52 protein-coding genes (2 of these 52 only partly in view) are annotated in these 54,625 nt (G+C 73.5%); 21 read left to right on the forward strand and 31 right to left on the reverse strand.

Annotated elements, in window-relative coordinates:
- A protein-coding gene (locus tag J5Y09_RS12500; protein ID WP_245217086.1) for an indolepyruvate ferredoxin oxidoreductase family protein crosses the window boundary here: on the forward strand, positions 1-2,290 show its 3' portion. It extends 1,094 nt beyond the left edge of the window; the window shows 2,290 of its 3,384 coding nt (coding positions 1,095-3,384); its start codon lies off the left edge, out of view; it ends in the stop codon at positions 2,288-2,290.
- 8 nt (positions 2,291-2,298) lie between these two features.
- Here J5Y09_RS12500 and hmuQ read toward each other — a convergent pair whose 3' ends face one another.
- A complete protein-coding gene (gene hmuQ, locus J5Y09_RS12505; protein ID WP_209352128.1) occupies positions 2,299-2,628 on the reverse strand; it encodes a heme-degrading protein HmuQ in 330 nt (109 codons plus the stop codon).
- A gap of 101 nt (positions 2,629-2,729) precedes the next feature.
- On the opposite strand from hmuQ, the gene J5Y09_RS12510 reads away from it, so the two are divergent.
- A complete protein-coding gene (locus J5Y09_RS12510) occupies positions 2,730-3,875 on the forward strand; it encodes an acyl-CoA dehydrogenase family protein (RefSeq protein ID WP_209352129.1) in 1,146 nt (381 codons plus the stop codon).
- A 62-nt stretch (positions 3,876-3,937) separates the two neighbouring features.
- Here J5Y09_RS12510 and J5Y09_RS24755 read toward each other — a convergent pair whose 3' ends face one another.
- Both J5Y09_RS24755 and J5Y09_RS12520 read right to left on the reverse strand, forming a co-directional pair.
- Positions 3,938-6,817, reverse strand: coding sequence for a M10 family metallopeptidase C-terminal domain-containing protein (locus J5Y09_RS24755; protein ID WP_209352130.1), 2,880 nt, complete (start codon positions 6,815-6,817; stop codon positions 3,938-3,940).
- Between the two features lie 219 nt (positions 6,818-7,036).
- Positions 7,037-7,699, reverse strand: coding sequence for a hypothetical protein (locus J5Y09_RS12520; RefSeq protein ID WP_209352131.1), 663 nt, complete (start codon positions 7,697-7,699; stop codon positions 7,037-7,039).
- 131 nt (positions 7,700-7,830) lie between these two features.
- On the opposite strand from J5Y09_RS12520, the gene J5Y09_RS12525 reads away from it, so the two are divergent.
- The gene (locus J5Y09_RS12525) at positions 7,831-8,010 is read left to right on the forward strand and encodes a hypothetical protein (RefSeq protein WP_209352132.1); all 180 of its coding nucleotides are present in this window, start codon (positions 7,831-7,833) and stop codon (positions 8,008-8,010) included.
- 12 nt (positions 8,011-8,022) lie between these two features.
- Here J5Y09_RS12525 and J5Y09_RS12530 read toward each other — a convergent pair whose 3' ends face one another.
- The 5 genes from J5Y09_RS12530 to phnC all read right to left on the reverse strand — a co-directional run bounded on the left by J5Y09_RS12530 (position 8,023) and on the right by phnC (position 12,350).
- The gene (locus J5Y09_RS12530; RefSeq protein WP_209352133.1) at positions 8,023-8,691 is read right to left on the reverse strand and encodes a DsbA family oxidoreductase; all 669 of its coding nucleotides are present in this window, start codon (positions 8,689-8,691) and stop codon (positions 8,023-8,025) included.
- 254 nt (positions 8,692-8,945) lie between these two features.
- Entirely contained in the window at positions 8,946-9,914 is a 969-nt protein-coding gene (locus tag J5Y09_RS12535; protein ID WP_209352134.1) for an NAD(P)-dependent oxidoreductase, read from the reverse strand.
- Entirely contained in the window at positions 9,911-10,717 is an 807-nt protein-coding gene (gene phnE, locus J5Y09_RS12540) for a phosphonate ABC transporter, permease protein PhnE (RefSeq protein WP_209352135.1), read from the reverse strand. The genes J5Y09_RS12535 and phnE overlap by 4 nt, the downstream gene beginning before the upstream one ends.
- Positions 10,714-11,580, reverse strand: a complete 867-nt coding sequence (phnD, locus tag J5Y09_RS12545) for a phosphate/phosphite/phosphonate ABC transporter substrate-binding protein (protein WP_209352136.1) — start codon at positions 11,578-11,580, stop codon at positions 10,714-10,716. The genes phnE and phnD overlap by 4 nt, the downstream gene beginning before the upstream one ends.
- Positions 11,577-12,350 carry a phosphonate ABC transporter ATP-binding protein gene (gene phnC / locus J5Y09_RS12550; RefSeq protein WP_209352137.1) on the reverse strand — a complete coding sequence of 258 codons (774 nt, stop codon included), beginning with the start codon at positions 12,348-12,350 and terminating at the stop codon, positions 11,577-11,579. Before phnC ends, phnD begins: the two co-directional genes overlap by 4 nt.
- Before the next feature lie 167 nt (positions 12,351-12,517).
- On the opposite strand from phnC, the gene J5Y09_RS12555 reads away from it, so the two are divergent.
- From J5Y09_RS12555 to J5Y09_RS12570, 4 genes are read left to right on the forward strand one after another with little or no spacing between them, the layout of a single operon-like run.
- Entirely contained in the window at positions 12,518-13,627 is a 1,110-nt protein-coding gene (locus J5Y09_RS12555) for a serine hydrolase domain-containing protein (protein ID WP_209352138.1), read from the forward strand.
- Positions 13,628-13,632: 5 nt separating this feature from the next.
- Positions 13,633-14,613, forward strand: coding sequence for a phosphogluconate dehydrogenase (NAD(+)-dependent, decarboxylating) (gene gnd / locus J5Y09_RS12560; RefSeq protein WP_209352139.1), 981 nt, complete (start codon positions 13,633-13,635; stop codon positions 14,611-14,613).
- Positions 14,610-15,125 (forward strand): gluconokinase, encoded by a 516-nt coding sequence (locus tag J5Y09_RS12565; protein ID WP_209352140.1) that lies wholly within the window; start codon positions 14,610-14,612, stop codon positions 15,123-15,125. Before gnd ends, J5Y09_RS12565 begins: the two co-directional genes overlap by 4 nt.
- Positions 15,122-16,330 (forward strand): FAD-dependent oxidoreductase, encoded by a 1,209-nt coding sequence (locus tag J5Y09_RS12570; protein WP_209352141.1) that lies wholly within the window; start codon positions 15,122-15,124, stop codon positions 16,328-16,330. The genes J5Y09_RS12565 and J5Y09_RS12570 overlap by 4 nt, the downstream gene beginning before the upstream one ends.
- 143 nt (positions 16,331-16,473) lie before the next feature.
- Here J5Y09_RS12570 and J5Y09_RS12575 read toward each other — a convergent pair whose 3' ends face one another.
- The 3 genes from J5Y09_RS12575 to J5Y09_RS12585 all read right to left on the reverse strand — a co-directional run bounded on the left by J5Y09_RS12575 (position 16,474) and on the right by J5Y09_RS12585 (position 18,671).
- Positions 16,474-17,712 (reverse strand): serine hydrolase domain-containing protein, encoded by a 1,239-nt coding sequence (locus tag J5Y09_RS12575; RefSeq protein WP_209352142.1) that lies wholly within the window; start codon positions 17,710-17,712, stop codon positions 16,474-16,476.
- A complete protein-coding gene (locus J5Y09_RS12580; protein WP_245217087.1) occupies positions 17,709-18,353 on the reverse strand; it encodes an MBL fold metallo-hydrolase in 645 nt (214 codons plus the stop codon). Before J5Y09_RS12580 ends, J5Y09_RS12575 begins: the two co-directional genes overlap by 4 nt.
- 66 nt (positions 18,354-18,419) lie before the next feature.
- Complete coding sequence (locus J5Y09_RS12585) at positions 18,420-18,671, reverse strand: hypothetical protein (RefSeq protein WP_209352143.1); 252 nt, start codon at positions 18,669-18,671, stop codon at positions 18,420-18,422.
- 145 nt (positions 18,672-18,816) lie between these two features.
- On the opposite strand from J5Y09_RS12585, the gene J5Y09_RS12590 reads away from it, so the two are divergent.
- From J5Y09_RS12590 to J5Y09_RS12635, 10 genes are all read left to right on the forward strand, one after another.
- A complete protein-coding gene (locus J5Y09_RS12590) occupies positions 18,817-23,166 on the forward strand; it encodes a calcium-binding protein (protein WP_209352144.1) in 4,350 nt (1,449 codons plus the stop codon).
- 167 nt (positions 23,167-23,333) lie between these two features.
- Complete coding sequence (gene msrA, locus J5Y09_RS12595; RefSeq protein WP_209352145.1) at positions 23,334-23,885, forward strand: peptide-methionine (S)-S-oxide reductase MsrA; 552 nt, start codon at positions 23,334-23,336, stop codon at positions 23,883-23,885.
- Between the two features lie 108 nt (positions 23,886-23,993).
- On the forward strand, positions 23,994-24,422 hold the full coding sequence (msrB, locus tag J5Y09_RS12600) for a peptide-methionine (R)-S-oxide reductase MsrB (RefSeq protein WP_209352146.1): 429 nt from the start codon (positions 23,994-23,996) through the stop codon (positions 24,420-24,422).
- A gap of 115 nt (positions 24,423-24,537) precedes the next feature.
- Complete coding sequence (locus J5Y09_RS12605; RefSeq protein WP_209352147.1) at positions 24,538-25,476, forward strand: Vgb family protein; 939 nt, start codon at positions 24,538-24,540, stop codon at positions 25,474-25,476.
- Positions 25,466-26,227, forward strand: a complete 762-nt coding sequence (locus J5Y09_RS12610) for a polysaccharide deacetylase family protein (protein ID WP_209352259.1) — start codon at positions 25,466-25,468, stop codon at positions 26,225-26,227. Before J5Y09_RS12605 ends, J5Y09_RS12610 begins: the two co-directional genes overlap by 11 nt.
- An 11-nt stretch (positions 26,228-26,238) precedes the next feature.
- Complete coding sequence (locus J5Y09_RS12615; protein WP_209352148.1) at positions 26,239-27,192, forward strand: sterol desaturase family protein; 954 nt, start codon at positions 26,239-26,241, stop codon at positions 27,190-27,192.
- A 518-nt stretch (positions 27,193-27,710) separates the two neighbouring features.
- Positions 27,711-28,556 carry a hypothetical protein gene (locus J5Y09_RS12620; protein WP_209352149.1) on the forward strand — a complete coding sequence of 282 codons (846 nt, stop codon included), beginning with the start codon at positions 27,711-27,713 and terminating at the stop codon, positions 28,554-28,556.
- Between the two features lie 99 nt (positions 28,557-28,655).
- Positions 28,656-29,762 (forward strand): Kelch repeat-containing protein, encoded by a 1,107-nt coding sequence (locus J5Y09_RS12625; protein ID WP_209352150.1) that lies wholly within the window; start codon positions 28,656-28,658, stop codon positions 29,760-29,762.
- Between the two features lie 137 nt (positions 29,763-29,899).
- Positions 29,900-30,385 carry a DUF302 domain-containing protein gene (locus J5Y09_RS12630; RefSeq protein ID WP_209352151.1) on the forward strand — a complete coding sequence of 162 codons (486 nt, stop codon included), beginning with the start codon at positions 29,900-29,902 and terminating at the stop codon, positions 30,383-30,385.
- A 40-nt stretch (positions 30,386-30,425) separates the two neighbouring features.
- Entirely contained in the window at positions 30,426-31,532 is a 1,107-nt protein-coding gene (locus J5Y09_RS12635) for a YeeE/YedE thiosulfate transporter family protein (RefSeq protein WP_209352152.1), read from the forward strand.
- A 14-nt stretch (positions 31,533-31,546) separates the two neighbouring features.
- Here the strand turns inward: J5Y09_RS12635 and J5Y09_RS12640 are convergent, their stop codons facing one another.
- Complete coding sequence (locus tag J5Y09_RS12640; RefSeq protein ID WP_209352153.1) at positions 31,547-32,335, reverse strand: DUF547 domain-containing protein; 789 nt, start codon at positions 32,333-32,335, stop codon at positions 31,547-31,549.
- A 122-nt stretch (positions 32,336-32,457) separates the two neighbouring features.
- On the opposite strand from J5Y09_RS12640, the gene J5Y09_RS12645 reads away from it, so the two are divergent.
- A complete protein-coding gene (locus tag J5Y09_RS12645) occupies positions 32,458-33,918 on the forward strand; it encodes an alpha/beta hydrolase (protein ID WP_209352154.1) in 1,461 nt (486 codons plus the stop codon).
- Positions 33,919-33,927: 9 nt separating this feature from the next.
- On the opposite strand, the gene J5Y09_RS12650 is transcribed toward J5Y09_RS12645, so the two are convergent.
- From J5Y09_RS12650 to J5Y09_RS12690, 9 genes are all read right to left on the reverse strand, one after another.
- On the reverse strand, positions 33,928-35,661 hold the full coding sequence (locus tag J5Y09_RS12650) for an L-aspartate oxidase (RefSeq protein ID WP_209352155.1): 1,734 nt from the start codon (positions 35,659-35,661) through the stop codon (positions 33,928-33,930).
- Positions 35,658-35,861: a hypothetical protein gene (locus J5Y09_RS12655; protein ID WP_209352156.1), complete on the reverse strand. Its 204-nt coding sequence runs from the start codon at positions 35,859-35,861 to the stop codon at positions 35,658-35,660. Before J5Y09_RS12655 ends, J5Y09_RS12650 begins: the two co-directional genes overlap by 4 nt.
- Positions 35,858-36,466: a fumarate hydratase C-terminal domain-containing protein gene (locus J5Y09_RS12660; RefSeq protein ID WP_209352157.1), complete on the reverse strand. Its 609-nt coding sequence runs from the start codon at positions 36,464-36,466 to the stop codon at positions 35,858-35,860. The genes J5Y09_RS12655 and J5Y09_RS12660 overlap by 4 nt, the downstream gene beginning before the upstream one ends.
- On the reverse strand, positions 36,463-36,951 hold the full coding sequence (locus J5Y09_RS12665; protein WP_209352158.1) for a GNAT family N-acetyltransferase: 489 nt from the start codon (positions 36,949-36,951) through the stop codon (positions 36,463-36,465). The genes J5Y09_RS12660 and J5Y09_RS12665 overlap by 4 nt, the downstream gene beginning before the upstream one ends.
- Before the next feature lie 2 nt (positions 36,952-36,953).
- A complete protein-coding gene (locus tag J5Y09_RS12670) occupies positions 36,954-37,862 on the reverse strand; it encodes a fumarate hydratase (protein ID WP_245217088.1) in 909 nt (302 codons plus the stop codon).
- A 21-nt stretch (positions 37,863-37,883) separates the two neighbouring features.
- On the reverse strand, positions 37,884-38,615 hold the full coding sequence (locus J5Y09_RS12675; RefSeq protein WP_209352159.1) for a sulfite exporter TauE/SafE family protein: 732 nt from the start codon (positions 38,613-38,615) through the stop codon (positions 37,884-37,886).
- Complete coding sequence (locus tag J5Y09_RS12680) at positions 38,605-38,946, reverse strand: succinate dehydrogenase/fumarate reductase transmembrane subunit (RefSeq protein ID WP_209352160.1); 342 nt, start codon at positions 38,944-38,946, stop codon at positions 38,605-38,607. The genes J5Y09_RS12675 and J5Y09_RS12680 overlap by 11 nt, the downstream gene beginning before the upstream one ends.
- Positions 38,946-39,299 (reverse strand): succinate dehydrogenase/fumarate reductase transmembrane subunit, encoded by a 354-nt coding sequence (locus tag J5Y09_RS24760; RefSeq protein ID WP_342451472.1) that lies wholly within the window; start codon positions 39,297-39,299, stop codon positions 38,946-38,948. The genes J5Y09_RS12680 and J5Y09_RS24760 overlap by 1 nt, the downstream gene beginning before the upstream one ends.
- A 116-nt stretch (positions 39,300-39,415) precedes the next feature.
- On the reverse strand, positions 39,416-40,153 hold the full coding sequence (locus J5Y09_RS12690) for a succinate dehydrogenase/fumarate reductase iron-sulfur subunit (protein WP_209352161.1): 738 nt from the start codon (positions 40,151-40,153) through the stop codon (positions 39,416-39,418).
- A gap of 91 nt (positions 40,154-40,244) precedes the next feature.
- Here J5Y09_RS12690 and J5Y09_RS12695 point away from each other — a divergent pair, with 91 nt between their 5' ends.
- Complete coding sequence (locus J5Y09_RS12695; protein ID WP_209352162.1) at positions 40,245-41,873, forward strand: thiamine pyrophosphate-binding protein; 1,629 nt, start codon at positions 40,245-40,247, stop codon at positions 41,871-41,873.
- Positions 41,874-42,344: 471 nt separating this feature from the next.
- Positions 42,345-42,983: a transglycosylase SLT domain-containing protein gene (locus J5Y09_RS12700; protein WP_245217089.1), complete on the forward strand. Its 639-nt coding sequence runs from the start codon at positions 42,345-42,347 to the stop codon at positions 42,981-42,983.
- Positions 42,984-43,065: 82 nt separating this feature from the next.
- On the opposite strand, the gene pcaB is transcribed toward J5Y09_RS12700, so the two are convergent.
- The 7 genes from pcaB to J5Y09_RS12735 all read right to left on the reverse strand — a co-directional run bounded on the left by pcaB (position 43,066) and on the right by J5Y09_RS12735 (position 50,174).
- Positions 43,066-44,415: a 3-carboxy-cis,cis-muconate cycloisomerase gene (gene pcaB / locus J5Y09_RS12705; protein WP_209352163.1), complete on the reverse strand. Its 1,350-nt coding sequence runs from the start codon at positions 44,413-44,415 to the stop codon at positions 43,066-43,068.
- 31 nt (positions 44,416-44,446) lie between these two features.
- A complete protein-coding gene (locus J5Y09_RS12710; protein WP_209352164.1) occupies positions 44,447-45,559 on the reverse strand; it encodes an S-(hydroxymethyl)glutathione dehydrogenase/class III alcohol dehydrogenase in 1,113 nt (370 codons plus the stop codon).
- Between the two features lie 52 nt (positions 45,560-45,611).
- On the reverse strand, positions 45,612-46,934 hold the full coding sequence (locus tag J5Y09_RS12715; protein ID WP_209352165.1) for a TRAP transporter large permease: 1,323 nt from the start codon (positions 46,932-46,934) through the stop codon (positions 45,612-45,614).
- Positions 46,934-47,428 carry a TRAP transporter small permease gene (locus J5Y09_RS12720; protein WP_342451473.1) on the reverse strand — a complete coding sequence of 165 codons (495 nt, stop codon included), beginning with the start codon at positions 47,426-47,428 and terminating at the stop codon, positions 46,934-46,936. Before J5Y09_RS12720 ends, J5Y09_RS12715 begins: the two co-directional genes overlap by 1 nt.
- Before the next feature lie 117 nt (positions 47,429-47,545).
- On the reverse strand, positions 47,546-48,592 hold the full coding sequence (locus tag J5Y09_RS12725) for a TRAP transporter substrate-binding protein (RefSeq protein WP_209352166.1): 1,047 nt from the start codon (positions 48,590-48,592) through the stop codon (positions 47,546-47,548).
- An 80-nt stretch (positions 48,593-48,672) separates the two neighbouring features.
- The gene (locus J5Y09_RS12730; RefSeq protein ID WP_209352167.1) at positions 48,673-49,293 is read right to left on the reverse strand and encodes a 2-dehydro-3-deoxy-6-phosphogalactonate aldolase; all 621 of its coding nucleotides are present in this window, start codon (positions 49,291-49,293) and stop codon (positions 48,673-48,675) included.
- Positions 49,290-50,174 carry a 2-dehydro-3-deoxygalactonokinase gene (locus J5Y09_RS12735; protein ID WP_209352168.1) on the reverse strand — a complete coding sequence of 295 codons (885 nt, stop codon included), beginning with the start codon at positions 50,172-50,174 and terminating at the stop codon, positions 49,290-49,292. Before J5Y09_RS12735 ends, J5Y09_RS12730 begins: the two co-directional genes overlap by 4 nt.
- A 139-nt stretch (positions 50,175-50,313) precedes the next feature.
- On the opposite strand from J5Y09_RS12735, the gene J5Y09_RS12740 reads away from it, so the two are divergent.
- A complete protein-coding gene (locus tag J5Y09_RS12740; RefSeq protein WP_209352169.1) occupies positions 50,314-51,486 on the forward strand; it encodes a lactonase family protein in 1,173 nt (390 codons plus the stop codon).
- Positions 51,487-51,540: 54 nt separating this feature from the next.
- On the opposite strand, the gene J5Y09_RS12745 is transcribed toward J5Y09_RS12740, so the two are convergent.
- From J5Y09_RS12745 to J5Y09_RS12755, 3 genes are all read right to left on the reverse strand, one after another.
- Positions 51,541-52,923 (reverse strand): MFS transporter, encoded by a 1,383-nt coding sequence (locus J5Y09_RS12745; protein WP_209352170.1) that lies wholly within the window; start codon positions 52,921-52,923, stop codon positions 51,541-51,543.
- The gene (locus tag J5Y09_RS12750; RefSeq protein WP_209352171.1) at positions 52,920-53,699 is read right to left on the reverse strand and encodes a dienelactone hydrolase family protein; all 780 of its coding nucleotides are present in this window, start codon (positions 53,697-53,699) and stop codon (positions 52,920-52,922) included. The genes J5Y09_RS12745 and J5Y09_RS12750 overlap by 4 nt, the downstream gene beginning before the upstream one ends.
- 250 nt (positions 53,700-53,949) lie before the next feature.
- On the reverse strand, positions 53,950-54,625 hold the 3' portion of the coding sequence (locus J5Y09_RS12755; RefSeq protein ID WP_209352172.1) for a maleate cis-trans isomerase family protein. Its footprint extends 44 nt past the window's final position; 676 of the gene's 720 nt are visible here — the last part of the coding sequence; its start codon lies off the right edge, out of view; its stop codon occupies positions 53,950-53,952.

Here is a 54,625-nt window from a genome sequence, read left to right on the forward strand (position 1 = left end):
CCCGCGCGTCACCGGCAAGAAGGACGAGGCCGGGCGCCCGCTGCTGTCGGACCTGACGGAACTCGACGCCGGGCAGATGCTGCGCGCGCTCGCCGCGCGCCTGCCGCCGGCGCTGCGCACCGAACGCCTGGTCGCGCGCATCGCGGAGCTGGATGCGCTGGCCGCCGCGCAGGCCACGCCGCTGCACCAGCGCGACCCGTATTTCTGCCCGGGCTGCCCGCACAACACCTCGACGCGCATCCCCGAAGGCTCGCGCGCGCTGGCCGGCATCGGCTGCCACTATCTCGCCCGCTTCATGGACCGGAACTCGGACGAGTTCACCCAGATGGGGGGCGAGGGCGTGCCCTGGATCGGCCAGGCGCCCTTCACCAGCGAGGAGCATGTCTTCGCCAATATCGGCGACGGCACCTGGGGGCATTCGGGCAGCCTGACCGTGCGCTTCGCCGTCGCGGCGAAGGCCAACATGACCTTCAAGATCCTGGTCAACGGCGCCGTCGCCATGACCGGCGGCCAGACGCCGGAAGGCGAGATCGACGTGCCGCACATCGCCGCGCAACTCCGCGCCGAGGGTGTCACGCGCATCGAGATCGTCTCGGACGATCCGGACCGGCATCGCGGGCATCCGCTGATCCCCGCCGGCACGGGCTTCCATCATCGTTCGCGCCTGGATGACGTGCAGCGGGAACTGCGCGTGGCCCGCGGCGTCACCGCGCTGATCTACGACCAGGAATGCGCGACCGAACGGCGCCGCAAGCGCAAGCGGGACCTGGCCGCCAAGGCCGAGCGCCGCGTGATGATCAATCCGCGCGTCTGCGAGGATTGCGGCGACTGCTCCCGCGCCTCCAACTGCCTGGCGGTCGAGCCGGTGGAGACGCCCTTCGGCCGGAAGCGCCGCATCGACCAGTCCGCCTGCAACCAGGACCTGTCCTGCGTGCAGGGCTTCTGCCCGTCCTTCGTCACGCTGCTGGGCGCCGAACCGGCGGAACACGCAGCCGGCGGGCCGATCTCCGAACCGCCCGAGCCCGCGCGGCCCGAGGTGCAGGGCGAGGCCTGGAACCTGCTGATGGCGGGGGTGGGCGGGCAGGGCGTGTCTTCGCTCGCCGCGATCCTCGCCCAGGCCGCGCATCTGGAAGGTCGGCCGGTGCGCAGCCTCGATTTCCTCGGCCTTGCGCAGAAGGGCGGCGGCGTCTACGCGCAGCTGCGCATCGGCGCGGTGGGGGCGAGCGCGGAGAGCATCGCCGGCGCGCGCATCGCCGCCGGCGGGGCGGACCTGCTGGTCGCGGCCGACATGGTGGTGGCGCATGGCAAGACGGCCCGGCCGCTGCTCGGCCCCGCGCGCACGGCGTCCGTGGTGAATGCGGACCTCGCGCCGACCGCGCAGTTCGTGAAGGACACCGGCACGCGCTACCGCGCGGCGGAGATGCTGGAGAGCATCCGCACCGCCTGCCGGCAGACCATCGCGCTGCCCGGCGCGACGCGCGTGGCCGATGAACTCGGCGACGCGGTCTACCTCAATGTCTTCCTGCTCGGCATCGCCTACCAGCGCGGCCTCGTGCCGCTCTCCTCCGAGGCGATCGGCCGCGCCATCGAGCTCAACGGCGCCAAGGTGGCGCTGAACAAGGAGGCCTTCGCGCGCGGCCGCGCCGCGGCGATGGAGGAACTTCACCCGCCGGCGGATGCGGCGGAGACGCTCGACGCGCTGGTCGCGCGGCGCATGGCCGACCTCACCGCCTGGCAGAACGCCAGCCATGCGCGCGACTACGCCGATTTCGTCGCGAAGATCCGCGCCGCCGAGGCCGCGGCGATGCCGGGCGAGGAACGCCTGTCGCGCGCCGTCGCGACGCAACTGCACCGGCTGATGGCCTACAAGGACGAATACGAGGTCGCCCGCCTGCACAGCCTGCCCGAATGGCGCGACGCGCTGGCGCGCGGCTTCACCGGCACGCGCGCCGTCGAGATGCACCTTGCCCCGCCCGCGCTGGGTGCGGCGAAGCGGCGCTTCGGCCCCTGGATGTTCCGCGCCATGGGCCTGCTGCGCCACGGCAAGGTGCTGCGCGGCACGGTGCTGGACCCCTTCGGCCGCACCGAGGAACGGCGGATGGAACGCGCCTTGCCGGGCGAGTTCCGCGCCGGCGTCGAGCGCTTCCTCGCCACGCTCCCCGCTTCCCACGCCACCGCGAGCGCCTGGGCGGAAGCCTGGGCGGACGTGAAGGGCTTCGGCCATGTGAAGGCGCGTAACCTCGCCGCCGTCCGCGAACGGCTCGCCGCGCTCGAGGGTTCCGCGCGCTGAGGCGTGCCTCAGCCCGGCGTGCGGACGCCCTCGATCTCCTGCAGCACTTCGAAGCCCTCGAATTGCGGCGGGCCGAGGGTGGTCGGCTTGCTCGCCCCGGCGCCGGCATGGGCGGCGCGGAACTGCTCGGACCGCGTCCAGGCCTCGAAGGCCGCCCGCGACGCCCAGAGCGTGGTGGAGGAATAGAGGATATGGTCCGCCGCTTCCGGCCCCTTCAGCAGGTGGAAGCGGATGAAGCCGTCGAGTTCGTGCAGCCGGCTCTCGCGGCCGAGCCAGCGGGCCTCGAACTCCGCCGCCATGGCGGGAATGACGCGGAAGCGGTTGGTGGCGACGAACATGCGGGCGCGGTCCCTGTTGCGGTTCGGCGCAGCATAGCCGCGATCCGCCCCGGGCGGGGCAGGGGCGTTCCCGGCGCGGCGCTGTCCTGTATGCTTCCCCCATGACGCGCTTCGACCTGCCCGAGGACACGCTCGCGCTGCAATCCGTCGCCCGCGACTTCGCGCGGGATGTGCTGGCACCCCATGCCCGCCGCTGGGACGAGGAACGCCATTTCCCGGTGGAGGAGATGCGCGAGGCCGCCGCCCTCGGCATGGCCGCGCTCTATGTGCGGGAGGAATCGGGCGGGTCGGGGCTGACGCGGCTCGACGCCGCCGTGGTGTTCGAGGCGCTGGCGACCGGCTGCCCGACGGTCTCGGCCTATCTGTCGATCCACAACATGGTCGCCTGGATGATCGACCGCTTCGGGTCGGACGCGCAGCGCGCGGAACACCTGCCGGCGCTGGTGACGATGGAGCGCATCGCCTCCTACGCGCTGACGGAACCGGGGTCGGGCAGCGACGCCGCCGCGCTGCGCACGCGCGCCGCGCGCGACAACGAGGGCTATGTGCTGAACGGGACGAAGCAGTTCATCTCCGGCGCCGGCGTCTCGGACCTGTATCTCACCATGGTCCGCACTGGCGGCGATGGCCCGTCCGGCGTCTCGGCCCTGCTGGTGCCGAAGGAGACCGCGGGCCTGTCCTTCGGCGCCAACGAACGCAAGATGGGCTGGAACGCGCAGCCAACGCGGCAGGTGATCTTCCAGGATGCCCGCGTCGCGGCGAGCGCGCTGCTGGGGGAGGAAGGGCAGGGCTTCCGCTTCGCCATGGCGGGGCTCGATGGCGGGCGGCTCAACATCGCCGCCTGCTCGCTGGGCGGGGCGGAGGCCGCGCTCGACATCGCGCTCGCCTATGTGAAGGAACGCCGCGCCTTCGGCCGCGCGGTCAGCGACTTCCAGAACACGCAGTTCCGGCTGGCCGACATGCGGACGGAGCTGGAGGCGGCGCGGTCGCTGCTGTGGCGCGCCTGCGCCAAGCTCGATGCCGGCGCGGCGGATGCGACGGCGTTCTGCGCCATGGCCAAGCGCTTCGTGACCGACACCTGTTCGCGCGTCGCGGACGACGCGCTGCAATTGCTCGGCGGCTATGGCTACCTGGCCGACTACGGCATCGAGAAGATCGTGCGGGACCTGCGCGTGCACCGCATCCTGGAAGGCACGAACGAGATCATGCGCCTGATCGTGGCGCGGCAGATGCTGGGGACGCGGTAGCAGGGTTTCGCGCCCCCGTTCGCGCTTCCGTCCGCTGCGCCCCGCCCCCCTACGTCCAGGAACTAGGCCCAGATCACCGAATTGCCGTCGAAGCCTTCCGGCGGGAAGCCCGGCAGCAGGAAGGCCATGTCGGCCAGCCCGTCGCCATCCAGGTCGATGCGCAGCGACCCCGATGCCTCGTCGAAGCGGCCTTCCATCCCGCCCGCGCCGCTGAAGGCGAAGGCGCCGCGCCAGCGGAAGTCCCCGCCCACGCCGATGCCGGCGAAGCCGAACACGTCGCCCTGCAGCGGGTTGAAGTTGATGATCGTGTCGGGCGCATCGACCGGGGACTGGCCGATGGCCGTGAAGACGAAAAGGTCCGCGCCCGCCCCCGCCGAAAGCCGGTCCGCGCCCGCGCCGCCGAACAGCGTGTCCTGGCCATCCCCGCCGGTCAGCGTATCCGCCCCGCCGCCGCCTTCCAGCATCGTCCCGCCACCGGCCGCGGTCACCGCGACATGGTCGTCCCCCGCGCCGCCGCGCACGACCTCCACCCCCGTGACGATCACGGAAAGGCCCGCATCGTCGAACGCCAGCACGTCCCGCCCCGCCCCGAGCGCGACCGTCGCCGTGCCATCGGCACCCGACAGCGTCACCGCATCCCCGCCGCGCCCGCCCTGCACCACCTCCACGCCCACCAGGCGCAGCGCATTCGCGCCCGGGCCCAGCACCAGCGTGTCCCGCCCCGCGCCGAGGTCGACCACGCCCCGCGACATGCCGCAGGCGAGCGTCACCCGGTCATCGCCCGCGCCGCCCGTGACCGATTCCACATCGGCGAGCGTCACGCGGTTGCCGCCATCGGCAAGGACGACCGCATCCTCCCCCGCGCCGAGGCGCAGCACGGCGCCATCGACCGGCGCGGCGAGGATGATCTCGTCCCGCCCCTCGCTGCCCGTCACGCGCTCGACGCCGGAGAGCAGGATGCGGTTGCCGCCGCGCGCGAGGAGCAGCGCGTCCTCCCCCCCGCCGAGATCGACGACGCCATCCGCCATGGCGCCGCCCAGCGTCACGCGGTCATCCCCCGCTCCGCCGGCGATGGTCTCGGCGAAGATGATGGTCGCGCTGTTGCCGCCATCGGCCAGCGCGATCCGGTCGGCCCCGGCACCGAGGTGGTAGTGCCCGCGCGCGACGGGGGAGAGCAACGTCACCGCGTCGTCGCCCGTGCCGCCCTGCAGCATCTCGACGTCGCGCAGCAGCACGCCGTTGGTGCCATGGGCGAGCTTCACGACATCCCGCCCGGCGCCCATCTGGATCAGCGCGTTCGTGGCGGGGGCGGCGAAGCGCACCTCGTCATGCCCCGCGCCGCCGTTCAGCACCTCGACGCCCGCGACCGTCAGCCAGGCCCCGCCGCCGGGCAGGTTCAGCACGTCATGCCCGGCGCCGAGGTCGACCAGCATGCCCTCCACCGGGCGCAGCAGCGTGACGGTGTCGGCGCCCGCGCCGCCCGTCAGCGTCTCGACCCCGCCGATCGTCACGGCGTTGCCGGCATCGGACAGCCGCAGCCGGTCCTGCCCGCCGCGCAGGTTGATCGTGCCGGAGGCGGCGTCGGCGAGGGCGAGGTCGCTGTCGCCGCCGCCGCCCTCGAGCGTTTCCACCCCGCGAACCAGCGCCGCGACATTGCCGCCGCGCAGCACGAGGACATCGGCGCCGCCGCCGAGGTCGATCACGCCGTTCGCGATGAAGCCGGACAGCGTGACCTCATCCGCCCCGCCGCCGCCGAGGATCGTCTCCGCGCCGCTCACGCGCAGCGTGTTCGTCCCGTCCGCGAGCACCAGCCGGTCCGCGCCGGAGCCAAGGTTCATCACCCCGTCCGCGACGGCGCCCTCGAGCGTCACCTGGTCGGCGGCGGCGCTGCCCGCGAAGGCCTCGACATCGACCAGCCGGATCGCCCCGCCGCCGTCCATCGCCACGCCGTCCCGTCCGGCGCTGCCGACCAGCCGCTCGATGCCGCGGATCAGCAGCGCCTCGGTGGCCTCGGCCAGCGTGACCGTGTCCGCGCCGGCGCCGCCTTCCAGCGTCTCGACGCCCGCCAGCGCGAGGCGGTTGCCGCCATCGGCGAGCAGCAGCCGGTCCGCCCCGCCGCCGAGCGCGACGCGACCGTCGGGCAGCGCCGTGCCGAGCAGGATGTGGTCGGCGCCCGCGCCACCCTCGATCGTCTCGGCGCCCGCGACGGTGATCTGCGCGCCCTGGCCGGCAAGCAGCAGCCGGTCGGCGCCCGCGCCGAGGTCGAACCACCCCGTCGCGGCGCCTTCGAGGCGGACCGTGTCGTGGCCGGCCCCGGCATCGAGGCTCTCGACGCCAAGGAGCATAAGCGCGTCGTCCGTCGCGCCGAGCAGCAGCGAATCCGCGCCCGCGCCGAGATCGATCCGGTTCCCCGAAGCGGCGCCGAGCAGGGTGACGGCATCCGCCCCGGTGCCGGAGGCGATGGTCTCGATGTCGGCGGAGAGCAGCGCGACATTGCCGCCGCCGCCGGTCATCGCGATCCGGTCGGCCCCGGCGCCGAGGCTCGCATGGCCGGTGAAGCGCATCGGGCTCGCGACATCGTCGTCGCCTGAACCGCCGAGCACGGTCTCGACGCCCGAGACCATGACGGCATTGGTGCCATCCGCCAGGCGCAGCAGGTCGCCGCCGCCGCGGAGATTGGCGTGGAAGCCGGCGACGGGCGCGGCAAGGCGGATATCGTCCGCGCCGTTGCCGCCTGTGACGCTCTCCGCCCCCGCGAGCAGGATCGTGTTGCCGGGATGATCGAGGAACAGGTGGTCCGCGCCGGCGCGGAGGTCGATCTCGGCGCCGGAAAGCGCGCCCTGGACGGTGACCTGGTCGGCGAGCATGCCGCCGGTCAGGCGGTCGAAGGTGCCGAGGGCGAGGCTGTTGGGTACGCCCTGGGCCAGGGTGATGACGGACACGACGCGGCTCCTGGATCGAGGCCGCGCCGTCTTGGCGCCGGACCTCGTCAGAATGCCGGGTTGTTTCTAAAAAGAGATAAATTCGTGAGACGAATATCTTCGAGTGAGACGATGTCTCACACTACGCGCGTCCTGGCGGGGTGGCGCCCAGGGGGACGCAACCTCGGCGCCCGGTCGCGCGGACCGGGGCCGGGTCGCAATTGAACGCGCCGTCCGGGGTCAGGTCTTGACCGGCCCTTGGCCCTGGCCGCCACGGCCGCGGCCGGGCGGATCGGTGGGGTCGGTGTCGGACGGGCCGGAGGGCGGGCGCGTGCCGCCCCCGCCGCCGCCCCGGCCCTGGCCGGCCGGGTCGCCGGGATCGGCATCGGAAACGCCGCCCTGGCGCGGGCCGCCGCTGCCGCCACGGCCACTGCCGGGCGGGTCGCCGGCATCGGCGTCGGTCGCGCCGCTGCGCTGGCGCCCTCCGCCCTGCGCGCCGCGGCCACCGCCGGGCGGGTCGCCGGGGTCGGCATCGTTCACGCCGGTGCGCGGGCGGCCGCCGCCCTGCGCGCCGCGGCCACCGCCGGCCGGGTCGCCCGGATCCGCGTCGTTGATGCCGGTCAGCGGGCGCCCGCCGCGCTCGGGGCCACGGCCATTGCCGGGTGGGTCCTGAGGGTCGGCGTCGTTCAGGCCGGATGGCGCCTGGCGCTGGCCGCCCTGGTCGGGCTGCCGCGGCACGATGCTCGGGGCCGGGGTCGGCGCCGGGCCCGGCGCGGGCGCGCCGCCCGATTCGCCCTTGGTGCCTTGCGCGAGCGCGCCGGCCGGGACGGCCGCGCCGCCCGCGACCGCCGCGCGGATGATGAGAAGCCGCCGCGCGAGGCGGGTATCGGGGGTGTCGGCCATGGGCGCCTGTCCCTTGTTGTCGGCGCATCTTCGGTGCCGGAGGCCGCAGGGCACAAGGGCGTGGGTGTGGAAGGGCGGAAACATTTCACGGGGGCTTGCATTGATGTTCGTGTTTTGTTCTTATCTTTGCCATGAGCACGCGCACCGCCGACGACCTCTCCCTGGTCATCCCGCCCTGTCCCGTTGCTGTCCGTTTCGTGCCGGCGACGCCGCGCCGCCGCCTGGTGCGCCGCGCCATGCGCGACTTCACCAGCTTCCTCGCCCTGGCCTGGGCGGCGGCCGAGATTGCGCTCTGGGCCGGCGGCGCCTGAGCGCCCCGGGCGCTACGCCGCGCGCGAGCGCAGGATCGCGACCGCCCGCCTGAGCCCGTCCGCCATCCGGTCCGCCGGCATGGCGCCCGAGAACAGGAAGTGGCGGTCGAGCAGAAAGGACGGCACGCCCGAAATCCCCGCCTGCGACAGGCCGAGGGATTCGGCCATCACCTCCTCCCGCACCGCGTCGCTGTCCCCGAAGGCGGCGAGCCCCTCCTCCGCCATGCCGGCCTCGGCGCCGAGCGTGGCCAGGGTCGCGGCGTCGCCGATGTCCTGGCCTTCCTGGAAATAGGCGCGGAACAGCCGGTCCACGACGGCGTGCTGGGCGGGGCCGGCGAGCTTCACCAGGCGATGCGCCTCGACCGTGTTGGGCGTGCGCGCCATCAGGTCGTGGCGGAAGGCGAGCCCGGCGGCGCGGCCCGCATCGGCCACCCGCGCATCGAGTTCGAGCGACTTCTCCCAGGAGCCGAACTTCTCCGTGCGGTAGGCGCGGCGGTCGACGCCGCCCGCCGGCATCTCCGGGTTCAGCTGGAAGGGCAGCCAGCCGAGATCGAAGACGAGCCCTTCCTCGGCCAGCCGCGCCAGCGCCGCGTCCAGCTGCGCCTTGCCGATCCAGCACCAGGGGCAGATGGCGTCGGAGACGATCTCGAGCCGGCCGGCGGTCGCGGGGGCGGTGTCCATGGCAGGCTCCTTGGGCCGGATGTCCGGCGCGGAGGATGGGTCCGGCCAGCCCGCCCGGCAAGGCGCGGGGCGCCGCCCGCGCCTGGGCGTCCCGATACCCGCCGCCACCCATGGCTCGCGATCGCGGCCGGTGCGGCGCCCGCGACGGGGCGATCCGGCCACGCCGGATCGGTGCGACCGGCTGTCGTGCCGGCGGATCGACGGTTCACGGGCAGGGCGTCCGATCAGCCCTTCCCGGCCGACTCGATATCGCCCTACGCCACGCGGTCGCGCGGCGGGCACCCTTCCAGCATGTCGGCGATGTTCGCCGCGGCGCGCAGCTCGATCGCGCGGCGCACCTGCTCGACCGCCGAGCCCAGATGCGGCGTGAACAGCGTGCGCGGATGGGCGAGCAGGCGCGGCTCGATCGCCCGTGGCCGGGCCTCGATCGCCCAGTCCTCCAGCTCGAACACGTCCGCGCCGTAGCCGCCGAGGCGCCCGGCGGCCAGCGCGTCGGCCACCGCCGCCTCGCTGACCGTGGAGCCGCGCCCGACATTGACCAGCAGCGCGCCGGGCCTGAGCAGCGCGAGCCGCGCCGCGTCGACCAGGTGCAGCGTTCCGGGCAGCAGCGGCAGCGCGGCGATCACGAGGTCGGCGCGCGCCAGCGCGTCCTCCAGCGCCGTCGCCTCGACACCGGGCGGCGCGGGCCGCGAGGGATCCACGCCCAGGACGCGGCAGCCGAAGGGCTGGAGCCGCGCGCAGATCGCGCCGCCGAGCGCGCCGAGTCCGAGCACCGCGACCGTGGCGCCGTCCAGCCCCTGGCCGTAGAGCACCGGCCGCCAGCCGGAAAAGCCCCCGCCGCGCACCGCCGCATCGCCGTCGCGCAGATGTCGCCCGAGCCCGATGGCCAGGCCGATGGCGAGCTCGGCCGTGGGCGCCGTCAGCAAATCCGGCACCAGGGAGACGGCGACGCCGCGCGCCCGGCAGGCGTCCAGGTCGAAATTGTCCGCGCCCTTGAGCGCGCAGGCGACGATGCGCAGCCGTGGCGCGGCGGCGAGGAAGCCTTCATCGACCCGGTCGGTCATGAAGGCGAGCAGCGCATCGGCGCGCGCGGCGCGGGCGCGGCGCTCCTCCTCCGGCCAGGGCTCGATAGCCTCGTTCGCCACGACCTCGCCCAGCGGCGCGAGCGCATCGCGCGTCTGCGGGAAGATGCGCGCGGTGGCGAGGATCAGCGGCCGGGTCATTTGAGTCTCCTGCGCAGCGTGGCGCCAATGCCATCGACGATCACCACGCAGCCGAGGATCGCGAGCAGGATGGCCGAGACCTGCTGGTAGTCGAGCAGCCGGAGTGCCGCGATCAGTTCGAAGCCGATGCCGCCGGCACCGACGATGCCGAGCACGGCGGAGGCGCGGAAATGGTATTCCCAGCGGTAGATGGTGATGTCGGCGAGTTGCGGGATCACCTGCGGCAGAACGGCATGGCTGACCACCTGGACGCCGGAGGCGCCGGCCGCGCGCGCGGCCTCGAGCGGCCTCGGGTCGGCGTGTTCGATCGCCTCGGCGTAGAACTTTCCCACCATGCCGACCGAATGCAGCCCGAGCGCGAGCACGCCCGGCAGCGCGCCGAAGCCCACAGCGGCGACGAAGATGATGCCCATGATGATCTCGGGCACCGAGCGCAGGAAGGCGAGCAGCGTGCGCACCGCCACCATCACCGCCGGGTGCGGCGCGGTGTTCGGCGCGGCCAGCAGCGCGAGCGGGAGCGAGAGCGCCACGGCCAGCACGGTGCCGGCGACCGACATCGCCAGCGTGTCCGCGAGCGGGCGCAGCCAGGACCGCCAGCGGGAGAAGTCGGGCGGCATCATCTCCCCGAACAGCTGGGCGAGCGCGGGCGCGCCTTCGAGGAAGCGCTCCGCGTCGAGGAAGCCGGTCTGCCACAGCGCGGCGAGGCAGGCGGCGAGCACGATGCCGACCAGCCCCGCGTGCCGCAGCGAATCGCGCCGCGCGGCACCGAGGATCGCCTCGTGGCGGAGCGCCGCGCCGCTCATCCGCGCATGCGGCCGAGGTCGAGTTCGAGCACCCGCGCGGTCTCCCGCAGGATGTCGTAGGCGGCGTCGGTCGTGGGCGCGAAGCCCTGCACGCGGAAGGCGCCGAGCACCGCTGGATCGCGCAGGTTCAGGAAGGCGTCGCGGATCGCCGCCTTGAGGGGGTCGGCGAGGTTGCCCTGCATGACCATCGGATAGTTCGGGATCGGGTCCGACAGCGTGATCTCGACGACCTTCGCGCGGTCGACCGTGCCGCGCTCGAACAGCACGTCGAGGATCGCCTTGGAGAGCGCGCCCGCCGGCACCTGGCCGTTCTGCACCGCGCGCGCCACCGCGTCATGCGTGCCGAGATGGACCGGGCGATAGTCGTCCCCGCCCTTGAGCTGCGCGCGCGTCAGCAGCAGCGCGCGGGGGATGAGGTGGGAGGAGGTCGAGGCCTGGTCGCCGAAGCCGAAGGGCCGGCCGCGGACATCGCCCAGCGCCTTCACCGGCCCGTCGGCGGTGGCGACGATCACGGACTGGTAGGTGGGCGAGCCCCGCTCGATCCCGACGGCGAAGGGCTCGATCCCCGGCGCGCGCGACTTCGCCAGCACGTAGGAGAAGGGGCCGAAATAGGCGACCTCGATCCGGCCGAAGCGCATCGCCTCGATCATCGAGGAATAGTCGGTCGTCACCACCAGCTCGATCTCGCGCGACAGCACGCGTTCCAGATGCGCCTTCAGCGGCTGCGCGTTCTGGATCAGCGTCGAGGCGTTCTCGTCCGGCAGCAGCGCCACGCGCAGGCGGCGCGGGTCGCGCGCCTGGGCCAGTGCGAGCCCGGGCATGGCGACGATGGGCAGGGCGGCGAGCAGCGTGCGGCGGTTCATGCGAAGGCCTCCTCGGGCTGGGATGCGTAGGCGTCCGGCGGCGCGGCGCCGTAGATGCGGGCGACGGCGGCGGCATCGAGCGCGGCGGGCGGGCCGTCGAACACGACCCGGCCCTGCGCCAGCGCGACGATCCGGTCGGCGAAGCGCCGCGCGAAATCGAGTTGGTGGAGGGAGACGATCGCGGTCAGCCCGTCCTCCCGGCAGATCGCGGCGAGCAGCGAGAGCACGCGTTCGGCCGTCGCCGGGTCGAGGCTCGCCACCGGCTCGTCCGCCAGGATCAGGCGCGGCTGCTGGACCAGCGCGCGGGCGATGCCGACGCGCTGCTGCTGCCCGCCCGAGAGCTGGTCGGCGCGGCGCAGCGCGTAGTCGATCAGCCCGACGCGCTCGATGGCGGCAAGCGCGGCGAGCTTTTCCGCCTGCGGCAGCGGCCAGAGGCTGCGCAGCGCCGAATGGTAGCCGAGCCGCCCTGTCAGCACGTTGCCCAGCACGCTGACGCGGCCGATCAACTGGTGCTGCTGGAAGATCATGCCCGTACGGCGGCGATGCGCGCGCAACGCCGCGGGCCGGGCGATGTCCCCGGCATCGGCCGCGACCACGCGTCCCGCGCTCGGCCGCACCAGCCCGTTCAGGCTGCGCAGCAGGGTCGACTTGCCGGCGCCGGACGCGCCGAGGAGCACGGTGAAGGCGCCCGGCGCGAAGGCCAGCGAAACCGGCGCGAGCGCGCGCGTTCCGCTCGGATAGACGACCTCCACCTGCTCGACGCGGATCATGTTGTCTGGGCCTCCGGCGGCGCGGGACGTAGGCTGCCCGCCTTGCGGTCGCGTGACGCTTTCGAGATGCTTCCGTGACATGCTCGGCCGGGTGCGGAGGAGGCGGCCGGTCATCCGTCGCCGCCGGCCCCCTTGGAAGGGCGAGCGCTTCCGCGCAGTCTCCGCCCATGTCCATCACCTTCCCCGCCGCCGATCCCTTCCCCTGGCCCGAGGCCGCGCCCGCCGCGGCGGGCTTCGACCCCGCGCGCCTGGCCGACGCCGTGGCCTTCGCCGCCGCGCATGAAACGCCCTGGCCGCGCGACCTCGCCGGCCATATCGGCCGCGGCGGGTTCGAGCCGCCGCCGGACAACGAGGTGCTCGGGCCCCTCTGGCCGCGCGGCGGGCCCTGTGGCCTCGTCACCCGCCACGGCGTGCTCGTCGCCCGCTGGGGCGAAACGCGGGAGGTGAGCCAGACCTTCTCGGTCGCGAAATCCTACCTTTCGATGCTCGCCGGCATCGCGGTCGCGGACGGGCTGATCCCCGACATCGACCGCCCGGTGCGGGAGACGGTGGACGATGGCGGCTTCGACGGGCCGCAGAACGCCCCCGTCACCTGGCGGCACCTGCTGACCAACACCTCCGAATGGGAGGGCGAGCTGTTCGGCAAGGCGGACACGATCGACCGCGGCCGTAACCTCGGCGTGGAAGGGCAGGGCAGGAAGGGCAGCCGCGCGCTCGCCGCCCCGGGCACGCATTGGGAATACAACGACGTGCGGGTGAACCGGCTCTCGCTCGCGCTGCTGCGGCGCTTCCAGCGCCCGCTGCCGGAGGTCTTCGCCGAGCGCGTGCTCGCCCCCATCGGTGCCTCCCGCGACTGGCGCTGGGACGGCTACCGCACGTCCTGGGTGACGCTGGCGGATGGGCGGCGCGTCCAGTCCGTCCCCGGCGGCACGCATTGGGGCGGCGGCATGTCGATCCATGCCGAGGACCAGGCGCGCGTCGGGCTGCTCGCGCTCGCGCGCGGGGCCTGGGCGGGCACGCGGCTGATCCCTCAGGAATGGTTCGCGCTGTCCACGCAACCCTGCCCGCTGAACGCGCAATACGGCTTCCTCTGGTGGCTGAACGCGGACGGCACGCGCTTCCCCTCCGCGGCGCGGGACGCCTTCTTCGCGTCGGGCGCGGGCGGCAACCTCACCTGGGTGGATCCGTCCTCCGGCATCGTCGCGGTGCTGCGCTGGACCGACCCGGCGGCGATGGACGGCTTCGTCGGGCGCGTGCGCGCGGCGCTGGGGGGCTGACGGCGATGCAGATCGGGATCGTCGGCCTCGGCCGCATGGGCGCGAACATCGCGCGCCGCCTGATGCGCGCGGGCCATCGCTGCGTCGTGTGGGACCGCGACCCTGCCGCGGTCGCCGCCGTGGTGGCGGATGGCGCGACCGGCGCGGCTGACATGGCGGCGCTGGTCGGCACGCTGGCCGCGCCGCGCGCCGTCTGGGTCATGCTGCCGCATGGCGAGCCCACCGAGCAGGCGATCGCCGCACTCGGCGACCTGCTGTCGCCCGGCGACGTCGCGATCGATGGCGGCAACACGCAGTGGAAGGACGATGTGCGCCGCGCCGCCGCGCTCGGCGCGCGGGGCATCGACTATCTCGACATCGGCACCTCGGGCGGCGTCTGGGGGCTCGAGCGCGGCTACTGCCTGATGATCGGCGGCAAGCCCGAACCCGTCGCGCGGCTTGCGCCGATCTTCGACGCGCTGGCGCCGGGGCGGGGCGAGATTCCCGCCACGCCGCGCCGCGAAGGCCGCGCGCCGAATGTCGAGCAGGGCTGGCTGCATTGCGGCGGCCATGGCGCCGGGCACCTGGTCAAGATGGTCCATAACGGCATCGAGTACGGGATGATGCAGGCGCTGGCCGAAGGGCTCGACCTGCTGCGCGCGGCCGACAGCCCGGACCTGCCGGAAGACCATCGCATCACGGTGGATGTCGCCGATGTCGCGGAGGTCTGGCGGCGCGGCTCGGTCATCACGTCCTGGCTGCTCGACCTGACGGCGACGGCGCTGGCCCAGGATCCGGCGCTCGAGAAATACGCCGGCCGCGTCGGCGATTCCGGCGAGGGGCGCTGGACGGTGCAGCAGGCGGTGGAAACGGGCGTGGCCGCCCCGGTGCTGACCGCGGCGCTGTTCGCCCGCTTCGCCACGCGCGACGACGCACGCTTCGGCGCGCGCGCGCTGTCGGCCATGCGCGCGGGCTTCGGCGGGCATCTGGAGCCGAAGAAGGGATGATCGCGGCCATCGTGCTGATGGGCGTGTCGGGCAGCGGCAAGTCCACCGTCGGCGCGCTGCTCGCGGCACGGCTCGGCTGGCCCTTCGAGGATGGCGACGCCTTCCACCCGCCCGAGAATGTGGAGAAGATGCGCGCCGGCACGCCGCTGATGGACGAGGATCGCTGGCCCTGGCTCGCCGCCCTCGCCGCGCGCATCGACACCGCGCGCAAGGGCGGGACGGGCGTGGTGCTCGCCTGTTCCGCGCTGAAGCGCGCCTATCGCGACCGGCTGCGCGACGGGCAGGGCGATGTGCGCTTCCTGCACCTGACGGGCGATCCGTCGCTGATCATGGCGCGGCAGGCGGCGCGGCAGGGCCACTACATGCCGGCGAGCCTGATCGCGAGCCAGTTCGCCGCGCTCGAGCTTCCCGAGACGGAAGCGGATGTGATCGACCTCGATGTCGATCCGCCGCCGGAGGAGATCGCGGCGAAAGGCTTCGCGGCGCTGCGCCGGCGCGGCGACGTCGCGTGACGCGCCGCGTCGCCGTGGTCGGCGCCGGCGTCGCCGGCCTGGCCGTCGCGACGCTGCTCGCCCGCGCGGGGCATCGGGTCGCGCTGCATGAACGCTTCGCCGAACCGGCGCCGGTCGGCTCGGGCCTGATGCTGCAGCCGACGGGGCTCGCGGCGCTGGCGCGGCTCGGCCTGCTGGAGGAGATCGCGGCCCTCGGCGCGCCCATCACCCGGCTGCACGGCACGACCGACCGCGGTGCGACGGTGTTCGACCTCGGCTATGGCGACCTCGCGCCGGGTCTGCATGCGCTCGCGGTGCATCGCGCCGCGCTTCATGGCGTGCTGTGGCGCGCCTTCGCGGCATCCGGCGCGCGGATCGCGACCGGCAGCGCGGTGGCCCGTACGCGGGAGACGCCGACGGGGATCGAGCTGCTCGCCACGGACGGCGCCGTGCTGGCGGAAGCCGAGCTCGCCATCGACGCGACGGGCGCGCGGTCCGCGCTGCGCGCGCAGGTGGATGCGACGCCGCCGCGCGCCTTCGCCTATGGCGCGGTCTGGGCGAGCGTGCCCGATCCGGGCCTCGCGCCGGGGATGCTGCTGCAGCGCTACGTCGCGGCTCGGGTGATGCTGGGCTGGCTGCCGGTCGGGCGCGCCACGCCGGGCGGGCCGCCGCTCGCCGCGCTGTTCTGGTCGCTCAAGCCCGGCGAGCACGCCGCCTGGGCGGCGCGGTTCGACGAATGGCGGGCGGACGCCTCGGCGCTGTGGCCACCCATTTCCCCGGTGCTGGCCGCGCTGCCGGGGCCTGGGGCCTTCACGCCGGCCGCCTACATCCAGTTCACGAGCAAGCGGCCCTGGCGCGGGCGGCTGGTGCTGCTGGGCGATGCGGCGCATGCGACGTCGCCGCAACTCGGGCAGGGGGCGAACAGCGCGCTGCTCGACGCGCTCGCGCTGGCGGATGCGCTGGCGGCGGAGCCGGCGCATGAGGCCGCCTTCGCCCGCTACGCCGCGGCGCGGCGGGCGCATGTGCGCTTCTACCAGCGCGCCAGCGCGCTGATGACGCCCTTCTTCCAGTCGGATTCGGCCGCGCTTGCCTGGGTGCGGGACGCGACCTTCGACCGGCTGCGCATCGTCCCCTGGCTGCGGCGGGAGATGGTGCGCACGCTGGCTGGGCTGAAGACGGGCGTGCTGACACACGCCACGCCGGAACGGCTCGCCAGCGGGGCGTAGCCTATCATGCCAACCGCACCAAGTTCCGACCTGCGCCCGCCGAAGGCGGGCGAGGCCGCGAATGCGGCCCGCCGCGAGTGCGGCGAGCCAAGCGAAGCGCCGGCGTTTGAGGGCACGAAGGTGGAACCTTCGTGCGGCTGGAATCAGCGCTCCAGCGCCTGGTACACCAGCATGTTCACCAGCCGCCGGTAGCGCAGCCGCATCTCGCCCGGCGCGTGCGCCATCAGCACCACCGCGAGCCGTTCCGCCGGGTCGACCCAGAAATAGGTGCCGAAGACGCCCGACCAGCCGAAGGCGCCGGGCGCGCCCATGAATGCCGACCCGCCCGCGTTGCGGCGCACCGCGACCGTCACGCCGAAGCCGTAGCCCGTCAGTCCCGGATCCATCCGGTCCGGCCCGCCCGCGATCCCCTGCAGGTGGTCGGATGCCATCCAGCGCACCGTGGCGGGCGAGAGCACCCGCGCACCGCCGAAGGACCCGCCCGCGCGCAGCATCTCGGCGAAGCGGATATAGTCGGATGCGGTCGAGACCAGCCCCGCCCCGCCCACTTCCAGCTTCGGCGGCGCGAGCGGCGCCGCGACGGATTGCGCCGCGCCGGTGATGGGGCAGGTGGGCAGCGGCTTCGCGAAGCGCCCGGCCTTCTCCGCCGGCAGCACGTAGCCGGTCTCGGCCATGCCGAGCGGGTCGAAGATGCGGCTTCGCATCAGCGTGCCCAGCGAGGCCCCGCCCGCCGCGCCGGCGACGAGGCCCAGCACGTCGGTGGAGAACCCGTATTCCCACTGCTCGCCGGGATGGTGGCGCAGCGGCGTCGCGGCGAGTGCGCGCGCCAGGCTGTCCGCGTCATGGTCCCGCGCGACGGTGATGGAGGTGCCGGGATGGGCGGCATGCACCGCCGTGCCGCCGAAGCCGCCATAGACGAAGCCGGTGGTGTGGCGCGCGGCGTCCTGCACCGTCATGCGCCGGCGCTGCGGCTCGACCTCGATCGGGCCGGCGCCGGACAGCATCGCCTCGGTCGGCCGCGCGACCTGCACCTCCATCAGCGGCGGCACATAGGCGCCGACCGGATCGGACAGCAGCAGCCGCCCTTCCTCCACCAGGCTCATCGCGACCGCGCCGCAGACCGGCTTGGTCATGGACGCGATGGAGAACATCGCATCCGCGCGCATCGGCGTGCGCGCGACCGGGTCGAGGAAGCCGGCGGCTTCCAGGTGCACCAGCCGCCCGTCGCGCGCGACCGCCACCACCGCGCCGGGCAGGCGGCCTTCCGCCACCTCCCGCTCGAAGGCCGGGCGGATGCGCGCGAGGCGCGCGGAGGACATGCCCACCGTCTCCGGCCGCGCAGGCGTCAGGGGCGGGGTGTCGGTCTCGATCACGGGGCTCATGCGGCGCCGTCTCCGCAATAGGGGTTGGAGCGCCGCTCGGCGCCGAAGGTCGATCCCGGCCCATGGCCGCAGACGAAGCGCATCCCGTCGCCGAGCGGGAACAGCTTGCCGCGGATCGAGGAGATCAGCGCGTCGTGGTCGCCATAGGGGAAGTCCGTGCGCCCGACGGATCCGCGGAAGATCACGTCGCCCACCAGCGCGACCTCCAGCGCCGTGGAGACGAACACGACATGCCCCGGCGTATGGCCCGGGCAGTGCAGCACGGCGAAGTCCTGGCCGGCGATCTCCACGCTCTCCCCTTCCTCGAGCCAGCGGTCGGGGGTGACGGCGCGGCAGGCCATGCCGTAGCGCGCGCCCTGCTCGGGCAGGCCATCGAGCAGGAAGGCGTCGGCGCGGTGCGGGCCTTCGATCGGCACGCCCAGGGATTCCGCCAGTTCGGCCGCCGCGCCCGCATGGTCGAGATGGCCGTGGGTGAGCAGGATGCGCTTCACCGCGACGCCGGCCTGGGCGATGGCCTCGAGGATCTGCGGCGCGTCGCCGCCCGGGTCGACGACCACGCCTTCCTTCGTCGCATCGTCCCAGATCAGCGCGCAGTTCTGCTGGAAGGGAGTGACCGGGATGATGGCGGCGGCGATCGTCATGCGGACCGTCGGGGCGTTGCGCGGCAGGATGCTATAGCCCGCCGGCCGCGTCCTGGCGCCACCCGCTCAGCGGAAGCGCTCGGCGGAGCGCAGTTCGGTGAGCGCGCTGTTGATCAGGTTGATCGCGCGCTGCTTGTGCCCGCCGAAGGTCTCCGGCGCGCGGTTCAGGTCGGCGAGCGCCTCGCGCAGGTTGCGCTGCGCGGAATCGATGTTGGGATGCACGCCGCGCTGCTGCGCGGCGGCCTCCCCGCCGAGGAAGCCGAGCCCCGCGGCCGCGGCCAGGGCGAAGGCAAGAAGGGCGAGGCGGCGTCGGATCATCGGTGCTGCTCCATGAATGCATTCCCCGGCCGGACCGATGCTACCCCGGCGCGCATCTGCGGCAAGCCGGCACCATCGCTGGAACGTGAGGCGCGGAACCCAACCATTCCGCGATAAACCCGCCTTCCTCCTGTCGCGGTATGCGATGACCACCTACGCCTTCGCCGATGTCGCCGGCGGCAGCCTGGCCTTCGTCCCGGCCCAGGACCTGCTGGTCTTCGGCCCCGACCGCGCCGCCGCGACGCTGCGCTTCACCGCGAGCGGGGCCGACCTCGTCCTCGCCTCGGGGACGGAGACCCTGCGCCTGACCGGCATCGGGCTCGGCGCGCCGGGGCTCACCGGGGCCAACCTGCTGTTCCAGGACGGCAGCGTGCTGATCCTCGACGGCACGGGCATCAGCCTGCGCAACGGGACGGCGGCGGATGACTGGATCGCGGCCGACCGCGGCGGGTCGGACACCGTGGTGGCCGCCGCGGGCGACGACCGGATCACCGCCGGCGCGGCGCTGGATGTGGGGGACAGCCTCGATGGCGGGGCCGGGGAGGCGGACACGCTTGCCCTGTCCGGCACCGTCGCCATCACGCTGGCGGGCGGGATGGTCGCCGGCTTCGAGCGCATCGAGACCGGCGCGGGCGACATCGCGCTGACCATCCTCGACCCCGTCGTCGCCTCCGCCACGCCCGGGGCGGGGGCGCTGTTCACCGTGGACGCGACGTCGCAGGCGGCGGGCTCGCGCCTGGTCGTCGATGCGCGCGCGGTCGCCGCGGCGGGCCTCGCGCTGCTCGGCGGCGGGGGCGACGATTCGCTGGCCGGCGGCGCGGTGGGCGACAGCCTCGCGGGCGGGGCGGGCGACGACACGCTGGTGGGCGGCCTCGCCGCCGACACGCTGGAAGGCGGCGCCGGGGCCGACCTGCTGGAAGGAGGCGGCGGGGACGACCTGTTCCGCTTCGACCGGCGCGACGCGCCGCAGAGCGAGCCCGCCCGGCCCGACCGCATCGCGGATTTCGCCGGCGCCGGCCGCGCGGGTGGCGACCGCATCCAACTGCCTGGGTCGGTGGCACTTGGCCTCGGCCTCGCCTTCCACGTGCCGGAAGGCGACTTCGCCTTCGAGGGCTATGGCCAGTCCGGCGTGCAACTGCCCGCATCGCAGGTCGGCGACGGCTTCGCCGACGTGCTGTGGCGTCGCGTCGAAGGCTTGCCCTGGACCTTCGAGATCTGGGCGGACCTCGACGACAACGGCCTGTTCGGCCCGGCCGACCTGCTGATCCGCGTCACCATCGCGCCGCTCGACGGCGCGGCGGGCTTCGTCGCCGAGGATTTCGCCGTGGGCTTCGGCGGCCTGTTCGGCGGCGCGGGCAACGACGTGCTGGCCGGCCTCGGCGGCACCGACGACGCCATGTGGGGCGAAGGCGGCAACGACAGCCTTGCCGGCGGCGACGGCGTGGACCGGCTGCTGGGCGGGCTCGGCGACGACACGCTGGCGGGCGGGGACCTCGCGGACGAATTGCTCGGCGGTCCGGGCTCCGACCGGCTGGAGGGCGGGGACGGGCTCGACACGCTCTACGCCGCCGACCCCTTCACGCCCGAGACCGAGGACCCGGCCGACCGCAACACACTGGCCGGCGGCGCGGGGCGGGACGCGCTGTTCGGCGGCGCCGGGCTCGACACGCTGGATGGCGGAACCGAGGACGACCTGCTCTGGGGCGATGGCGGCGCCGACAGCCTGGCGGGCGGGGAGGGCGCGGACCAGCTCTTCGGCCGCGAGGGCGACGACGTCATGGCCGGCGGGGATGAGGCGGACACGCTCGCCGGCGGGCCCGGCGCGGACACCATCGCCGGCGGCGCGGGCGCGGACCGCTTCGTCATCGACCTCTCGACCGCTGGGCTGGACGAGGCGACGGGCGCCGCGCCCGACTGGGTGCTCGATCTCGACGCCGCGGGCGGCGACGTGATCTCCCTGAACCTCGCGGACGGGCTGGTGGCCGCGCCCGGAGGGCCGGCGCCGCTGGTCTGGCGCGGGGCGATGGCGCCGCGGGACGCCTCGGCCGGGGTGCCGCTCGGCATCGCCCTGGCGGGGGAAGGGATCGGGCCGGGCTTCGTGCAGTCCTTCTTCCTGCCCGCGACGCTGGGCGGGGCGCCGGCCGGCGGCTGGTTCATCGTCGATCTCGACCAGGACCTGGTGCTCGGCGCCGACGACGCGGTGGTCTGGCTGCGGCCGCCGGGTGGCGGGGCGCTCGCGCTCGATCCCGCTTCCTTCGCGCCGGGCACCTTCCGCGTGCTGGTGGGCGGGGCGGGGGCGGACAGCCTGCTCGCCGCCGCGGGCGGGCAGGAAGCCTTCGGCCTGGGTGGGGCCGACACGCTGGCGGGGCAGGGCGGCATCGACCGGCTGCTCGGCGGCGCGGGGGATGACAGCCTGTCGGGCGGCGGGTCGGCCGACCAGCTCTGGGGCGGCGCGGGCGCGGACCGGATGGAGGGCGGGGAGGGCGCGGACGAGCTCTTCGCCGAGGGCCCGGGGATCGAGGAGGTGGACGGCTTCTTCGGCCGCAACACGCTCGCCGGGGGCGGCGGCAACGACAGCCTCTGGGGCGCGGATGGACGGGATTCGCTGGCGGGCGGGGCGGGGCTCGACCGGCTGCATGGCGGCGTCGGCGCCGACACGCTGCTGGGCGGGGAGGATGCCGACACGCTCCAGGGCTTCGACGGGGCGGATTCCGTCGATGGCGGCGCCGGCCCGGATTCCGTCGATGCCGGGGCGGGGGAGGACACGGTCGCCTACGACGCCGCGGACCTCGTCATCGATGGCGGCGACGAGCTCGACCTGCTGCGGCTGTTCGCCCCCGCGACCGTCACGCTCGACAGCGTGGTGGACCAGGTGGCGGGCGGCGGCCTCGCGACCGGCTTCGAAGGGGTGGATGCCGGCGCGCTCACGGCCGCCATCGCCATCGCCGGCGGGACGGGCCGCAACCGGCTGATCGGCGGCGGCGGTGCCGACCAGCTGGAGGGCCGCGCCGGCAACGACACGCTGGAGGGCGGGTCCGGCGCCGACACGCTGTCGGGCGATGAGAATGACGACCTGCTGCTGCCCGGGGAGGGGCCCGACCGCGCGGAGGGCGGGGCGGGGCGCGACACCCTGTCCTACGCGGATGCGGCGCGCGGCGTGACGGTCGCGCTCGGCGCCGGCAGCGCGGGCGGCGGCGCGGCGGGGGACACGATCCTGGGGATCGAGGCCGTGATCGGCTCGAACCTCGCCGACAGCCTATGGGGCAGCACGGGGGCGGATGCGTTGTCGGGCGGGGCGGGCTTCGACACGCTGTCGGGCTTCGGCGACGCCGACACGCTCAATGGCGGCACGGGGTTCAACAACCTGCGCGGCGGGGCGGGCGACGACAGCCTGTTCGGCGGCGCCAACGCCGACACGCTGGAAGGCGGGGACGGCAACGACCGGATGGTCGCCAATGGCGGCGCCGACTTCCTGTTCGGCCTGACCGGCAACGACGCCTATGAGATCGGCCTGTCCAACCAGGTGGTGTTCGAGCCGACGGGCGGCGGGACGGACACGGTCTTCGCCACCTCCTCCTGGTACCTGCGGCCGAACATCGAATGGTTCGTCCTGCGCGCGGGCGCGGGGGACCGCTTCGCCGTCGGCACGGCGGGGGCCGAGCGCATCCTGGGCAATGAGGGCAGGAACCTGCTGATCGGCGGGGAGGGCGCGGACACGGTGCAGGGCGGCGGCGGGGCGGACCGCCTCCAGGGCAATGGCGGCATCGACCTGCTGCTGGGGGAAGGCGGCAACGACACGGTCTTCGCCGGCGACGGGGCGGATTCGGTCGCCGGCGGCGCGGGGGCGGACGACCTCAACGGCGATGCGGGCGCGGACACGATGACCGGCGGCGGGGAGGACACGCTGCGCGACATCCTCCGCGGCGGCGCGGGGGAGGATTGGCTGGATGGCGGCCCGGGCGGGGACCTGCTCTACGGCAACCTCGGCAACGACACCGCGATCGCCTCGGACCCCGGCGACCTCTTCGTCGAACTCGCGGGCCAGGGCGTGGACGCGCTGCTCGCCCGCGGAAGCGGGACCTTCACCCTGGCCGACCATGTCGAGCACCTGGTGCTGGAGGGCGCCGGGGCGGGCATCGGCAACGCCCTGTCCAACCGCATCGCCGGCGGGGCGGGGGCGGAGACCATGTTCGGGCGGGACGGGGCGGACACGCTGGAAGGCGCCGGCGGGGCGGACATCCTGTTCGGGGAGGCCGGGCGCGACGCCTTCCTGCTCGCGCCCGGTGCCGGGCTCGACGCCATCGGCGACTTCGCCCCGGGGACCGACCGGCTGCTGCTGCGCGGCCTCGGCTTCGCGGATTTCGCCGCCGTGCTGGCCGCGACGCGGCAGACCGCGAGCGGCGCGGTCATCGACCTCGCCCCGGGGGATTCCGTGCTGCTGGCCGGCGTGCCCCCCACCGCCCTGGCGGCGACGGACATCGTCTTCCTGCCGTGACCTTTCGACCCCATCTGGCGAAACTGGATGGCTACAGCACCATCCGATCACACTGAATCAGTGTGATCGGATTTCGTGCTGTAGAATAAATGGCTTCTAGAGCAAGAAATCCGATCAGCCGTTTCCGGCTGATCGGATATTGCTCTCGCGATGAAAGGACCGGCGCGATGAGCGGAACCCATGAGAGCGCGGTGCTGGGCGGCGGCTGCTTCTGGTGCCTGGAGGCGGCGTTCAAGGAATTGCGCGGCGTCGTCTCGGTCACCTCGGGCTATGCCGGCGGGCATGTGGACAACCCGAGCTACGAGGAGGTCTGCGGCAAGAAGACCGGCCATGCCGAGGTCGTGCGCGTCGTCTTCGACCCGGCGGAACTGTCCTTCGAGGACCTGCTTCGCGTCTTCTTCGTGATCCACGACCCGACCACGAAGGACCGGCAGGGCAACGATGTCGGGCCGCAATACCGATCCATCATCGTGGCCGAGAACGAGGCCCAGATGGCGGCCGCGCGCGCGATGATGGCCGCTATCGAGGGCTCCGGCCTGTGGGACGGCGACCTAGTGACGGAATTGGTTCCCGCCGCGCGCTTCTGGCCGGCGGAGCCCGAGCACCATGACTACTTCGCCCGGAACCCCTGGTCGGGCTATTGCCGCGTGGTGGTGGCGCCGAAGGTGGCCAAGGTGCGCAAGGTCTTCGCCGACCGGCTGAAGCGCCCGGCGGCGTGAGGCGGGGCGCGCGAAGGCAGCGCCTTCGCGCCCTCGGTCGACCCCAGGCCCAGCCGTGGCGGGCGCCGATGGCGCCGGGTCGGGCCATGCAGGACAAGGAGCGAGACGATGCTGTTCAAGCGCGACCAGGCGGCCGAGGAGACCTTCCCGGTCACGAAGACCGAGGCGGAATGGCGTGCCGCCCTGTCGCCCGAGGCCTTCCGCGTGCTGCGCCAGCACGGCACGGAACGCCCGGGGACCTCGCCGCTCAACGCCGAGAAGCGGCCCGGCACCTTCGCCTGCGCCGGCTGCGGGGCCGCCCTGTTCGACGCCGCCGCGAAGTACGAGAGCGGCACGGGCTGGCCGTCCTTCTTCGCGCCGATCGAGGGCGCGGTCGCGACGCGCACCGACCGGTCCTTCTTCATGACGCGGACCGAGGTGCATTGCGCGGCCTGCGGCGGGCATCTGGGCCATGTCTTCCCGGACGGGCCGGCGCCGACCGGGCAGCGCTTCTGCATGAACGGGGTCTCCCTGGCCTTCACCCCCGCCGGGGATTGACCGGCATCAACAGGCCGGGCGCGGCGCGACTCCGTGCTTGCGTCAGGACCCGCCGCGGCGCAGTTTCCGCCGCGACGGAAGCCCCCTCCGCCGCCCCGAACCCCCTGTTGCATCCATGCGCCGATTGCTCGCCTGCCTGCTGCTTCCGATCCTCCTCGCGGCGCGGCCGGCGGCGGCGGACCTTGTCTATGTGCTGAACTCGACGGATCCGAGCATCTCGGTCCTCGATGCCTTCACGCGCCAGGAAGTCCGCCGCATCCCGGCGCTGCGGGAGGTGCACCACCTCGTCCTGAGCCCCGACGGGCGGGACCTGCTGATCGCGGATTCCGGGGCCAACGAGATCCTGTTCGTCGACCCCGCCACCGGCGACGTGCGCCGGCGGGAACGCGTGTCGAACCCCTACCACCTGGATTTCTCGCCGGACGGCCGGCACCTCGTGGTCGCCAGCCTGCGGCGCAACCAGGTCGACATCTACGAAGCCCGGACGCTGGCGCTGCTCGGGCGCCTGCGGATGCCGGACAAGCCCTCCCACATCGCCTTCCGCCCGGATGGCGGCATCGCCTACGTGACGCTGCAGGGCAGCGGGACCGTCGCGGCGATCAGCCTCGAGACGCGCGAGGCGCTGTGGGAAGTGCCGGTCGGGCGGGAGCCCGCGGGCATCATCTGGCATCGCGGCCGGCTGATCGTCGGCATCATGGGCACCGAGAACTTCATCGTGCTGAACCCCGAGACGCGGGAGATCGAGCGCGAGATCCCGGTCGGGCGCGGCGCGCACACCATCTTCCCCGCGCCGGACGGCCGCACCCTGTGGGCCACCAGCCGTGTGCAGAGCCGGATCGCGGAAATCGACCCGACGACGCTCGAGGTCCGGCGCATCCATGACGTCCCCGGCGGGCCGGACTGCATCGCCTTCGACCCGGATGGGCGCGTCTGGGCGACGCTGCGCTGGGCGCGGCGCGTCGCGCGGCTCGACCCGCGCACCGGCGTGGTGGAAACCATCCCCGTCGGGCGCAGCCCGCACGGCATCTTCGTCCATCCCCGCCGTGCGGAATAGGCGCGGGGCGCTCCTCGCGCTGGCGTTCGGCCTGCTGGCCGCCCCCGCGGCGGCGCAGGTCGCGCCGGCCTGCCCGTCCGGCACGCTCTACCTGACGATCGACACGGGCTGGGGGCGGGAGGCGGAGCGCATCGCCGCCATCCTCAAGCGCCGCGACGTGCGGGCGACGCTGTTCGTGGCGCATGAACCCACGCATACGGGCGAGCGCAGCCTCGGCCCCGGCTGGGCCGCCTTCTGGCGCGCCCGCGCCGCCGAGGGCCATGTCTTCGCCAGCCACACCGACCGGCACTGGTATTTCCGCGGCGATGTCGCGCCGGGGCGCGTCCGCTACGTCTCCCGCACCGGGGAGGGGGAGGAGGTGCTGGACCAGGCCGGCATGTGCCGCGAACTCGCGGCCCCCGTCGCGCGGCTGCGGGAGGCGGTGCCCGACGCGGTCGTGCTGCCGCTGTGGCGCGCGCCGGGCGGCATCACCACGCCGGGGGCGATCCGGCTCGGCGAAGCCTGCGGGCTGCGCCACCAGGGCTGGACGGCCAACGGCTTCCTGGGCGACGAGCTGCCCTCCGACGCGCATCCGAACCGCGACCTGGCGGCGCGCACCCTGCGCAACGTGCGGGACGGGGAGGTGCTGGTGATGCATTGGGGCATCCGCAGCCGCCGCGAACCCTATGCCGAGGTGCTGGAGGACGTGATCGTCCGCCTGCAGGCGCGCGGCTTCTGCTTCGCCACCTTGCCGCCCGAGGGGCGCCGATAGATTTTCACCCCATGACCGACCTGATCACCCGCCCGCTGGACGCGCTGACCGGCTGGATCTTCGAGCATTTCCTGCAGCCCGCCATGTACGCGGCGGGGCTGATGGACTGGGCCGAGGACGCCATCGAATGGCTGGAATTCGGCCTGTTCGGCCTGTTCTCCATCGCCATCGTCTGGCTGGTGTGCCGCCCGCTGGAAGCCTGGCGGCCGGTCGAGCCCGTGACCGACCGCGGCGCGATCCGCACCGACATCGTCTACACGCTGCTCACGCGGTTGGGGCTGCTGCCGCTGGTCGCCTTCGTCTTCCTCGCCTCCCTGCAGGCCTGGTGGGAAGGCACGGTGGCCGACAGCGGCTTCGTGCCGCCGACGCTCGAGACGCTGTTCCCCGCGCTGCGGGAGATGCCGCTGCTGGCCTTCGCGATCTACGTCGTCATCCTCGATTTCGGGGAATACTGGCGGCACCGCTTCCAGCACATGTTCGGCTGGTGGTGGGCGCTGCATTCGATCCACCACGCGCAGCGCCAGATGACCTTCTGGACGGATGACCGGAACCACATCCTGGACGAGGTGATCGCGGCGCTCTGGTTCGGCGCGATCGCGCTGCTGATCGGCGTGCCGCCGGGACAGTTCCCGCTGCTGGTGCTGGTGATGCGGCTCGCCGAAAGCCTGAGCCACGCGAATGTGCGCCTGTCCTTCGGCCGGGTGGGCGAGAGGCTGTTCGTCTCGCCGCGGTTCCACCGGCTGCATCACGGCATCCTGTCGATCGCCGACCACGGCAAGAACTACGCCGTGCTGTTCCCGGTCTGGGACTGGATCTTCGGCACGGCGGATTTCCGCCGCGACGTCTATCCGCGCACCGGCGACCCCGAGGCGCCGGAGGCCCTGGCGACCGGCGGCTGGCTGCGCCAGCAACTGGTGGGGCTGCGCCGGATGGGCGCGGCGCTGACCGGCCGCGGGCAGGGCTGACGCCGGCCGCGCGAAGGGTCGACCTTCGCGGGATCAGGACCGGCGACCGCGCGTCGCGCGCGGCCGCCCCGCGCGCCATCCCCTGCGCGCGATGGCCCAGCCACCGCGTGCTTGGCCGGGGATCGTGCTGCCCCGCTGACCGCCGGCCTGCCCCCGGCGCAGGTGCAGTGCCGGGCGCCGGACCGCGGCACGCGAGTCCGCGCTGCCGGCGGGACCACCCATCGGGCGTCGATCGGCCGGGCGATTCAATCGGCGGCGCGGTTCCTTTCGTTGGCGCGGAGATTCTCGCGCGGCTGACGCAACCGAGGCGAGCATCGATGCGGAGACGACGCGCGCTGGGCGCGACCGAGGGCGCTGCTGCGCGCGGCAGAATGGCGCAAAAAAAGCCATTGTGCACTTATTGAGACAATACCTAACGTATTCTTGACGCAGATGCCGGGTTCGGGCGCCGCCTCGCGAGAGGAGGCCCGACGGGGAGGCTACGGTTTCCTGCGCCCGACCGGACGAAAGGACCACGCATGAGGCTCTTGATCATTGGCGGTGCGGCGCTCGCGCTTTTCGCCGGCGCCGCGGAGGCGAGTTCCACGCGCGGCGGGCATGGTGGCGGCGGGCATGGCGGTGGTGGGCATGGCGGCGGCAGCAGCGGCGCCCAGCCGCGGGCCGAGGCGGAGGCGGAGGCAAGCGCCACGGCACGCCAGCGCCAGCGGCAGCGCCAGAACCAGACCCAGACCGCCCGCGGCGGCAACGCCCGCGCGACCGTCATCGTCAACAATGGCGCCGGCGGCGCGGGCGGCGGCACGGGCGTCAGCGGCGGGCCGACCGGCGCCGCGGCGACGACGGGCGCGGGGGTCGGCGCGACCGGCGCGGCCGGCACGCTCGGGGCCGATGGCGGCGGCGCGTACCACTCCACCGTCTCGGGCACGACCACGCTGCGCACTGCGCCGGATGTCGCCGCGCCCGCCATCTGGTCGAACAACCCCTGCATCATCTCGGCCAGCGGGTCGGTCAGCGTCGTCGGCTTCGGCGCCTCGATCGGCGCCGGCATCGAGGATCCGGACTGCACGCGTCGCGCCAATGCCCAGCTGCTCGCCGTGCTCGGCCAGCCGGACGCGGCGCGGGAGGTGTTGTGCGCGAACCGGGAGGTGCGGGAAGCCTTCATGCGCTCGGGACGTCCCTGCGCGGCGGATGCGGCGAATTTCCGCCCCGTGCGCGCGACCGTCGCGCCGGCCGCCGCCGTGGCGATCCCTGCGGCCGCCGCGCCGGCGCCCCAGCCTGTCGCCGCGCCGGCGCCCGCCGCCTTCTGCCAGCCGCAGCCCGGCGAAAGCGCGGCCGACCGGCTGATGCGCCAGCACAATTGCCGGTGACGGCAGGCTCGTACCGGCCCTGACGCCGGCCGGCGCGCGCCCCTTGACCGTGCGCGCCGGCACGCCACCCTCCTGCGCGACATGCCGGGGGAGCGAGGAATGAACCGCAGGATGATGCTCGGCGCCGCAGGGGCGCTGCTGGCGGGTGCGGCGCGCGCGCAGCATCACGGCCATCACGGTGCGAACATCCCGGCCGACCAGATGTCGGCGCTGCGCGGGCCGAACCCGCAGGCGCTGACGCCCGAGCAGCTCGCCCAGCGCGTGATCGAAAGCCCGGCGCCGCCGGGCGCGCCGGGCCGCTGGGTCGCGCGCGCCCCGCTGCCGCTGCCGCGCAGCGAGATGGCCTGGGCGACATCCTGGAACAACCGCCTGCACGTCATCGGCGGCTATGCCCGGGGCCAGGTCGACAAGCCCTACCACCACATCTACGACCCCGTGGCCGATCGCTGGCAGGACGGCGCGCCGCTGCCGCGCGGCGCGAACCATGTCGGCGTCGTCGCCGATGCGGGCCGTATCTACGCGCTCGGCGGCTTCACCGAGCAGAACCGCTCGGCCGACAACCTCGCCTTCGCCTACGACGTGGCACGCGACCGCTGGGACCGCATCGCCCCCATGCCGCGCCCGCGCGGGGCCGGCGCCGTCGCGGCGGTGGGCGGGAAGATCTACCACATCGGCGGCGCGACCGACCCCGCGCCCGAACGCGCCAGCATCGGCTGGACCGAGGTGTACGACCCGCAGGGCGACCGCTGGACGATCCTGCGCGCGCTGCCCGCCGCGCGCGACCATGCCGGCGTCGCGGTGTGGGAAGGGCGCATCCACATCGTCGGCGGCCGCTTCAACACCTTCGAGAACAACACCGGCCTGCACCACGTCTACGATCCGGCGAGCGACACCTGGCGGCTGCGCGCGCCGATCCCGACGCCGCGCTCGGGCCATGGCATGGTGCTGCTGCGCGGGCGCATGTGGTGCTTCGGCGGCGAGGAGCGGCTGTTCGACGCGCAGAACCGCCCGATCGACCGCGTGCTCGGCAGCACGGAATCCTACGACCCGGTGACCGACAGCTGGCTCAGCCACGCGCCCATGCCCACGCCGCGCCATGGGCTGGGCGCGGCGCTGGTCGGCGACTGGATCCATGTCGCCGGCGGCGGGCCGATCGTCGGCGGCGGCATCCAGACCGCGGTGCACGAGGCCTTCCAGCCGGGCTGACCGGTGGTGCCCCCGCCGGCTCTGCCGCGCGGTCCGGGCGAACGCGGCGCGCGGCGACATCGATGGTCGTGCGTAACCGCGTCCTCTCCGCGGGCGAAGTCATCCCCGGCCGCGTCCGGCCGGACCAGGAGATTGCCATGACCGACGCCCTTTCCCGCCGTGCCGCGGGCCTTGCCGCCGGCGTCGCGGTCGCGCTCGCCACCGGCGCCGCCAGCGCGCAGGAGGCGGGCCTCGTCACCCGGCCGAGCGCGCATCCCGTGCGCGCGACGCTCGACCGCTTCGCGGCCGCGGTGCGGGAGGCCGGCTGGGTGGTCTTCGCCGAGATCGACCACGCCGCGGCCGCGCAGGCGGTCGGCATGGCGCTCGCGCCGCGCACCGTGGTGCTGTTCGGCAATCCGCGCGCGGGCACGCCTGGCATGGCGGCCAACCCGACGCTGGCGATCGACCTGCCGATGCGCGTGCTGGTCTGGCAGGACGCCGAAGGCCGCACCCAGGTAACGCGCAGCACGGGGGAGGATCTCGCGACGCGCGTCTTCGCACGGCATGGCGTAGCGGTGCCGCCCGAGGGCCGCCGCATGACCGACGCCTTCATCGAGGGGCTGGTCCGCAAGGCGGCCGATTAGGCTGGTTTCCGCCGGTGGGGATGCGCGGCGGCGGCGGACGATGCCCCCGCTGACGGTCCTGCCCGCCCCGCGGGCGCATGGGCTTGGCCTGGCGCTCGGCCTGTGCGCCCTTGCCGCGATCGCGGCCGGTATTGCGGCGCGGGATACGGCGCTGCTGCCGGTCCTGGCGGTCGCGCTCGCGCTCGGCGCCGCCTTCGTGCTGCTCGACTACGGCTTCACCGGGGGCTTCCGCGCCTTCCTCGCCGAGGGCGACGGGCGCGTGCTGGGGGCGACCTTCATCGTCCCCGCGGTCGCGGCCCTGGTGGTGCTGCCGGTGGGGGCGCTGGTGCCGGGCTACCAGCGCTGGGTCGCGCCGATCGGGCCGTCCATGATCCTCGGCGCGATGATCTTTGGCGTCGGCATGATGATCGCGAATGGCTGCGGGTCCGGCACGCTGGTCGCGGCCGGGCAGGGGGCGCGGCGGATGCTGGTGGCACTCCCCTTCTTCTGCCTGGGCGGCGTGGCGGGCAGCCTCGTCTTGCCCGCGATGCTCGACCTGCCGGGCATCGAGATCGACCTTGTTGCCGCCCTCGGCCCCTGGGGCGGGCTCGCGGCGAGCGAGGCGGTGCTCGCCGCCGGCGCGGCGCTCGTGCTGCGCGGGCGGGCGCCGCCGCGCGGCAAGCTCATCGCGGGTTCGGTGATCGGCGCGCTGGCGGCGGCGATGTTCCTCGTCTCCGGCCAGCCCTGGGGCATCACCATGGCGCTGACGGTCTGGGGCGCGCGGGCGGTCGCGGCGCTGGGCGTCGACCTGTCCCGCAGCGCCTTCTGGTCCGACCCCTGGGCGGCGGGGCTGCTCGCCGAACCGCTGCTCGCCATGCCGGGGACCGTTGCCGATCTGGGGTTGATGCTCGGCGCGCTGCTCGCCGCCGCTGCCACGGGCGGGCTGCGCCACGGCGTGCCGATCGGCTGGCGGGGCGTGCTGGGCGGCGTCGCGGGCGGGCTGCTGATGGGCTTCGGCGGGCGGCTGTCCTTCGGCTGCAATGTCGGCGCCTTCCTCGGCGGGGCGGCCTCGGGCAGCCTGCACGGCATCGCGTGGCTGGCCTGCGTGATCCCGGGCTGCGCGCTCGGGCTCAGGCTGCGGCCGTTCTTCGGCCTGCCCCGCGACTGATCGTGCCGCCGCGGTCAGCCGGCGCCCGCATCGTTCAGCGCCCAGTCATAGCCATGCTCCGCGATGGCCGACGCCGCGGCAAGGCGGGCGGCCAGCGGCGGTGCGGCGTATTGCCGCAGATGGGCGATGACGCCCGCCTCGCTGCCGGAAAAATCCTCGCGGAACCAATGGTAGATCGAGGAGACGCGCAGCCTTCCATCGGCCAGCACGGTGACGCCGCGCGGATGGTTGACGAAGGCGCGCGCGGCGTCGTCGAGGTCCCGTTCCAGCGTCTCGGCGCGGAAGGCGCGCGGGCGCAGGTTGGGGCAGCCGATCGACGCGCAGTTCACCGCGTAGTGGACGCGCGGGTCGCGGAAGGTTGGGCGCATCGTGCCGTGCTCGATGTCGTCGAGCGACATCGCGCGGCCTTCCACCGTGACGAGCCGCGTGCGCCAGGGGCCGCCGAACTGGCGCGGGTCGAAGGGCACGCCGGTCGAGCGGATGTCGCGGATCGAGCGCACCGGGTGGCGGTCCAGCACCACCTTCAGCGTCAGCGCGTTGTACAGGTTGGCCCAGAAGGCGAAGGCCTCCGCCCGCGCCATGGCCGAAGGGCGGCGCGCGGCGGCGGCGGCGATCCAGCCCTCCAGCGCCGCCATGTCGGCGGCGGAGGCCTTCCACCGCGCATAGGCGACGCGCGCGACGCCGTCTGCCGGCAGGGACACGTGCCGGGCGAGCAGCGCGTCGAGCGAGGCTTCCGTCGCCCGCGCCGATGTGGCGAGGGCGAGGGCCGGCAGGGTCAGGATCGTGCGGCGCGGGGCGGTCATGGGCGTGCTCGGCAAGGATCGTCGGGTCATTCGCGGCGACCGCGCCGCGGGTTACGCTTCGCCCCCGGCGTAACCGGCCTGGCGTCCGGCGCGAAGCCGTCCCTGTCCGAAGGAAGCAGGCGATGCCCGATCCCGACCACCGTCCGACCCGGCGCGGCCTGTTCCTGGGCGCGGCCGGCGGCACCGCCGCGCTCGCCGCCTGCGGCCCGGCGCCGCAGGCCGACCTCGCGCTGATCTACAACCCTTCCGCCCGCCACCACGGCATCGACCGCAATCCCATCATCGTCATCCCCGGCCTGCTCGGCAGCCGGCTGCGCGACCCGGCATCGGGCCGCATCGTCTGGGGCGCCTTCGACGGCGACGCGGCCGATCCCGCCACGCCGGACGGGGCACGGCTGGTCGCGCTTCCCTTCACCGACATGATGGCGACGCCGGGGTCCGCCGTGCGGGCGGATGGCGTGCTCGACCGCGTGCGCATCCGGGTCGCCGGCATCCCGATCGCGCTGCAGGCCTATGCGGAGATCCTCAGCACGCTCGGCGTCGGCGGCTATCGCGACCAGGCGCTCGGCCTGGGGGGCGAGGTGAGCTACGGCGACGACCACTTCACCTGCTTCCAGTTCGACTACGACTGGCGCCAGGACAACGTCGCCAATGCCCGCCGCCTGATGGCCTTCATGCGGGAGAAGCGCGCCTATGTGCAGGGCGAATACGCCCGCCGCTTCGGCGTGCGCGACGCGCCGGTGAAGTTCGACATCGCGGCGCATTCCATGGGCGGGCTCGTCGCGCGCTACGCCATGCTCTACGGCGGGGCGGAACTGCCGGCGGACGGGTCCCTGCCGCGGCTGACGTACGAAGGCGCGGGGCTGATCGCTCGGCTGATCCAGATCGGCACGCCGAATGGCGGCTCGCTCGATGCCTTCAAGGCGCTGGTCGATGGGCGGGATTTCGGCGCGCCGATCGTGCCCGCCTACAGCCCGGCGATCCTCGGCACCTTTCCATCGATGTACCAGCTGCTGCCGCGCGCCCGCGCGCGGGCGGTCGTGGCGGGGGAGGAAGCGCTCGACCTGCACGACCCGGCCACCTGGCGGCGCATGGGATGGGGGCTCGCCAAGGCGGACAACGACCGGGACCTCGCGACGCTGATGCCGGGCGTGCCCGACGCGGCGGAGCGCCGGCGCGTCGCCCTGCTGCTGCAGGCGCGGCTGGTCGCCCGCGCGCGCGCCTTCGCCGCGGCGATGGACCGGCCCGTGAGCCTGCCCGCGGGCACGGAGCTGATGATCGTCGCCGGCGACGCGATGCCGACCGCGTCGCGCATGCGGGCGGACCCTGCGAGCGGCGGCGTGGTGCAGGTCGCGACCGCGCCGGGCGATGCGCTGGTGCTGCGCGATTCCGCCCTGCTCGACCTGCGCCAGGGGCAGGAGGCGCGGGAGCCGGTGGTGCGCAGCCCGCTCGGCTTCAGCCGCACCCTCTTCCTGCCGCGGGAACACCTGGAACTGACCCGCGACCCGACCTTCCGCAACAACATCCTGTTCTGGCTGCTGGAGGAACCGCGCATCGCCGGCGCCGCGCCGGCGCGGCGCTGACCCCGCGCGCTATTCCGCCGCCGTCGCCAGCAGGCTTTCGCCCGGCCGCAGCCGCGTGAAGGCGACGGGCTGCCAGCCGAGCGCGATGCGGCCTTCCCGCAGCGTCGCGACGGTGGCGGACAGGCCTTCGGCCTCGTCGCGCGTCGCGGGGAAATCCTCCCGCCAATGGGCGCCGCGGGATTCCTCGCGCGCCTGGGACGCGGCGACGATGGCGCGGCTGACCAGCATCTGCGACTTGAGGTTCAGCCAGTCATGCCAGGTCAGGTTGAAGGCACGGTTGGCGCCATCGACGCCGGAGGCATCGAGTTCCGCCTCCAGCGCGTCGAGGCCGCGCGCGGCCTCCGCCAGGCCCGGCCCGTCGCGCAGGATGCCGGCCTTGTCCCACATCAGGTCGAGCAGCGCGTCGCGGATCGGCGAGAGGTTCTTCGCCGGTCTCGCGAAGGGCGAGGCGACGAAGGAAGCGGCTTCATCGAGCGCGGCTTCGTCCGGGTCCTCGAAAGTGCCTTCGCGCGGCACCCAGGCGCCCATCGCGTCGCCGGCGATTCCGCCGAAGACGGTGGAGTTCGCAACGCCGTTGCCGCCCAGCCGGTTCGCGCCGTGCACGCCGCCGGTATCCTCCCCCGCCGCGAAAAGGCCAGGCAGGTCGGTCGAGCCGTCGGCGCGGAAGACGAGGCCCCCCATCATGTAGTGCGCGGTCGGCACCACCGGCACGCGGCCGGCGGCGAGGTCGAAGCCCATGTCGGCGCAGCGTTCGACCATGCCCTTGAACTCGCGGCGGACGCGGTCGGGGCCGAGATGGCCCATCTCGATCCAGAGCCCGCCTTCCGCGTTCACGTTGCCGGCCAGGATCTCCCGCTGCATCGATCGGCTCACGATGTCGCGCGTCGCGCGTTCGCCGCGCGGGTCGTATTTGTGCATGAAGCGCTCGCCATCGCCGCCGAGCAGGTAGCCGCCGGCGCCGCGCAGCCCTTCCTCGATGATGGTGCCGGACATGCGCGTCCCCGGGCCCGCCAGCACGCCGGTCGGGTGGAACTGCACCATCTCCATGTCGCGCAGCGGCAGGCCCGCGCGCAGCGCCATCGCCATCCCGTCGCAGGCCTTGTCGCCCGATGGCGTGTGGTACTTGTACATGGTCGGCCCGCCGCCGGTGCCCAGCAGCACGGCCTTGGCCTGCACGAAGACCAGCCCGCCCGTGCGCATGTCGATCAGCAGCACGCCCGCGATGCGGGCCCCGTCCTTGGCGCGGACCAGGGCGACGGCGCGATGTTCCTCCATGCGGTGGATGCCGCGCGCCCAGACCTGCTCGGCCAGGCGGTTGACGATCTCGATCCCCGTCAGGTCGCCCTTGTGCACGGTGCGGTCGAAGGTCTGCCCCGCGAAGGCCTTCTGGTGGATCGTGCCGTCCGGGTTGCGGTCGAAGAAACAGCCCCAGCGGTTCTCGAGGTCGCGGATGCGGCGCTGCGCGCCCACCACCAGCGTCCAGGCGAGGTCCTGGTCGTTCAGCCACTTGCCGCCTTCGAGCGTGTCCATAAAGTGGCGCTCGGCGGAATCCCCCGCGGCGATGGCGACGTTGTAGCCACCCTGGACCATGCGGGTGCAGCCGCATTTGCCGAGCAGGCCCTTGACCGCGATGGTCACGTCGAGTTGCGGCGCGGTGTCCTTCGCGTGCAGGGCCGCGAGCAGACCGGCGCCGCCGGCGCCCAGGACGAGGATGTCGGTGCGGCGGCGGGCGATGGCGGTCATCGCGGCCCCCGCGGGCTTGCGGGGACGCCGCAGTTGCAATCCTCGGCCGGGGCGGATTGCAGGCGCGGCGGCGGCACCGGCAGGTCGCGCTCGCCCGTGCCATAGGCGCGCCCGAGGACCAGGATCATCGTGACCTGCCCGAGCGGCGGCGGCATGACCTGCATGAGGAACAGCAGCGGCAGGGCGACCAGGCTGATCATGCCGCCCCCAGCTTTTCCAGCACCGCCTGGCGCCGCTTCGCCGCTTCGGCGTTCACCGCCGCGTAGAGGCTGCCGCCATGCGCGTCCATCGCCACCAGCAGCGGCCCGAAGCCCTTGATGCGGAACTTGTAGAGGCTCTCCGGGTTCAGGTCGTCGAGGTCGACATCCTCCACCGCCTCGATCCAGGTCGTCTCCAGCGCCGCGGCGCCGCCGACCACGGCGAGATAGGCGCCGCCGAGGTCGCGGAAGGCGTCGAGCGAGCCTTCGCGCAGGCCCCCCTTGCCGATGATGATGCGCACGCCCTCGCGTTCCATCAGCGGGCGGGTGAAGCGTTCCATGCGGTCGGAGGTGGTGGTGCCCACGCACACCGCCTCGTAGCCCGAATGGTTGGTCCCTGACCGTTCCACCTTCCGCAGGTTGGGCGCGGTGTGGATCACGGCATGGCCGCGCAGGTCGAACTTCGTCCGCCGGCCATGGTCGAACATGTGGATCTGCGTCGCGTCGCGGATGCCGTAGAGCGTTTCCTCGAGCGTCACCGTGTCGCCGGCGCGGAGTTCGCGAACCTGGGCCTCGGTGATCGGCATCGACAGGACATGATGCGTCATGCGGCGTTTCCTTCCGGCCAGGCGCCGGCCGCGGCCCGCGCCAGCGCTTCCCCCGTCACACGATAGAAGATTTTTCCGGCTGGCACGACGCCGAGCCCGGCATAGAAGCGGCGCGCGCGGGCGTTCGTCGCATCCGTCGTCCAGTCGATGCGCGTGTAGCCGCGTTCGCGCGCGAAGCGCATCGCGCCGGTCATCAGCGCACGCGCCACGCCGGTGCCGCGCGCGGCTTCCGCGACGTAGAGATCCTTCAGCAGCAACCCCCAGGTGAAGTCGAAGGCGGGGAAGAAGCCGGAGAGGGAGACGAAGCCGGTGCCGTCACGCGCCACCAGGCAGAAAGGGCCCGCGCGGCCGGCGGACGTGGTCAACGCCTCCGCCGCCGCGGCCAGCGTCGCGGCGTCGGTCCGTTCCGCGTAGAAGCGCCCCATCTCGGCGAGCAGCGGCAGCAGCGCCGCGCGATCCGCCGGGCCTGCCTGCGCGATCTCCATCCTCAGAAGCCGATCGCCACGCCCTCGGGCGTGAAGGTCGCACTCGCGCGCCGCGCCGAATGGCACTGGATGTTCACCGCGACGGGATTCATCGTGATGTGCGTCGCGGCCGTTTCCACATGCACGGCGAAGGCGGTGGAATCGCCGCCCAGCCCCTGCGGGCCGATGCCGAGGCTGTTCACCGCCTCGCTCAGCTCGGCTTCCAGCTTCGCCCCTTCCGCATCGGCGCAGCGCGACCCGAGCGGCCGCGTCGCCGCGACCTTGGCAAGATGCATGCACAAATCCGAGGTGCCGCCGACGCCCACGCCCACGATGGTCGGCGGGCAGACCTTGCCGCCGGCCTGGATCACGCGGTCCACCACGAAGCGCTTCACCGCGGCGACGCCGTCGGCCGGGATCAGCATCTGCAGGAAGGACCCGTTCTCGGACCCCGACCCCTTCGGGATCATCTCGAGGCGCAACTCGCGCTCGGCATCGGTGAAGTCGATGTTGATGACGGGCACGCGCTCCCCGCAGGAGGTGTGCTCGTTCTTCCGAGTGATGGGATGGACGACGGAAGACCGCAGCGGATGCTCGCGCGTGGCGCGCGCCGTGCCCCGCGCGATCGCTTCCTTCAGCGCCCAGCCATCCACCTGCACGTGGCGCCCGACCAGGACGTTGAAGATCGGGATGCCGGTGTCCTGGCAGAGCAGGTTGTCCATCCGTTCCGCCACGCCGATGTTCTCGATCATGGTCGCCAGGATCGTCTTCGCGGTCGCGTCCGTCTCGCTGCCGTCCAGCCGCGCGAAGCCCGCCTTGATGTCGTCCGGCAGGATCTTGCAGGCGCGGATGTAGAGCAGCTTCGCCGCTTCCTCGATCGCCTCGGGCTCGATGCGCAACGGCTCGACACCCGGCTTCGTCATCAGCGTCATGGCGCGCCTTTTCCCTCCCGTTCAGACCAGCAGCGAGATGCCCGAGACGAGCAGCAGCCCCAGCAATACCACGCGGAAGCCCTGCGCGGGCAGCACCCTGTAGGCGCGCAGGCCCAGCCAGGTGCCCAGCACCAGCGCGGGCGTGGCGAGCGCGGCCAGCACCAGCGACTGCATCGTGAAGAAGCCCGCCAGCGCCAGCCCCACCGTGGTCAGCGCCTGCATGAAGACGATGAAGGGCTGCATGAAGGCCCGCGCCCGGTCCTTCGGCCAGCCCTGGATGTCCGACCACATCGCCGGCAGGGCGCCGACGAAGCCGCCGATGCCACCGAGGATGCCCGAGGCGAAGCCGATCGCGCCATCGGCCGCGCGGCTGCCGCGAACCTCCGGCGGCGCCATGCGCAGCGCGATGCGGGCCAGCATGTAGCCGGCATAGACCACCAGCAGCAGGCCGACGAAGCCCACGATCACACCCGCCGGCCCGCGCGAGAGCACCAGCAGCCCGACCGGCACGCCGAGCAGCGCCAGCCCCACGAAGAACCGCATGCGCGGCCATTCGATCTGCTTCCACAGCGTGGGCAGGCTCATCCCCTGGGAGATCAGGCTGCCCAGCACCAGCACCGGCGCGGTCAGGGTGGGCGGCACCGCGTGCAGCAGGATGCCGGCCGCGACCAGCACGAAGGCGAAGCCCGCCATGCCGGAGCAGAAGCCCGCCACGAAGCAGGCCCCGGCGACGAGCGCCGCCTCAGACCACATTGAGCAGGAACAACAGGCCGGCGAGCAGCGCGAGCCCGGCGGAGGCCGCGACCATGTCCTTCTGCCGCCGCCGCCAGCCGAGGAATTCCAGCGCCATCACGCGCAGCCCGCCCGCGAGATGCGCGGCGAGCAGCACGACGAGGATCGTCTCGGCGGCCTTGACCAGCGGGTTGTCCGCCCAGCGGAGGAAGCCCTCGAGCCGCGCCTCGCCCTCGATCGCCGTGCCCAGCGCCCAGAAATGCAGCGGCAGGAACAGCGCCAGCAGCAGGCCGGAGACGCGATGCACCAGGAAGGCGATCCAGGTCGGATGCGAACGGGTGCGCAGGTCCATCAGGCGTAGAGCCCGATCGCGGCGCGGATGCCGAAGGCGGCGGTGGCGAGGCCCGCCGCGAGCCAGGCCAGGTCTGCGCCGCGTCCGCGCAGGCCGATCGTCTCCGCGGCGATGGCGCGCAGCCCGATCGCGCCATGCAGCCCGGCGGCCAGCGCGAAGACCACGTAGAAGATCAGCCAGCCTTCGTGCCCCTGCAGCCGGCCGAGGATTTCCGTGGCACTCAGCCCGCCCCGCACGGCGCCGATGATGGTGACGAGGTGCACCGTGACTGCGACGGCGAGCAGCATCGCCGTGACGCGCTGCACGACCCACAGATGTGTCTGTCCGCGGATTGCCTGGCGCGACCGATTCACGCCTCCGGTGCTCGCCTCCGGCTCCGCCCTGCGGCGATCGGGCGCGCTTGTCTGGCGCGACCGATTCACGCCTGCGGTGCTCGCCTCCGGCTCCGCCCTGCGGCGATCGGGCGCGCTCACCGCCGCCCCAGCAGCGTGTCCCAGAACAGCGTCCGCTTCAGCCCGGCGATGGCCGAGGAAGGATCGAGGTTCTTCGGGCAGCGTTCCGTGCAGGATTGCGTCGAATGGCAGGAATGGCAGCCGGCATCGCCGGCGACGGCCTCCAGCCGCTCGCCCCGCGCGCCGTCGCGCACGTCGTTCACCAGGGTCCAGGCGCGGTTCATCGCGGCGGGGCCGAGGTAGTCCGGGTTCCAGGCCACCACGTCGCAACTGGCGTAGCAGACGGCGCAGCCGATGCACTCGATGCCCGCATCCGCTTCCCGCCGCGCCTTGGACCCCGGCGGCACGACCGCGAAATCCTCCGGCACCGCGCCGTCCGGCGCGTCCTTCGGCTGGAAGGACCCCTTCGCGCGCTGCCACTTGTCGAAGAAGGGCGCGAGGTCGGCGGCGAGGTCCCGGATGACCGGCAGGTTCGCGAGCGGGCGCAGTTCCAGCGCGCCATCGGCATCGACGACCTTGCGCACATGCGTCCGGCAGGTCCAGCGCGCGCGGCCATTCACCGTCATGGCGCAGGACCCGCACATGCCGACGCGGCAGGCGAAGCGATAGGCGAGGGAGGGATCGAGCTCCCGCTGGATATGCGTGACGACGTCGAGCACGGTCTGGTTCGCGCGCGCCGGCACATCGTAGCGCGCGAAGCCGCCGTCTTCGCCGCCGCGCCACACGCTGACCTTGAGGCTGGCCGCTTCGGCCATGCGCTTCTCCCCTGGACGCGCCCGAGACTACCGGCGCTGGACAGGCTGTCCAGCCCGTGGCGAGGTGCGCGCAAACCCACGGAGGAAACGCATGGCCGAGACGATCCGCGGCGCCGACATCCTGGTCCGCGCGCTGAAGCAGGCGGGCACCAGCCGCATCTTCAGCCTGTCCGGCAACCACATCATGCCGGTCTACGACGCGCTGCTCGGCTCGGGCATCGAGATCATCCACACGCGGCACGAAGCGGCCGCCGTCCACATGGCCGATGCCTGGGCCAGGCTGACCGGCGAATGCGGCGTCGCCCTCGTCACCGGCGGGCAGGGGCATTCCAACGCGGTCGCGGCGCTGCCCACCGCTTTGGCCGGGGAGGTGCCGGTGCTGCTGCTGTCCGGCCACGCGCCGAACGCGGAACTCGGCCTGGGCGCCTTCCAGGAACTGGCGCAGGCGCGCATGGCCGAACCCGTCTGCAAGAAGTCCTTCACCGCGAGCACGCCGGAGGCGCTGGCGCAGGAGGTGGCACTCGCCATCCGCATCGCGCGCAGCGGGCGGCCCGGCCCGGTGCACCTTTCCCTGCCGACCGACGTCCTCGACGCGAAGATCGATGCGCCGACGATCCGCGGCCCCTCGGCCTATGCGGCGGCGCCCGCGCCCCTTTCGGCCGACAGCGCCGCGGCGATCGCCGCCGTGATCGCGCGGGCGGAACGTCCGGTGCTGGTCGCCCCGCCCGCGCTCTGCACGCCCGCGGGGCGGCGGGCGATCGCGGCGCTCTCGGCCGCGTCGGGCCTGCCGGTCGCGGCGATGGAAAGCCCGCGCGGGCTGGGCGACCCCTCCCTCGGCGCCTTCGCCCAGGCGCTGGCGGAAGCGGACCTGGTGGTGCTGCTGGGCAAGGCGCTGGACTTCACGCTGCGCTTCGGCCGCGCGCCGGCCATTCCCGCCGCGGCGCGCTTCGTGGTGGTGGACCCCGATGCCGCGCTGCTGGCGCGCGCCGCCGGCAGCCTGGGCGAGCGCATCGCCATCGCCGCGCTGGCCGGCGCGGCGGAAGCCGTCGCGGCGCTGACCGCCGCCGTCGCGCCGCATGGCAACGCCGCCTGGGCCGCGCGGCTGGCCGGCGCCATCGCCTTCCGCCCGCCGGGCTGGGCGGCGCTCGCCGACGCCGCGGAAGGCCCGATCCATCCCGCGACGCTCTGCCAGGCGCTGCGGCCCTTCGTCGCCGGCGCGGACGACGTGCTGGTCTGCGACGGGGGGGAGATCGGGCAATGGGCGCAGGCGATCCTGTCGGGACCCGCGCGCATCATCAACGGCGTGGCGGGCGCGATCGGCGCCGGGCTGCCCTTCGCGCTCGCCGCGCGCGCGGCACGGCCGGCGGGGCGCATCCTCGCGGTGATGGGCGACGGCACCTTTGGCTTCCACATGGCGGAATTCGACACGGCGCACCGGCACGGGCTGCCCTTCGTCGCCGTGGTCGGCAACGACGCGAAGTGGAACGCGGAACACCAGATCCAGCTGCGCGAGTACGGCGCGAACCGCGCCCATGGCTGCGAACTCGCCCCTGGCACGCGCTACGACCTGGTGGCGGCGGCGCTCGGCGCGCATGGGGAATTCGTGACGCGGGCGGAGGAGATCGCGCCGGCGGTGGAACGGGCCTTCGCCTCCGGCCGCGCAGCCTGCGTGAACGTGCTGATCGAGGGACAGCCGGCGCCCTCGATCCGGATGGGCTGACGCGGCCCCCCGCTTTCGGGTGACGGGCGGCGGTTCGCGGCCGGGCCGCGAATCGCCCCGGCTGTCGAAATCCGTCCTGATTGCTGTGAAAATCTCCTCGCGGGCGCGATGATCCGCGAGCAATCCGATGGCCTTCGACATCCTGTGAATAGTGTAATGGGAAATACAGATCTGCCTTGGTCCGGAAAAAATGAGCGAAACGGGTCCGATATTGACTTGATAGTGATTTGGCCCCATTCCTGCCGCATTGTCCGCGGTGGCGGTGCGGACAATCTGTTGTCGAAAACGAGATTTGATCTTTGGCGCCGCCCGTGTTTCTAGGGCGCCATGACGACCGCGAATGGATCGTCGGCATCCCCATGCCGGCGTCAGCTAGCGGCGTCCTCGCGCGCGTTGCCGCGGGGCGCCCGTCCCCCAGGGTTCCGGTTCCGCCGGACATCCACTTCCACCCACCGTGCCCGGCCGCGCCTGATGGCGCCGCTCTGGGCCGCGGCGATCGCCGGTGCGCTCGCCCTGTCCGCCTGCGCCCCCGAAGCCGGCGCCATGACCCGCAACCTCGGCGCCGCCGCCGAGCGGGACGACCTTTCCCCCCGCGCCGCCTGCCTCGAGGCCGCGCGCGAAGCCGAGCGCAAGCACGGCCTGCCCGAAGGGCTGCTCGTCGGCATCGCCCTCAATGAAAGCGGGCTGCACGCGCATGCGATGAACATCCGCGGCCGCGCCATCTATCCCGAAAGCCGGGAGGAAGCGGTGCGCGTGCTGCGCGCCTCCGGCGGCCACGCCGTCATGGCCGGCTGCGTGCAGGTGAATGCCGGCGTGCATGCGCGCGGCGGCGCGGCCTGGCCGCTCGACCCCTGGCAGGCGACCGACTGGGCGGCGACCTACCTGCGCCAGCACTATGAGACCTATGGCGACTGGGGCATGGCCGTGGTGCGCTGGCATGGCGGATCGCCGCGCCAGATGACGCGCCTCGTCTGCCGCGTGCGCAGCAAGATCGACGTCGTGGCGCCGCAATCCGACCTCTTCGTCGAACGCTGCCGCGCCACGAGCGCGCAGATGGCGAATTTCCGCCGCAACGGCCAGGCGCTGCTGGAACTGGCGGAAGCGCCGTAGGGCGACGTCCGTCCGTGCGGACGGATGGCGTGCTCTCGGAGTTGAGCCGACCGCACCAGATCCGACCGGGCGGCGCCGGGCGTCAGCCCGGCAGGCGCGCCAGCACCCGGTCGGTGAAGGCCTGCGCCGCGCCCAGATAGGCGGCGGGGTCGGTCATGCGCGCGATCGCATCGCGGTCGAGCCGGCCGGCCAGTCGCGCATCGCGCAGCAGCGCATCCGCCAGGCTCAGCCCCTCGGCGATGGCGAGGTCGCAGGCATCGTTCACGACGTGATGCGCTTCCCCGCGCCCGATCACGGGGGCGAGGCCCATCATCACCGCCTCGCTGACGATCAGCCCGCCGGTCGCATCGAGGTTGCGGCGCATCCGCGCCGGATCGACGACCAGCCCCTCGGCGATAAAGCGCGCCTGGCAGACCGCGCCGTGGGCGAGCAACATCGCCTGCGGCAGGGCGAGCATCTCGGCCTGCCAGGGGCCCGTCCCGCGCTCGAGGTCCTGCGCCATGGCGGCGAGCATCTGCGGCACCAGCGCGTGCACGCCGCGCGCCTGCGCCAGCACATACTCGCAGGCGATCGGGTTGCGCTTCTGCGGCATGGTCGACGACCCGCCGCGGCCGCGCACATGCGGCTCGCTGACCTCGGCCACCTCCGTCTGCATCAGCAGCATCACGTCGGTCGCGAGCTTGGAGAGGTTGCCGCAGAGGATGCCGAGCCAGCAGGCGGCCTCGTTCAGCCCGTCGCGGGCGACGTGCCAGGGGATCTCGGCTTCCGCGAGGTCCAGCTCCTTCGCGAGTTCCCGCCCGACATCGAGCCCCTTGTCGCCGAGCGAGGCGAGCGTGCCCGCGGCACCCCCGAAGGACAGGCGCAGCAGCCGCGGCCGCATCTCCGCCAGCCGTTCCAGCGAGTTGAGCAGCGGCGCGAGCCAGACCGCCGCCTTGTAGCCGAAGGTGACCGGCAGCGCGTGCTGAAGATGCGTGCGCCCGGCCATCACCGTGTCCCGGTGCGCGCGCGCCATCGCCGCGAGGCCCGCGCAGTTGGCGCGCAGATCGGCCTCGATCAGCGCCAGCCCGTCGCGCATCTGCAGCACGAGCGCCGTGTCCATGATGTCCTGGGTGGTCGCACCCCAATGCGTCCAGCGCCCGGCTTCCGGCCCGGCAAGCGCCGTGAGTTGCTTGACCAGCGCGACGACGGGATAGCCGGTGTTGCGCGTGGCGGCCGCCATCGCCGGCAGGTCGAGCCGCGTCGCATCCGCCGCGGCCGTGATGGCGGCCGCCGCCTCGGCCGGGATCAGCCCGAGCCGCGCCTGGGCGCGGGCAAGCGCCGCCTCCACGTCCAGCATGCGCTGGAGGTAGGCGTGCTCCCCCATCACGGCGCGCATCGGGTCGGTGCCATACAGCGCGCCGAGCACGGCGCCATCGGCGGGGTTCACGGGCATGGGCTGCTTCTTCCCGAACGGAGCGGCGGGGTCAGTAGACGACGACGGACCGGATCGACGTGCCCTCATGCATCAGGTCGAAGGCGGTGTTGATCTGGTCGAGCGGCATGGTGTGGGTGATCAGGCTGTCGATCTCGATCTTCCCGTCCATGTACCAGTCCACGATCTTCGGCACGTCGGTGCGCCCGCGCGCGCCGCCGAAGGCGGTGCCGCGCCAGTTGCGCCCCGTGACCAGCTGGAAGGGGCGGGTGCTGATCTCCTGCCCCGCGGCGGCCACGCCGATGATGATGCTCTCCCCCCAGCCGCGATGGGTGCATTCCAGCGCCTGGCGCATCAGGTGGACGTTGCCCACGCATTCGAAGGAGAAATCGGCGCCGCCGCCGGTCAGGTCGACGATCGCCTGCACCACCTTGTCGCGGCCGATCGCGTCGGGGTTCACGAAGTCGGTCATGCCGAACTTCCGGGCCATGGCTTCGCGCGCGGGGTTGATGTCGACGCCGATGATCCTGTCCGCGCCCACCATGCGCGCCGCCTGCAGCACGTTCAGCCCGATCCCGCCCAGGCCGAACACCGCGACATTGGCGCCCGGCCAGACCTTGGCGGTGTTGATCACCGCGCCGATGCCCGTCGTCACGCCGCAGCCGATGTAGCAGATCTTGTCGAAGGGGGCGTCTTCCCGGACCTTCGCGAGTGCGATTTCCGGCAGCACGGTGAAGTTCGCGAAGGTGCTGCAGCCCATGTAGTGGAACACGGTTCCCTGGTCGCAGGAGAAGCGGGAGGTGCCGTCCGGCATCACCCCCTTGCCCTGCGTGGCGCGGATCGCGGTGCACAGGTTCGACCGGCGCGACAGGCAGGTTTTGCACTGCCGGCATTCCGGCGTGTAGAGCGGGATCACGTGGTCGCCCGGCTTGAGCGTGGTCACGCCCGCCCCGACCTCCCGCACGATGCCCGCGCCTTCATGCCCCAGGATCGCCGGGAAGATCCCTTCCGGGTCGGCGCCCGACAGGGTGTAGGCGTCGGTGTGGCAGACGCCGGTCGCCATCACCTCGACCAGCACCTCGCCCGGCTTGGGGCCGCCGATCTCGATGGTCTCGATGGTGAGCGGGGCGCCCGCCTTCCAGGCGACGGCGGCACGGGTCTTCATCGGCGGGGACTCCTAGGGCTGCGAGCGCGGCATGCTTTGCCGCGCCCCAGGTTCAGGTCAAGGCGCGCACGAGTGCGAGCGACAGCGCGGGAAAGGCGATGAGCAGCGCGAGCCGCAGGAAGTCGGTCGCGAGGTATGGCAGCACGGCGCGGTAGATCGCCCCCATCGGCACGTCCCGCGCCATGCCGGAGACGACGAAGACATTCAGCCCGATCGGCGGCGCCGTCAGCCCGATGCCGACCACGACCAGCACCAGGATGCCGAACCAGATCGCCGTCTCCTCCGCCGTCAGGCCGAAATCGAGCGCCGTGACGACTGGGAAGAACACGGGCAGCGTCAGCAGCATCATCGCGAGCTCGTCCATCACCGCGCCCAGCAGGATGTAGACGGCGAGGAAGGCGACCAGCACGCCATAGGGCGGAAAGCCCTGGTCGGCGACCCACATCGCCAGCAGGTCGGGCGCCTGCGACAGGGCGAGGAAGGCGTTGAACACCTCCGCCCCCAGCAGGATCACGAAGATCATGGCGGTCGTCTCCGCCGTCGCCTGCAGGCTCTCGCGGACCTGCCGCGCGCTGAGCGTCCGGCGCGCGAGGCCCACCAGCAGCGTCGCGGCGCAGCCCACGGCTGCACTCTCGGTCGGCGTGAAGATGCCGCCATAGATGCCGCCCACCACGACGACGGCGATCAGCATCACCGGGATCACGCGCAGCAGCGCCGAGCGCCTCTCGGCCGCCGCCACGCGCGCCCCCGCGGGGCAGAGCGCCGGGCGCCGGCGCACGACCAAGGCGATGGCGAGGATGTACAGCCCCGTCGCCATCAGCCCCGGCACCAGCGCCGCCATGAACAGCTTGGCGATGTTCTGCTCGGTGCTGATGGCATAGACCACCAGGATGACCGAGGGCGGGATGAGGATGCCGAGCACCCCGCCCACCGCGACCGTCCCCGCCGCGAAGCCGGGGGCGACGCCGTAGCGGCGCAGTTCGGGCAGCGCCGCGCGGCCGAAGGTCGCCGTCGTCGCGACCGACGACCCGCACACCGCCCCGAAGCCGGCCGAGGCGCCGATCACCGCCATCGCCATCCCGCCGCGCCGGTGCCCCAGCAGCGCGTTCGCCGCCGTGAACAGGTCCCTCGCCAGCCCGCCGCGCTCGGCCAGCGCGCCCATCAGGATGAACAGCGGGATGACCGACAGCGTGTAGTTGGCGAACAGGAAGAAGGGCGTGGTCTTGAGGTAGGCGAGCAGCCGCGTCGTATCGACGATGTGCGCATAGCCCACGCAGCCGACGATCAGCATGGCGAGCCCGATCGGGCAGCGGATCGCGAGCAACAGCAGCAGCGCGGCGAAGCCCGCGCCGGCCAGGACGAATTCCTCGGCCATCAGCCGCGCCCCCGCGCCGCGCGCCACGCCCAGTACAGCGCGGCGAGCCCCGTCGCGGCGAAGCCCACCGCGCCGGCCAGTATCGCCCACCAGATCGGCACGGCGAGCAGGCCGATGGTGGTGGTCCCGGTGCGCAGCGCCTCCAGCGCGCCGACCGCCATGCGCTCGGCGAGCACCAGCGCGACCAGCCCCCAGACGAGGCTCCAGAAGCCGTCGATCGCCTGGTTCACGCGCGCCGGCAGCCAGCCGGTGAAGCTGTCGACGAAGATGTTGGCGCGCATCAGCGTCCCGTAGGCGAGGCAGCCCAGCACCGCGAGCCCGCCGCCCAGCTGCACGAGTTCGACGTCGCCGCGGATCGGCTGCCCCGCCAGCCAGCGCAGCAGGACCGATGCCGTGACCATGAAGGCGACGGCGAGCAGCACCAGCCCCGCGCCGAGCGCGATGACCGTGGCAAGCCGCGCGACCGGCCCGGCAGGCGGCGCGGGCTGGCTCACGCCGGACCCCGAGCCGGGCAAGCCGCGGCCGGCCGGTCACCCGGACAGGTGCGGCGAGCAGGGGCGGACCGGACGCGATCCGCGCGCAGCGGGATCACGCGGCGTGACGCGGCGCGGTCAGGAAACGCCCTGGCCGAGTTGCGCGACGAGGGCGCGCGTTTCCTCGACCAGCGCGCCGCCATCGATGTTCCTCTCGCGCATCTGGCCGATCCAGGCCTGCACCACGGGGGCGGTCGCCGCCTGCCAGCGCGCCTTCTCCTCGGCGGTGATCTCGGTGATGGAATTGCCGCGGCGGCGCACCGTCTCCTCGACCTTCGGGCCTTCCTCGTCCCAGACGCGGGAGGCCATGATCGCCGCCGCCTCGCCCGAATTCGCGTCCAGCACGCGCTTGAGGTCGGGCGCGAGCCCGTCGTAGCGCGCCTTGTTCATCGCCAGGATGAAGGAGGCCGAATAGAGCGTCGGGCTGCCCGGGATGCCGACATGGTTGCGCACCATCTCGTGGATGCGGATGGAAGGCACGATCTCCCACGGCACGACGGCGCCGTCGATCACGCCCTGGGACAGCGCCTCGGGCACCTGGGGGACGGGCATGCCGATCGCGGTCGCGCCGAGGGCGCGCAGCGCCTCGCCCGCCTGTCGGGTGGGGAAGCGCAGCTTCAGGCCGCGCAGGTCCTCCATGGTCTTCACCTCGCGCCGCGAATGGATCAGCCCATGGTCGTGCGCCCAGGCGCACAGGATGTGGGTTTCCGCGAAGTCGGGGCGCATGTGGCGGTCGAACATCTGCCAGGTGACGCGCGCATTCACGCTCGCCCGCTTGTGGGCGATGAAGGGCAGCTCGATCACCTCGATGCGTGGGAAGCGGCCGGGGGTGTTGCCCGGCAGCGTCCAGATGATGTCCGCCACACCATCCTTCGCCTGGTCGTAGAGCTGCGGCGGCGCACCGCCCAGCTGCATGGACGGGAAGATCTGGATGCGCAGCCGCCCGCCCGATTCCTCGCGCACCTTGTTCGTCCAGGGCATCAGGAAGTGGCGATGCACGTTCGACACGGCGGGCAGGAAGTGATGCAGCCGCAGCGTCACCTCCTGCGCCGCGGCGCGGCGGGGCGTGGCGAGCACGGGCGCGGCAAGCGCCGCGCCGGTCAGCAGCAGGCGGCGGTGAAGCATCGGACATGTCCCCCTGTCGAACTCTTGCTTGCCGCGATTGGTCGCCCGATCGCGGCCGCGGCGCAAGGGAAACCGCGTGCTCAGCCGAGGCCGAGGGCGCCGCGCAGCGCGCGCGCCTTGGCGCGCACGGCATCCGGCGTGTCGCCGGGCCGATAGAGCCACGAGCCGAAGCCGAAGCCTGCCGCCCCCGCCGCGCGCCAGGGAGCGATCGTCTCCGCGGTCATCCCGCCCACCGGCAGGATGGCGGTACCGCGCGGCAGCACGGCGAGCAGCGCGCGCAGCACGGCGGGGGAAGCGCCCTCCGCCGGGAACAGCTTCAGCGCGTCGGCCCCGGCGGCGAGCAGGGAGAAGGCCTCGGCCGGGGTGAAGAAGCCCGGGCAGGCGATCATCCCGCGGGCGCGGGCGGCGAGCACGAGCGGCGGCGCGGCATGGGGTGTCACCATCAGCCGCCCGCCGGCGCGCGCGACCGCGGCGACCTCCTCCTCGTTCGTCACCGTGCCCGCGCCGATCAGCGCCCGCTCCCCGAAGGCGGTGGCGAGGCGGCGGATGCTCTCCATCGGCCGCGGGGAGTTGAGCGGCACCTCGAGGATGGTCAGTCCTTCGGCCAGCAGCGCCGCGCCGACCGGCTCGGCGTCCTCCGGCGTGATGCCGCGCAGGATGGCGACGGCGGGGCAGGCGTCCAGCCAGGGGGCGAGGCTCATCGCAGTGCCGCGCCGATCAGCGCGAGCCCGCGGGCGGCGGCATCGGGCGGCGCCTCCCGGCTCGGCACGCCGAAGGCGTCGAGCGCCCTGGCGTAGCGTTCCGTCAGCAGGCTGCTGCCGACAAGGATGACGGGCGGCGCGACGCCGGCCTCGAGCGCCGCCGCCACCTCATGGCCGATGAGCAGGCCGGAGAGGAAGGACCCGGCCTCCTCCTCCCCCAGCTCGTCGAACAGCGCGGCGGCGCGCAGGCCGAACAGGTGGTGCAGCAGCCCGCCACCCTGGCGGGCGCGCGCGAGCCCGCGGGCGAAGGCGCCGGCATGGTGTGGCGCGCGCGGGTCGAGCGTGCGGGCGAGGATGGTGTGCCCGGACAGCGCCGAGAAGGCTTCCCCGGTCATGTAGGTGGCGAAGCCCTCCACCCGGCCGCCCGACAGCCGGGCCCATTTGGAATGGCTGCCGGGCAGGCAGACCGTCGCCTCGCCCCCGCCCAGCGCCGCGGCGGCGCCGAGCATCTCGGTCTCCTCGCCGCGCAGCACCTCCGGCACGCCCTGCCGGTCGCGGCAGGTCAGGCCGGGGACGAGCAGCGCCTCCGCATCCTCGAAGGGCATGCGGATGAGGCGCGCGACGAGGGTGTCGAAGCCGGCCGGGCAGGGGATGTAGGGCGCTTCCTGCCAGCCCTGGCGGCTGCCGACCATGCCCGAGAGCAGCACGCGCGTCTCGCCCGCCGCGATCCAGTCGCCCACCACGGCCCGCAGCGCATCGGGGAAGCCGCCGGGCTCGATGGTGAGGATGCCGCGCGGTGCCTCCCGCCGGGCCAGGACGCGGCCATCCTCCGCCAGACGGTAGGCGCGCAGGTTCGATGTGCCCCAATCGACGCCGATCATTGCTTCCCCTCAACCTTGCCGCGCCGGGATGCCAAAAACCCGGCCCCTCGCGCAACGTCCGCTTGCGTCGGACCCATCCGCGGGAAATCCTCCCATGCCGGGCACGATATCGGGAGGAATCAAATCCATGAACAGTTATATGTCGCGACCGCCCCGCTGGGCGCTGGCGCTGACCATCCTCGCCGCCTCGGCGCTGCCGGCCGTGGCGCAGATCGCGGTCTCCGGCAACGACAGCAAGCGGCGGCTCGAGAACGGGGTGAACCGCGTCGTCTCCGACGCCACGACCGACACGGCGACCATCATCGACCTCGGCGGCCGCGCCCCGCGCGTGGTGGGGGAGGTGCCGCTGTCCCATTCGGTGGTCGGCCCGCCCACCTCGGTCGCCATCACGCCGGATGAGCGCTACGCCATCGTCACCTCGGCCGAGCGGCTGGATCCGGCGAATTCCTCCCGCACCGTGCCGGACAACCGGGTGCAGGTGATCGACCTTCGCGCCACGCCGCCGCGGGTGTCGCAGGTGGTCGAGGCCGGCGCCGGGCCGTCCGGCGTCTCGATCAACCGGGCGGGCAACCTGGTGCTGGTGGCCAACCGCAATGCCGGCACGGTCAGCGTGTTCCGCTTCGCCAACGGCGCGCTCGCCCCGGTCTCGACCGTGACGATCGGCAACGCCACCTCCTCCCCCGCCCATGTGCAGTTCACGCCGGACGGGCGGCGCGCGCTCGTCACCCGCGACGATCCGGCCGGGTCCTTCGTGTCGGTGCTGACGGTGGAGGGCGAGACGGTCACCAAGACCGACCGCGACATCACCGCCGGCATCCGCCCCTACGGCATGGGCATCACGGCCGATGGCCGCTGGGCGGTGGCCGCGAATATCGGCCGCGGCGGCGGGGATGCGGACACGGTCACGCTGATCGACCTGCGGCGCGAACCCTACCTCGCGGCGGACACGATCTCGGTCGGGCCGACGCCGGAAGGCATCCAGGTCAGCCCGGACAACCGCCACGCGGCGGTGACGATCCACAACGGGTCGGCGCGGCCGCAGGGGCACCCGCTGCGCGGGCGCGGGCAGCTGGTGATGCTGCGGATCGACAATGGCCGGCTGCGGGAAGTGGCGCGCGCACCGATCGGGGACTGGGCGCAGGGCATCGCCTTCTCCCGCGACGGGCGCACCATCCTTGTGCAGAACATGGCCGACCGGAACATCGCGGTGTTCCGCTTCCAGGACGGGCGGCTGACGGACACGCGCCAGCGCATCGCCGTCAATGGCGGCCCGGCGGCGATCCGCACGGCGGACGCGCCGACGCGGCGCTGACCTGTCACGCGCGGCGCGGATCGTCCCGCGCCGCGCGGCATGGCCGCGCCCGGTTCAGCCGGCGTGGCGGTGCCGGGCGACCCGCAGCAGCAGGGCCACGCCCACCAGGCCGAGCCCCGCCCCGATCGCCGTCGCTGCGCCATGGCCCGCAGCGGCTTCGGCCAGCACGGCGAAGCCGGGCGGCGCGCCGAGCAGCGCGATCCCCCGCCCCGTATAGGCGATGCCGATGACGGTGCCGGCCGCGCGCCGGCCGAAGACATCGGCGGCGAAGGCCGGCAGCAGCGCGATGACGCCGCCATAGGCGGCGCCGAACAGCGCGGCGAAGACGACGAGCAGCGCCAGCCCGTCCGCCCCGGCCCAGAGCAGCGTCAGCAGCGAGGAGAGACCGGCGACGGCGAGGAAGACCAGCGCCCGCCCCGCAAGGTCCGCCACCGCGCCGATCAGGAAGCGGCCGGCGATGGAACCGACGCCCATGACGCCGAGCAGCCCGAGCGCATCCCCGGGCGGGACGCCGAGGTCCCGCGCGCTCGCCACGAGATGCGCGAAGGGCAGGGCGAGCGGGATCTGGAGCAGCAGCGTGCCGAGGTAGAACAGGCCGAAGCGCTTCGTCCCGATGACGAGGTCGGGCACCTCCCCCGACGGCGCCGTGGCGACGCCCTCGGGACCGTCCGGCCGCAGGCCGCAGGCCTCCGGGCTCGGTCGCAGCAGCAGCGCGCCGGCGATGCCGACCAGCGCGGCGGCCGCGCCGGAGATGAGGAAGGCGGTGCGCCAATCCCCGAATTCCCGCAGCAGCGCCGCCATGGGCGGCACGAGCGCGGTGCCGAAGCCGACGCCCGCCGCGGCGATGCCCGAGGCGAGGCCGCGCGCCGCGACGAACCAGCGCTGCACCGCCGCCATCGCGGGCACGTAGGCGAAGCCGGCGCCGAGCCCGACCAGAACGCCATAGGTCATGAGCAGTTCCGTCATGCTCCGCGCGGCGGCGCCGCTGACCAGGCCGAGCGCCACCGTCGCCATGCCCGCCACCGCGAGCGCGCGCGGCCCCACCCTGTCGGCCAGCGGGCCGGTCAGGCCGCTGACCACGAAGCAGCAGGCGCCGGACAGGGCGAGGATGAAGCTGCTCGAGATGCGGGAGGCGCCGAAGGTCGCGGCGATCTCCTCGGCGAAGGCGGCGCAGGAATAGATCGCGCCGAAGCCCACCAGGCAGACGATGAAGGCGCCGGCCACCACGCGCCAGCCGGGAAAGAGGGCGTCGCGCTCGTCGAGCGTGCCGGACGGGCCGTCGGCCCGGGCGGGGTCCCGGTTCCATGCGCGCGGGGCCGCATCGCGTGGTCGTGGCCGCGGCAGGCCCGGACCGCCCGGGCCGTGCGCGCGGGGGATGGCGTGCATCGGGGCAGCGGCGGGCGCCCCGTCCTCGGCCGGCACCGCGCGGCCCCTCACCAGCCCACCGCCGGCATGGACGCGAGGAAACCAGCCGCCTCCGCCGCCGAGAGCGCGGTGAGCGCGGGCCAGCCGCGCACCGTCACGCGCCCGGCGAGCCCCGGCGCGGGGTGCCGCCAGGGCGAGAGCGGCTCCGCCTGCGGGAAGTCCCAGGCATAGCCGGCGCTGCGATAGGCGACGCGGCGCGCCGGCTCGGGACCCGCGATGCGCGCGGCGAGCGTGGCGCAATCCGGCTCCCGGTTCGCCTCGTCCGCCGTGCCGTGCAGCAGCAGGAGCCGGCCGCGCGGCGGGGGCGCATCCGCGGGCAGCGCGCCGAGCAGCGCGCCGCAGCCGGGATAGAGCAGCACCCGCGCGGCGAAGGGATCCTGCCCGGCGAAGGCTTGGGCGGCGACGAAGCCGCCATGGCCGAAGGCGAGCAGCCCGATGCGCGAGATGTCGATCCGCGGATGGCGGGCGAGCGCCGCCTTGGCGCGGCGGACGTCGTCGCCCGACAGCTGCTCGGGCTCGGCGGTGACTTCGAGGACGACGAGGCCCGCGCCGACCAGCTGCTCGACATAGGCATCGCTGCGCCTGTCCGGGCCGAGCAGGTCCGGCACGACGAGCACCGCCGGCAGCCTGGCGGCGGCGGCATTGGGCGGAATGGTGAGCAGGCCGGCCGGCCTGCCGTCCTGCTCCAGCATCACGGGCGGGTCGAGCGTCTCGAGCAGGAGCCGCGCCGAGGCCGGAGCGGCGAGCGCGAGGAGCGGGGCGAGGAGCAGCGGCGCAAGTCTGTTCATGCCGCGACCGTGGCCGCCGAGGCGCGCCGAATCTGTGCCAACTCGCACAGGCGACGGTGCGGATGCCTGCATCATCGGATCCTCCGCGAGCGGGGAGTATCCGGGAGCCTAGGCATGTTCGATGACTTAGCGGGCGTTAATATTTCTTCAGAGAATACTTTCGATATTCAATATTTCTTTTAAAGAATGAATTCACTATTGAATCTGGACCCATTGAATGCTGGCGATCGCGCGCGGCGGGGATTTCGGTTCAGTCGAGCCGGGCGAGCACCCCGAGCGCAGGCACCCGCGCCGGCGCCGCGCCCGCCGCCCGCAGCGCGCCCCACAGCGCCACCGCGACGGAATCGAGCACCGGCACCGCGGTGACCTCGGCGGCGGCACGCAGGCCGCGGAAATTCGTGCAGTGGATCGCGATCGCGTCGCAGCCTTCCGCCGCGACCTCCGCCGTCAGGCGCGCGACGAGGTCGTCCGGATGCTCGGCGAAGGAGTAGTTGCCCGGATCCTCGAGGTGCCGCTCGGGCCCCGGCTCGTAGCCCGCCGCGGCGAGGTTCGCGAGGATCGCCGCCTGCACGCTGCCGAGATAGGGCGTCACCAGCCCTATGCGCCTGGCGGCGAGCGCGCGCAGAGCGTCATGCAGCGCGAGCGTCGCGGTCGTGGCCGGGATGCCCGTGGCGTCCGTGATGGCGGCGCAGAGCGCGCGGTCGGCCTCGAGCCCGAGCCAGGAGCCCGAGGTGCCGTTCCAGCAGATCGCGTGCACCTTGGCGTCGGCCAGCATCCCGGCCGCGGCGAGCATGGGGGCCGCGTCGAACTGGCCGGTCGATCCGCCATCGAGCGTGATGGACAGCACGCGCAGGCGCTGGAAATGCGCGGTGATGTCCGGCGTGCCGGCGAGCAGCGCAGCGGTCGCCGGTTCCAGCACGGTGTTC

Origin of the sequence: Roseomonas nitratireducens (genome assembly GCF_017813355.1) — a bacterium.
Taxonomy (GTDB): domain Bacteria; phylum Pseudomonadota; class Alphaproteobacteria; order Acetobacterales; family Acetobacteraceae; genus Neoroseomonas; species Neoroseomonas nitratireducens.

Excerpts from the sequence above, each read along its gene's own strand:
- J5Y09_RS12650 (WP_209352155.1), bottom strand. The coding sequence starts at position 35,661 with ATGACCGCCATCGCCCGCCGCCGCACCGACATCCTCGTCCTGGGCGCC.
- J5Y09_RS12665 (WP_209352158.1), bottom strand. The coding sequence starts at position 36,951 with ATGGAGATCGCGCAGGCAGGCCCGGCGGATCGCGCGGCGCTGCTGCCG.
- J5Y09_RS12555 (WP_209352138.1), top strand. The coding sequence starts at position 12,518 with ATGTCCATCACCTTCCCCGCCGCCGATCCCTTCCCCTGGCCCGAGGCC.
- J5Y09_RS12640 (WP_209352153.1), bottom strand. The coding sequence starts at position 32,335 with ATGACCGCCCCGCGCCGCACGATCCTGACCCTGCCGGCCCTCGCCCTC.
- J5Y09_RS12730 (WP_209352167.1), bottom strand. The coding sequence starts at position 49,293 with ATGAGCCTCGCCCCCTGGCTGGACGCCTGCCCCGCCGTCGCCATCCTG.
- J5Y09_RS12645 (WP_209352154.1), top strand. The coding sequence starts at position 32,458 with ATGCCCGATCCCGACCACCGTCCGACCCGGCGCGGCCTGTTCCTGGGC.
- J5Y09_RS12690 (WP_209352161.1), bottom strand. The coding sequence starts at position 40,153 with ATGGCCGAAGCGGCCAGCCTCAAGGTCAGCGTGTGGCGCGGCGGCGAA.
- J5Y09_RS12525 (WP_209352132.1), top strand. The coding sequence starts at position 7,831 with ATGAGCACGCGCACCGCCGACGACCTCTCCCTGGTCATCCCGCCCTGT.
- gnd (WP_209352139.1), top strand. The coding sequence starts at position 13,633 with ATGCAGATCGGGATCGTCGGCCTCGGCCGCATGGGCGCGAACATCGCG.
- J5Y09_RS12715 (WP_209352165.1), bottom strand. The coding sequence starts at position 46,934 with ATGGCCGAGGAATTCGTCCTGGCCGGCGCGGGCTTCGCCGCGCTGCTG.
- J5Y09_RS12590 (WP_209352144.1), top strand. The coding sequence starts at position 18,817 with ATGACCACCTACGCCTTCGCCGATGTCGCCGGCGGCAGCCTGGCCTTC.
- J5Y09_RS12565 (WP_209352140.1), top strand. The coding sequence starts at position 14,610 with ATGATCGCGGCCATCGTGCTGATGGGCGTGTCGGGCAGCGGCAAGTCC.
- J5Y09_RS12680 (WP_209352160.1), bottom strand. The coding sequence starts at position 38,946 with ATGGACCTGCGCACCCGTTCGCATCCGACCTGGATCGCCTTCCTGGTG.
- J5Y09_RS12675 (WP_209352159.1), bottom strand. The coding sequence starts at position 38,615 with ATGTGGTCTGAGGCGGCGCTCGTCGCCGGGGCCTGCTTCGTGGCGGGC.
- phnE (WP_209352135.1), bottom strand. The coding sequence starts at position 10,717 with ATGAGCGGCGCGGCGCTCCGCCACGAGGCGATCCTCGGTGCCGCGCGG.
- J5Y09_RS12630 (WP_209352151.1), top strand. The coding sequence starts at position 29,900 with ATGACCGACGCCCTTTCCCGCCGTGCCGCGGGCCTTGCCGCCGGCGTC.
- J5Y09_RS12635 (WP_209352152.1), top strand. The coding sequence starts at position 30,426 with ATGCCCCCGCTGACGGTCCTGCCCGCCCCGCGGGCGCATGGGCTTGGC.
- J5Y09_RS12510 (WP_209352129.1), top strand. The coding sequence starts at position 2,730 with ATGACGCGCTTCGACCTGCCCGAGGACACGCTCGCGCTGCAATCCGTC.
- J5Y09_RS12740 (WP_209352169.1), top strand. The coding sequence starts at position 50,314 with ATGTCGCGACCGCCCCGCTGGGCGCTGGCGCTGACCATCCTCGCCGCC.
- J5Y09_RS12735 (WP_209352168.1), bottom strand. The coding sequence starts at position 50,174 with ATGATCGGCGTCGATTGGGGCACATCGAACCTGCGCGCCTACCGTCTG.
- J5Y09_RS12580 (WP_245217087.1), bottom strand. The coding sequence starts at position 18,353 with ATGACGATCGCCGCCGCCATCATCCCGGTCACTCCCTTCCAGCAGAAC.
- J5Y09_RS12615 (WP_209352148.1), top strand. The coding sequence starts at position 26,239 with ATGACCGACCTGATCACCCGCCCGCTGGACGCGCTGACCGGCTGGATC.
- J5Y09_RS12625 (WP_209352150.1), top strand. The coding sequence starts at position 28,656 with ATGAACCGCAGGATGATGCTCGGCGCCGCAGGGGCGCTGCTGGCGGGT.
- J5Y09_RS12520 (WP_209352131.1), bottom strand. The coding sequence starts at position 7,699 with ATGGCCGACACCCCCGATACCCGCCTCGCGCGGCGGCTTCTCATCATC.
- hmuQ (WP_209352128.1), bottom strand. The coding sequence starts at position 2,628 with ATGTTCGTCGCCACCAACCGCTTCCGCGTCATTCCCGCCATGGCGGCG.
- J5Y09_RS12605 (WP_209352147.1), top strand. The coding sequence starts at position 24,538 with ATGCGCCGATTGCTCGCCTGCCTGCTGCTTCCGATCCTCCTCGCGGCG.
- phnC (WP_209352137.1), bottom strand. The coding sequence starts at position 12,350 with ATGATCCGCGTCGAGCAGGTGGAGGTCGTCTATCCGAGCGGAACGCGC.
- pcaB (WP_209352163.1), bottom strand. The coding sequence starts at position 44,415 with ATGCCCGTGAACCCCGCCGATGGCGCCGTGCTCGGCGCGCTGTATGGC.
- J5Y09_RS12535 (WP_209352134.1), bottom strand. The coding sequence starts at position 9,914 with ATGACCCGGCCGCTGATCCTCGCCACCGCGCGCATCTTCCCGCAGACG.
- J5Y09_RS12660 (WP_209352157.1), bottom strand. The coding sequence starts at position 36,466 with ATGACGCATCATGTCCTGTCGATGCCGATCACCGAGGCCCAGGTTCGC.
- J5Y09_RS12575 (WP_209352142.1), bottom strand. The coding sequence starts at position 17,712 with ATGAGCCCCGTGATCGAGACCGACACCCCGCCCCTGACGCCTGCGCGG.
- J5Y09_RS12695 (WP_209352162.1), top strand. The coding sequence starts at position 40,245 with ATGGCCGAGACGATCCGCGGCGCCGACATCCTGGTCCGCGCGCTGAAG.
- J5Y09_RS12710 (WP_209352164.1), bottom strand. The coding sequence starts at position 45,559 with ATGAAGACCCGTGCCGCCGTCGCCTGGAAGGCGGGCGCCCCGCTCACC.
- msrA (WP_209352145.1), top strand. The coding sequence starts at position 23,334 with ATGAGCGGAACCCATGAGAGCGCGGTGCTGGGCGGCGGCTGCTTCTGG.
- msrB (WP_209352146.1), top strand. The coding sequence starts at position 23,994 with ATGCTGTTCAAGCGCGACCAGGCGGCCGAGGAGACCTTCCCGGTCACG.
- phnD (WP_209352136.1), bottom strand. The coding sequence starts at position 11,580 with ATGAACCGCCGCACGCTGCTCGCCGCCCTGCCCATCGTCGCCATGCCC.
- J5Y09_RS12530 (WP_209352133.1), bottom strand. The coding sequence starts at position 8,691 with ATGGACACCGCCCCCGCGACCGCCGGCCGGCTCGAGATCGTCTCCGAC.
- J5Y09_RS12585 (WP_209352143.1), bottom strand. The coding sequence starts at position 18,671 with ATGATCCGACGCCGCCTCGCCCTTCTTGCCTTCGCCCTGGCCGCGGCC.
- J5Y09_RS12725 (WP_209352166.1), bottom strand. The coding sequence starts at position 48,592 with ATGCTTCACCGCCGCCTGCTGCTGACCGGCGCGGCGCTTGCCGCGCCC.
- J5Y09_RS12620 (WP_209352149.1), top strand. The coding sequence starts at position 27,711 with ATGAGGCTCTTGATCATTGGCGGTGCGGCGCTCGCGCTTTTCGCCGGC.
- J5Y09_RS12655 (WP_209352156.1), bottom strand. The coding sequence starts at position 35,861 with ATGATCAGCCTGGTCGCCCTGCCGCTGCTGTTCCTCATGCAGGTCATG.
- J5Y09_RS12750 (WP_209352171.1), bottom strand. The coding sequence starts at position 53,699 with ATGAACAGACTTGCGCCGCTGCTCCTCGCCCCGCTCCTCGCGCTCGCC.
- J5Y09_RS12700 (WP_245217089.1), top strand. The coding sequence starts at position 42,345 with ATGGCGCCGCTCTGGGCCGCGGCGATCGCCGGTGCGCTCGCCCTGTCC.
- J5Y09_RS12670 (WP_245217088.1), bottom strand. The coding sequence starts at position 37,862 with ATGACGCTGATGACGAAGCCGGGTGTCGAGCCGTTGCGCATCGAGCCC.